The sequence below is a fragment of the Enterobacter sp. Sphag1F genome, assembly GCF_014193275.1.
Taxonomy (GTDB): domain Bacteria; phylum Pseudomonadota; class Gammaproteobacteria; order Enterobacterales; family Enterobacteriaceae; genus Pantoea; species Pantoea symbiotica.
In genome coordinates this window covers 1-57,671 of sequence record NZ_JACHZD010000004.1, presented here as the reverse complement: position 1 = coordinate 57,671, position 57,671 = coordinate 1, and the positions used below count along the sequence as shown (strand labels likewise).

At 54.4% G+C, this 57,671-nt stretch carries 51 protein-coding genes, 3 tRNA genes and 1 rRNA gene (1 of these 55 running past the window's edge); 25 read left to right on the top strand and 30 right to left on the bottom strand.

Annotation, left to right across the window (positions count from 1 at the left end; all coding sequences use genetic code 11):
* From FHW71_RS13770 to nnr, 11 genes are all read right to left on the bottom strand, one after another.
* A protein-coding gene (locus FHW71_RS13770; protein ID WP_008103611.1) for an adenylosuccinate synthase crosses the window boundary here: on the bottom strand, positions 1-454 show its start. It extends 845 nt beyond the left edge of the window; 454 of the gene's 1,299 nt are visible here — the first part of the coding sequence; its start codon is at positions 452-454; its stop codon lies off the left edge, out of view.
* Between the two features lie 181 nt (positions 455-635).
* Positions 636-833, bottom strand: a complete 198-nt coding sequence (locus tag FHW71_RS13765) for a DUF2065 family protein (RefSeq protein WP_008103612.1) — start codon at positions 831-833, stop codon at positions 636-638.
* Between the two features lie 57 nt (positions 834-890).
* Entirely contained in the window at positions 891-1,895 is a 1,005-nt protein-coding gene (gene hflC / locus FHW71_RS13760; RefSeq protein ID WP_008103613.1) for a protease modulator HflC, read from the bottom strand.
* Between the two features lie 3 nt (positions 1,896-1,898).
* Positions 1,899-3,134, bottom strand: a complete 1,236-nt coding sequence (hflK, locus tag FHW71_RS13755) for an FtsH protease activity modulator HflK (protein WP_008103614.1) — start codon at positions 3,132-3,134, stop codon at positions 1,899-1,901.
* Positions 3,135-3,305: 171 nt separating this feature from the next.
* Positions 3,306-4,586, bottom strand: coding sequence for a ribosome rescue GTPase HflX (hflX, locus tag FHW71_RS13750; RefSeq protein WP_179452043.1), 1,281 nt, complete (start codon positions 4,584-4,586; stop codon positions 3,306-3,308).
* An 80-nt stretch (positions 4,587-4,666) separates the two neighbouring features.
* Complete coding sequence (hfq, locus tag FHW71_RS13745; RefSeq protein WP_008103618.1) at positions 4,667-4,984, bottom strand: RNA chaperone Hfq; 318 nt, start codon at positions 4,982-4,984, stop codon at positions 4,667-4,669.
* 110 nt (positions 4,985-5,094) lie between these two features.
* Positions 5,095-6,036 carry a tRNA (adenosine(37)-N6)-dimethylallyltransferase MiaA gene (miaA, locus tag FHW71_RS13740; RefSeq protein ID WP_036648157.1) on the bottom strand — a complete coding sequence of 314 codons (942 nt, stop codon included), beginning with the start codon at positions 6,034-6,036 and terminating at the stop codon, positions 5,095-5,097.
* Positions 6,029-7,876: a DNA mismatch repair endonuclease MutL gene (gene mutL / locus FHW71_RS13735; protein WP_179452042.1), complete on the bottom strand. Its 1,848-nt coding sequence runs from the start codon at positions 7,874-7,876 to the stop codon at positions 6,029-6,031. Before mutL ends, miaA begins: the two co-directional genes overlap by 8 nt.
* Before the next feature lie 43 nt (positions 7,877-7,919).
* Positions 7,920-9,581, bottom strand: a complete 1,662-nt coding sequence (amiB, locus tag FHW71_RS13730; RefSeq protein WP_179452041.1) for an N-acetylmuramoyl-L-alanine amidase AmiB — start codon at positions 9,579-9,581, stop codon at positions 7,920-7,922.
* Entirely contained in the window at positions 9,578-10,054 is a 477-nt protein-coding gene (tsaE, locus tag FHW71_RS13725) for a tRNA (adenosine(37)-N6)-threonylcarbamoyltransferase complex ATPase subunit type 1 TsaE (protein WP_179452040.1), read from the bottom strand. The genes amiB and tsaE overlap by 4 nt, the downstream gene beginning before the upstream one ends.
* Positions 10,055-10,057: 3 nt before the next feature.
* The gene (nnr, locus tag FHW71_RS13720) at positions 10,058-11,575 is read right to left on the bottom strand and encodes a bifunctional ADP-dependent NAD(P)H-hydrate dehydratase/NAD(P)H-hydrate epimerase (protein WP_179452039.1); all 1,518 of its coding nucleotides are present in this window, start codon (positions 11,573-11,575) and stop codon (positions 10,058-10,060) included.
* Between nnr and queG the strand changes: the two genes are divergently transcribed.
* A complete protein-coding gene (gene queG / locus FHW71_RS13715; RefSeq protein ID WP_179452038.1) occupies positions 11,574-12,713 on the top strand; it encodes a tRNA epoxyqueuosine(34) reductase QueG in 1,140 nt (379 codons plus the stop codon). The two genes, nnr and queG, sit on opposite strands and share 2 nt — an antisense overlap.
* 433 nt (positions 12,714-13,146) lie before the next feature.
* Here queG and FHW71_RS13710 read toward each other — a convergent pair.
* The 4 genes from FHW71_RS13710 to orn form a co-directional block, all read right to left on the bottom strand.
* Positions 13,147-13,222, bottom strand: a tRNA-Gly gene (locus FHW71_RS13710).
* 197 nt (positions 13,223-13,419) lie between these two features.
* Positions 13,420-13,495 (bottom strand) — tRNA-Gly (locus tag FHW71_RS13705).
* Positions 13,496-13,523: 28 nt separating this feature from the next.
* A tRNA-Gly gene (locus FHW71_RS13700) sits at positions 13,524-13,599 on the bottom strand.
* A gap of 300 nt (positions 13,600-13,899) precedes the next feature.
* On the bottom strand, positions 13,900-14,448 hold the full coding sequence (orn, locus tag FHW71_RS13695; protein WP_008101955.1) for an oligoribonuclease: 549 nt from the start codon (positions 14,446-14,448) through the stop codon (positions 13,900-13,902).
* A 103-nt stretch (positions 14,449-14,551) separates the two neighbouring features.
* Between orn and rsgA the strand changes: the two genes are divergently transcribed.
* The 3 genes from rsgA to mscM all read left to right on the top strand — a co-directional run bounded on the left by rsgA (position 14,552) and on the right by mscM (position 19,935).
* Complete coding sequence (rsgA, locus tag FHW71_RS13690) at positions 14,552-15,595, top strand: small ribosomal subunit biogenesis GTPase RsgA (RefSeq protein ID WP_007891997.1); 1,044 nt, start codon at positions 14,552-14,554, stop codon at positions 15,593-15,595.
* A gap of 93 nt (positions 15,596-15,688) precedes the next feature.
* Positions 15,689-16,585, top strand: a complete 897-nt coding sequence (asd, locus tag FHW71_RS13685) for an archaetidylserine decarboxylase (RefSeq protein WP_179452037.1) — start codon at positions 15,689-15,691, stop codon at positions 16,583-16,585.
* Positions 16,586-16,599: 14 nt separating this feature from the next.
* Entirely contained in the window at positions 16,600-19,935 is a 3,336-nt protein-coding gene (gene mscM / locus FHW71_RS13680) for a miniconductance mechanosensitive channel MscM (RefSeq protein ID WP_179452036.1), read from the top strand.
* 52 nt (positions 19,936-19,987) lie between these two features.
* On the opposite strand, the gene mdh is transcribed toward mscM, so the two are convergent.
* Positions 19,988-20,923 (bottom strand): malate dehydrogenase, encoded by a 936-nt coding sequence (gene mdh / locus FHW71_RS13675; RefSeq protein ID WP_008101961.1) that lies wholly within the window; start codon positions 20,921-20,923, stop codon positions 19,988-19,990.
* Positions 20,924-21,347: 424 nt separating this feature from the next.
* On the opposite strand from mdh, the gene argR reads away from it, so the two are divergent.
* From argR to yhcN (FHW71_RS13655), 4 genes are all read left to right on the top strand, one after another.
* The gene (argR, locus tag FHW71_RS13670; RefSeq protein ID WP_008101964.1) at positions 21,348-21,818 is read left to right on the top strand and encodes a transcriptional regulator ArgR; all 471 of its coding nucleotides are present in this window, start codon (positions 21,348-21,350) and stop codon (positions 21,816-21,818) included.
* Between the two features lie 489 nt (positions 21,819-22,307).
* Positions 22,308-22,571 (top strand): peroxide/acid stress response protein YhcN, encoded by a 264-nt coding sequence (gene yhcN / locus FHW71_RS13665; RefSeq protein ID WP_179452035.1) that lies wholly within the window; start codon positions 22,308-22,310, stop codon positions 22,569-22,571.
* Between the two features lie 90 nt (positions 22,572-22,661).
* Complete coding sequence (locus tag FHW71_RS13660) at positions 22,662-22,928, top strand: YdgH/BhsA/McbA-like domain containing protein (protein ID WP_179452034.1); 267 nt, start codon at positions 22,662-22,664, stop codon at positions 22,926-22,928.
* Positions 22,929-23,030: 102 nt separating this feature from the next.
* Positions 23,031-23,297 carry a peroxide/acid stress response protein YhcN gene (gene yhcN, locus FHW71_RS13655; protein ID WP_179452033.1) on the top strand — a complete coding sequence of 89 codons (267 nt, stop codon included), beginning with the start codon at positions 23,031-23,033 and terminating at the stop codon, positions 23,295-23,297.
* Between the two features lie 50 nt (positions 23,298-23,347).
* Here the strand turns inward: yhcN (FHW71_RS13655) and FHW71_RS13650 are convergent, their stop codons facing one another.
* The 5 genes from FHW71_RS13650 to aaeX all read right to left on the bottom strand — a co-directional run bounded on the left by FHW71_RS13650 (position 23,348) and on the right by aaeX (position 28,316).
* Positions 23,348-23,617 carry a hypothetical protein gene (locus FHW71_RS13650; protein WP_036647722.1) on the bottom strand — a complete coding sequence of 90 codons (270 nt, stop codon included), beginning with the start codon at positions 23,615-23,617 and terminating at the stop codon, positions 23,348-23,350.
* A 25-nt stretch (positions 23,618-23,642) separates the two neighbouring features.
* The gene (locus FHW71_RS13645; protein WP_179452032.1) at positions 23,643-25,097 is read right to left on the bottom strand and encodes an NAD-dependent succinate-semialdehyde dehydrogenase; all 1,455 of its coding nucleotides are present in this window, start codon (positions 25,095-25,097) and stop codon (positions 23,643-23,645) included.
* A 111-nt stretch (positions 25,098-25,208) separates the two neighbouring features.
* Positions 25,209-27,161, bottom strand: a complete 1,953-nt coding sequence (gene aaeB, locus FHW71_RS13640; protein WP_179452031.1) for a p-hydroxybenzoic acid efflux pump subunit AaeB — start codon at positions 27,159-27,161, stop codon at positions 25,209-25,211.
* A gap of 11 nt (positions 27,162-27,172) precedes the next feature.
* A complete protein-coding gene (aaeA, locus tag FHW71_RS13635) occupies positions 27,173-28,102 on the bottom strand; it encodes a p-hydroxybenzoic acid efflux pump subunit AaeA (RefSeq protein ID WP_008101975.1) in 930 nt (309 codons plus the stop codon).
* A gap of 10 nt (positions 28,103-28,112) precedes the next feature.
* Positions 28,113-28,316, bottom strand: coding sequence for a p-hydroxybenzoic acid efflux pump operon protein AaeX (aaeX, locus tag FHW71_RS13630; RefSeq protein WP_007891984.1), 204 nt, complete (start codon positions 28,314-28,316; stop codon positions 28,113-28,115).
* 259 nt (positions 28,317-28,575) lie between these two features.
* Between aaeX and aaeR the strand changes: the two genes are divergently transcribed.
* Positions 28,576-29,493, top strand: a complete 918-nt coding sequence (gene aaeR, locus FHW71_RS13625; protein ID WP_008101977.1) for an HTH-type transcriptional activator AaeR — start codon at positions 28,576-28,578, stop codon at positions 29,491-29,493.
* 327 nt (positions 29,494-29,820) lie between these two features.
* On the opposite strand, the gene tldD is transcribed toward aaeR, so the two are convergent.
* The 8 genes from tldD to csrD form a co-directional block, all read right to left on the bottom strand.
* On the bottom strand, positions 29,821-31,266 hold the full coding sequence (gene tldD, locus FHW71_RS13620) for a metalloprotease TldD (protein WP_061720201.1): 1,446 nt from the start codon (positions 31,264-31,266) through the stop codon (positions 29,821-29,823).
* A 64-nt stretch (positions 31,267-31,330) separates the two neighbouring features.
* Positions 31,331-35,149, bottom strand: a complete 3,819-nt coding sequence (gene yhdP, locus FHW71_RS13615) for an AsmA2 domain-containing protein YhdP (protein ID WP_179452030.1) — start codon at positions 35,147-35,149, stop codon at positions 31,331-31,333.
* 46 nt (positions 35,150-35,195) lie between these two features.
* The gene (gene rng, locus FHW71_RS13610; RefSeq protein WP_061720203.1) at positions 35,196-36,665 is read right to left on the bottom strand and encodes a ribonuclease G; all 1,470 of its coding nucleotides are present in this window, start codon (positions 36,663-36,665) and stop codon (positions 35,196-35,198) included.
* Positions 36,655-37,248: a Maf family protein gene (locus FHW71_RS13605; RefSeq protein WP_008101985.1), complete on the bottom strand. Its 594-nt coding sequence runs from the start codon at positions 37,246-37,248 to the stop codon at positions 36,655-36,657. The genes rng and FHW71_RS13605 overlap by 11 nt, the downstream gene beginning before the upstream one ends.
* Positions 37,249-37,256: 8 nt before the next feature.
* A complete protein-coding gene (gene mreD, locus FHW71_RS13600) occupies positions 37,257-37,745 on the bottom strand; it encodes a rod shape-determining protein MreD (protein ID WP_008101987.1) in 489 nt (162 codons plus the stop codon).
* The gene (gene mreC, locus FHW71_RS13595; protein ID WP_008101989.1) at positions 37,742-38,776 is read right to left on the bottom strand and encodes a rod shape-determining protein MreC; all 1,035 of its coding nucleotides are present in this window, start codon (positions 38,774-38,776) and stop codon (positions 37,742-37,744) included. Before mreC ends, mreD begins: the two co-directional genes overlap by 4 nt.
* Positions 38,777-38,932: 156 nt before the next feature.
* Positions 38,933-39,976, bottom strand: a complete 1,044-nt coding sequence (gene mreB / locus FHW71_RS13590; RefSeq protein ID WP_007891976.1) for a rod shape-determining protein MreB — start codon at positions 39,974-39,976, stop codon at positions 38,933-38,935.
* A 310-nt stretch (positions 39,977-40,286) separates the two neighbouring features.
* The gene (csrD, locus tag FHW71_RS13585; RefSeq protein WP_179452029.1) at positions 40,287-42,233 is read right to left on the bottom strand and encodes an RNase E specificity factor CsrD; all 1,947 of its coding nucleotides are present in this window, start codon (positions 42,231-42,233) and stop codon (positions 40,287-40,289) included.
* Between the two features lie 324 nt (positions 42,234-42,557).
* On the opposite strand from csrD, the gene msrP reads away from it, so the two are divergent.
* From msrP to FHW71_RS13505, 16 genes are all read left to right on the top strand, one after another.
* Positions 42,558-43,562, top strand: coding sequence for a protein-methionine-sulfoxide reductase catalytic subunit MsrP (gene msrP / locus FHW71_RS13580; protein ID WP_008101993.1), 1,005 nt, complete (start codon positions 42,558-42,560; stop codon positions 43,560-43,562).
* Entirely contained in the window at positions 43,563-44,165 is a 603-nt protein-coding gene (msrQ, locus tag FHW71_RS13575) for a protein-methionine-sulfoxide reductase heme-binding subunit MsrQ (protein WP_179452028.1), read from the top strand.
* 232 nt (positions 44,166-44,397) lie between these two features.
* Complete coding sequence (gene aroQ / locus FHW71_RS13570) at positions 44,398-44,850, top strand: type II 3-dehydroquinate dehydratase (protein WP_007891972.1); 453 nt, start codon at positions 44,398-44,400, stop codon at positions 44,848-44,850.
* A 21-nt stretch (positions 44,851-44,871) separates the two neighbouring features.
* Positions 44,872-45,342: an acetyl-CoA carboxylase biotin carboxyl carrier protein gene (gene accB, locus FHW71_RS13565; RefSeq protein WP_008101997.1), complete on the top strand. Its 471-nt coding sequence runs from the start codon at positions 44,872-44,874 to the stop codon at positions 45,340-45,342.
* Between the two features lie 11 nt (positions 45,343-45,353).
* The gene (gene accC / locus FHW71_RS13560) at positions 45,354-46,703 is read left to right on the top strand and encodes an acetyl-CoA carboxylase biotin carboxylase subunit (RefSeq protein WP_008101999.1); all 1,350 of its coding nucleotides are present in this window, start codon (positions 45,354-45,356) and stop codon (positions 46,701-46,703) included.
* Positions 46,704-46,775: 72 nt separating this feature from the next.
* Positions 46,776-47,018 carry a YhdT family protein gene (locus tag FHW71_RS13555; RefSeq protein WP_179452027.1) on the top strand — a complete coding sequence of 81 codons (243 nt, stop codon included), beginning with the start codon at positions 46,776-46,778 and terminating at the stop codon, positions 47,016-47,018.
* Positions 47,008-48,453, top strand: coding sequence for a sodium/pantothenate symporter (gene panF, locus FHW71_RS13550; RefSeq protein ID WP_179452026.1), 1,446 nt, complete (start codon positions 47,008-47,010; stop codon positions 48,451-48,453). Before FHW71_RS13555 ends, panF begins: the two co-directional genes overlap by 11 nt.
* An 11-nt stretch (positions 48,454-48,464) precedes the next feature.
* Positions 48,465-49,346, top strand: coding sequence for a 50S ribosomal protein L11 methyltransferase (gene prmA / locus FHW71_RS13545; protein ID WP_179452025.1), 882 nt, complete (start codon positions 48,465-48,467; stop codon positions 49,344-49,346).
* Between the two features lie 203 nt (positions 49,347-49,549).
* Positions 49,550-50,278: a carbonic anhydrase family protein gene (locus tag FHW71_RS13540; RefSeq protein WP_179452024.1), complete on the top strand. Its 729-nt coding sequence runs from the start codon at positions 49,550-49,552 to the stop codon at positions 50,276-50,278.
* Positions 50,279-50,393: 115 nt separating this feature from the next.
* Entirely contained in the window at positions 50,394-51,137 is a 744-nt protein-coding gene (locus FHW71_RS13535; protein ID WP_179452023.1) for a carbonic anhydrase family protein, read from the top strand.
* 310 nt (positions 51,138-51,447) lie between these two features.
* On the top strand, positions 51,448-52,413 hold the full coding sequence (dusB, locus tag FHW71_RS13530; RefSeq protein WP_179452022.1) for a tRNA dihydrouridine synthase DusB: 966 nt from the start codon (positions 51,448-51,450) through the stop codon (positions 52,411-52,413).
* Between the two features lie 24 nt (positions 52,414-52,437).
* Positions 52,438-52,734, top strand: coding sequence for a DNA-binding transcriptional regulator Fis (gene fis, locus FHW71_RS13525; RefSeq protein WP_007891954.1), 297 nt, complete (start codon positions 52,438-52,440; stop codon positions 52,732-52,734).
* Between the two features lie 544 nt (positions 52,735-53,278).
* Entirely contained in the window at positions 53,279-54,304 is a 1,026-nt protein-coding gene (locus FHW71_RS13520) for an amino acid ABC transporter substrate-binding protein (protein ID WP_008105971.1), read from the top strand.
* Positions 54,305-54,370: 66 nt separating this feature from the next.
* Complete coding sequence (locus FHW71_RS13515) at positions 54,371-55,549, top strand: amino acid ABC transporter permease (protein ID WP_008105973.1); 1,179 nt, start codon at positions 54,371-54,373, stop codon at positions 55,547-55,549.
* Between the two features lie 15 nt (positions 55,550-55,564).
* Positions 55,565-56,665 carry an amino acid ABC transporter permease gene (locus FHW71_RS13510; RefSeq protein ID WP_061720212.1) on the top strand — a complete coding sequence of 367 codons (1,101 nt, stop codon included), beginning with the start codon at positions 55,565-55,567 and terminating at the stop codon, positions 56,663-56,665.
* An 8-nt stretch (positions 56,666-56,673) separates the two neighbouring features.
* On the top strand, positions 56,674-57,435 hold the full coding sequence (locus tag FHW71_RS13505) for an amino acid ABC transporter ATP-binding protein (protein ID WP_061720213.1): 762 nt from the start codon (positions 56,674-56,676) through the stop codon (positions 57,433-57,435).
* Positions 57,436-57,582: 147 nt separating this feature from the next.
* Here FHW71_RS13505 and rrf read toward each other — a convergent pair.
* Positions 57,583-57,671: ribosomal RNA gene (gene rrf, locus FHW71_RS13500) — 5S ribosomal RNA — on the bottom strand; the annotation flags it as partial.

Sequence of the window (57,671 nt, the reverse complement as noted above, 5' to 3'; positions counted from 1 at the left end):
GATCGCTCACGCGCAGACCGCGACGTGCCACTTTATCTTCATAGGCAGGACCGATACCGCGACCGGTGGTGCCGATAGCTTTGGCGCCACGCGCTTTTTCGCGCGCCACATCCATTGCTACATGATATTGCAGAATCAATGGGCAGGCTTCAGAGATCAACAGACGTTCACGTACCGGCACACCGCGCTCTTCCAGACCTTTCATCTCTTTCATCAGCGCTTCAGGCGACAGTACAACGCCGTTACCAATGATGCTGGTGACGTTTTCACGCAGGATGCCAGATGGAATTAAGTGGAGGACGGTTTTTTCACCGTTGATGACAAGTGTGTGGCCTGCATTATGGCCACCTTGGTAACGCACGACGTAATTCGCGCGCTCTGTCAGAAGGTCTACGATCTTACCTTTACCTTCGTCACCCCATTGGGTGCCCAGTACGACGACGTTCTTACCCATTTTTTCAAAATCACCGATTGCTTAAAAATGGATTCTACCACCTGACTTTTACTCTTTCAGCACTTTTAGCATACGATTGCGCTGTTTTTTGCCTGAGTTTTGCTCAGCTCACAACATGTTGGGGGAACAGCGGCCAACAGACACAATTGAGTCGCGCAGCATCACAAAAAATTTACGCTGATTAACGCGCATGCATACTGATCATCGCGTAGATCACCACGCCGGCCACCACTAAACCGCCACCAAAACGATGCAAGAGGCGGTCGGGTAACTGCGTCATCGCCAGAATCATGCGTCGCCAGGCGCGTGGCATAAACATCGGTCCAAGTCCTTCCAGCACCAAAACCAAAGCCAGCGCCATCCAGATGGTTGAATTCATGATTTTTTCCCAAAAAAAAGGCCGACAACATTGTCGGCCTGGACTTTATATCAGTTCTTAACGCGTGGCGTTAGAGGGCGCTTTCATATAGCGGAAGAAATCGCTATCCGGGCTCAGCACCAACACATCCTGATTGTCTGAGAAGCTATTCTCATAGGCACGCAGGCTGCGGATAAAGGCATAGAAATCCGGATCCTGGCTGAAGGCATCCGCAAACAGTTTTGCCGCTTCACCATCACCTTCACCGCGAGAAATCAGCGCTTCACGCTGTGCCTCTGCCAGTGTACGCGTGACCTGATAATCGGCCTGCGCACGCAGTTTCTCTGCCTCTTCCTGACCTTGTGAACGCTGACTACGCGCTACCGCTTCACGCTCGGCGCGCATACGGTTGTAGATCGCGTCAGAAACTTCAGTCGGCAGGTTGATCTGCTTGATGCGCACGTCGACAACTTCAATACCCAACGCAGCCATACTGTTCGGGTTTGGTGCCGGCTCGCTGCTGTTGGTTTCACGTTCTACACGTGCTGCCGCATTCGCAATTGCGTCATCCGCAGCTGGCGTCTGAACGTCATCATCGTTGCCAGCGCTACCGGTGTTCAGGGCATCACGCACGTCGGTGGTTAAACGTCCACGCGAATCGGTCACGATGTCTTTCACATCCAGACGCCCCATTTCAGAACGCAGACGGTCACTGAACTTACGTTTCAGCAGCACTTCAGCCTGAGAAACGTCGCCACCACCGGTTGCCAGGTAGTAACGGCTGAAGTCACTGATACGCCATTTGATATAAGAATCAACGATCAGGTCTTTCTTCTCTTTGGTAACAAAGCGGTCAGCCTGGTTATCCATGGTCTGAATGCGTGCATCCAGTGATTTCATGGTTTCGATAAACGGAATTTTGAAATGCAGACCCGGTGCGTACACCAGCGGTTTGTTTTCGTCATCACGCAGAACCTTACCAAAGCGCAGCACGATGCCGCGTTGGCCTTCCTGCACCACGAACAGTGACGCGTAAAGCACCACCAGCACTACAATAATTACGGCGATGATTGGCTTACGCATCGATTACTCCCTCCCCTGGCGCTGGGTATCGTTGCGCAGCGCATTGGCGCGACGCTGATCCATGATGCTGTCTGGACTGTAAGATGAAGTATCTCCCCGATTCGCATTGCTATCGGACGACGAAGGAGACTTCATTAAATTCGTCATTTTCTGACCGCCCTGGCCAGATGCCTGACCACCGCGCATCAGTTGATCCAGTGGCAGAACCGTCAAATTGTTACCACGATCGCTGATCAATACCTTGCGGGTATGACTCAGCACGCGTTCCATGGTTTCAATGTAAAGACGTTCTTTCGTGATTTCTGGTGCAGCTTTATATTCCGGCAGCAAGCGGGCAAAACGTGCCACTTCACCCTGCGCTTCTAACACCGTACGCTCTTTGTAAGCACGCCCCTCTTCGAGGATACGCTGCGCCTGACCATTAGCACGCGGCTGAACTTCGTTCGAATAAGCTTCAGCTTCACGAACGTACTGTTCACGGTTTTCACGCGCGGCAATCGCATCGTCAAATGCGGCTTTAACTTCTTCCGGTGGACGCGCCGCCTGGAAGTTTACGTCCAGCAGGGTAATACCCATGTTGTACGGACGGATGGTCTCGTCGAGCTCACGCTGAGTTTCGCTACGTACCACGGTACGGCCTTCCGTCAGGATGCGGTCCATGGTTGAGCGACCAATAACGCCACGCAAGGCGCTGTCAGTGGCCTGACGCAGGCTGTCGTCAGCGCTGGTCACGGCATACAGATAACGCTCAGGATCGGTCACGCGGTACTGTACGTTCATCTCAACGCGCACCACGTTCTCATCCGACGTCAACATCACGCCAGACGCGGCCAGTTCACGTACGGCTTCTACGTTTACGGCGCGAACCTGATCGACGAAAGTCGGTTTCCAGTTGAGGCCTGGCTCAACCAGATGGCTAAATTTGCCAAAGCGCGTGACGACGCCACGTTCCGCTTCTTTGATGGTGTAGAAACCGCTAGCCGCCCAGATAACGACCGCCGCTACGGCAACGATGCCAACTATTTTGCCACCGCTACCGCCGCTGCGTTGGCCATTGTCATTCTGTTTGCCACCGCCCAGTCCGCCGAGTTTTTTACTCAGCTTTCGGAAGATATCATCCAGATCAGGTGGTCCCTGATCGCGACCTCCTTTATTTCCCCCAGAGTTGCCGCCTTGATTATTGCTGCTTCCCCACGGGTCGCGGTCCTGTCCGTTATTTCCGGGCTGATTCCACGCCATGTTTCTACTCCATTTATTGTATTTACGGCTTACCCTTCATCTTTCAGATTGTAGCGACGTTGGCTGCTTTCACTCATCCCAGTCACTTACTAATGTAAGCTCCCGGGAATTCGTTCAATTGCCGCCTTGCTACAACCTGAAATCTTTTGGGTAAGATCGGTTAGGCAACGGTCAAACAATATAACTGGCTAGCGACGGCTCTTGTTTACACAGACGACGCCAATCAACGATCGGCATACGCACGTGTAAACTCACACAGCCATCATCTTCATTCCATTCTTTTTCTATAGCATGCAACTGATAAAAACGACTGCGTAAACGGCCCGCTTCCGGCGGCAGACGTAAATCGTACTGCGCAATTTCACCGGCTAAACGTTCAGAAAGCGCCTGCCACAGCAACGGCAGACCCACGCCGCTCTGTGCAGATAACCAAACGCGAATCGGTTGGTTCTCTTCGTTGCGATCGATACGCGGCTCAAAATCCTCCAGCATATCGATTTTGTTCATGACCATCAGGGCTGGAATTTCATCGGATTCTATTTCTGCCAGCACTTCATTCACGGCTTCGATGTTGTCATTGATACGTAAATCAGCCGCATCAACAACATGGAGCAGCAGCGCTGCCTGACGCGTTTCCTGCAGCGTAGCTTTGAACGCAGCCACTAAGTCATGTGGCAAATGACGAATAAATCCCACTGTATCAGCCAGAACCACTTCACCAACGTCTGCAACGTTCAGGCGACGTAAAGTTGGATCAAGCGTCGCAAACAGTTGATCTGCCACATAAACATCAGCGGAGGTTATTGCATTAAACAGGGTAGATTTGCCTGCGTTGGTGTAGCCCACCAGAGAAACGGTTGGCACGTCAGCTTTAGCACGTGATTGGCGGCCCTGATCGCGCTGCTTCTCAACACGCTCAAGGCGGGAAAGGATCAGGCTAATTCGATTGCGTAGTAAACGACGGTCCGTTTCCAACTGGGTTTCACCTGGACCACGTAAACCGATACCACCTTTTTGGCGCTCAAGGTGCGTCCATCCACGCACTAAACGTGTTGCCATATGGCGTAACTGTGCCAGCTCGACCTGTAATTTACCCTCATGGGTACGGGCGCGCTGAGCGAAAATATCAAGAATTAGGCCGGTGCGGTCAACGACACGACATTCGCACACACGCTCTAAATTACGTTCCTGGGCAGGAGTTAAGGCATGATCGAATAAAACGACCGATGCTCCACTCGCTTTCACCGCATCGGCAATTTCAACTGCCTTTCCTTCACCGACAAAATATTTGGGATGTGGCGCTTTACGGCTGCCCGTAATGACTTGCAGCGCTTCAACGCCCGCAGAAGAGACAAGAGTTTCAAACTCCTGCAAATCTTCCAGCTCTTTGTCTTGGGAGAACCAGATGTGTACCAGTACGGCCTGCTCACCGGCTTCATAACGGTCAAACAAGCTATAACCTCGCTAAAATAAAATAACCAGGACAGGAAAACGTGCTCGTTCTCCAGCCCTGGCTTTACGGCAGCGCAAAATTATTCTGCGTTATCGCCGTCTTGTTGTGGCTGCGACTGAGCGCCTTGGTTGCTTCCGCTGTGATGATAGTTGCTGCTACCACCGCTGCCGCCCGCGTTATTGCTATGGTGCGACACTGGACGAGAAGGAACCACTGTAGAGATGGCGTGCTTATACACCATCTGGCTGACCGTGTTTTTTAACAGAATGACGAACTGATCAAAGGATTCAATTTGCCCTTGCAGCTTAATACCATTCACCAAATAGATCGAAACCGGTACACGTTCACGACGCAATGCGTTCAAAAACGGGTCTTGTAAAGATTGCCCCTTAGCCATTCTATCTTTTCCTTATATGCTTGTTGTTTGTTGCTTTAAGAACCGTGGTTCAGAAAAACTGCGTAAAAATTTGCGCACGATAACCAATCAATTGTACACAATCATCCCTGCTACGCACTAACTACCTTAAGCACCGCATTACGCGCTAACTCTGGCTCATCACTGTTTAACCAGTGTACTTCAGGCCAGCCACGTAACCAGGTCATCTGGCGTTTAGCGAGCTGCCGAGTGGCGCAAATTCCCCGATAAACCATTTCGTCGTAATCGATTTCGCCTGATAAATAAGACCACATCTGGCGATAACCTACACAACGAATGGAAGGCATGTCCGTATGCAAATCACCTCGCGCAAACAGTGCACGAGCCTCCGCTTCAAATCCTGACGCTAGCATCTGGTCGTAACGCAACGCAATGCGTTGATGTATCAGTTCGCGACTCGCAGGTGCGATAGCAAACTGGTACACGTCGTAGGGTAACGCTTCGCCGGAGGTTTTTGTCAGTTCCGTTAAAGTTTTACCCGAAATAAAAAAAACTTCCAGTGCTCGCGAAAGTCTCTGCGGATCATTCGGATGAATACGACTACCGGCGACCGGATCGATTTCACACAGCTGACGGTGCAGGGCTTCCCACCCTTTCTCCGCCGCCATTTGCTCTATTCGCTGACGCACCTCGGGATCGGCCGAGGGCAACGGCGACAATCCTTCAAGTAACGCCTTGAAGTAGAGCATGGTTCCACCAACAAGCAACGGAATCTTCCCCTTACGGGTGATCTCCGCCATTTCTGCCAACGCATCGCGACGAAATTCTGCGGCGGAATACGCTTCCGCCGGATCGCGAATGTCCAGCAAACGATGGGGCGCCAGTGCTAACTCTTCTGCCGACGGTTTCGCCGTGCCAATATCCATCCCGCGATAGATTAAGGCAGAGTCAACGCTAATAAGTTCCACCGGAAGTTGCTGACGCAGCGAAATCGCTAATGCCGTCTTACCGGAGGCGGTAGGCCCCATCAAAAAAATTGCCTTTGGCCGGCTAGCCTGGTTTAGTTCACTCATGCTTCAACGCGTTCAGCGCGCTCTCAATCTCAATGGTCTGTAATAGACCTGAAGGCGGCGACTTCAGCAGTTGCGGGCAAAGCCTTTCCAGCTCTGCCAGCAGTGCAATCGCCTGCGAGTGATTCCAGTGAGCGTCTTCTGCATCATCGCGACGCGCCAGCCATTGGGCCAACGTGGATGCAGAAACCTCTTGCTGCCGGGCCAGGTAGCCTAACAGTTCTGGAATCAAGATTTGTAAATTTTGTGTTCGTAACGGTAAAGGCACCGCACGTAGCGTCACGTGCTGCCCTTCTCGTTGTAAATCAATGCCCATCTGGCTTAGCAGCGCGGCGTGCTCGGCGATAGCGGCCAGCTCCGGCGCGGCAATTTTCAGGCGTACCGGGATCAGCAATGGCTGCGGTTTTAAGCCCTCTTCGCCTGGTTGCAGCTGGGCCTGTTTTAGCCAGCGTGCCGCCACGGCCAGCGATAACAATTGCAGCGCACTGCCACGTTCCAGCAGCGCAAAACGATCCTGTAAAACGCTTAATACGCGGCCAAAACTTTGCGCGTGGGCGGCCAGCGGTGCTTCACGCGTTTCCGGCTGACGCACCGGAGCCGCCGCAGGAACTGGCGCAGCGCGCGGCATTTCTACCACCGGCGTTTTCATCAACTGCTTATACGCATTGCCTTCACGCGCACTGTAAACCGGCTCCTTACTCTGCCAGCTTGCAGCCGCAGAAGCGCTGCCGCTGCGTGGCGTGTTGCTGGGCTGGGCAAAGTGGTTCGCGCCTGCTGCCTGGCGGTTTTCTGGCTGCCACTTCGGTGCCGGTTCTTCGGCGTGGGTGATGGGCATTTCCGGCGCGCGACTGGCTTGCAGCGCGCTCATCACGCCTTGCCAGATAAAATCATGTACCAAACGCGACTGATGGAAACGCACCTCATGCTTAGCCGGATGAACGTTGACATCTACCTGATGCGGATCGATCTCCAGATAGAGCACGTAAGCCGGCTGCTGATCGTCGCCAAGCTGCGTTTGATACGCCTGACGAATCGCGTGATTGATCAGCTTGTCGCGCATCATGCGTCCGTTGACGTAGCAATATTGCAGATCGGTAACCTGGCGCGAGCCGTTGGGATCGGCGACCCAACCGCGCAGCGCTAAATCGTCGTGCTGCCACTCAATGCGTAAAGCATGCTGCATAAACGTGGTGCCGCAAATGGCACCTAAACGCCGCTCCCGCTGCGCATCTTCACTGACCGCGCGATACTGGCGCATCAACTTGCCGTTGTGGCTAAGCGAGATGGCGACGTCAAAGCGTGCCAGCGCAATGCGACGAATCACCTCATCAATATGGGTAAATTCGGTCTTTTCGGTACGCATGAATTTGCGGCGTGCGGGCGTGTTATAGAACAGGTCGAGCACTTCCAGCGATGTGCCCACCGGATGCGCAGCCGGTTTCACCGTCACATCCATGTCGCGCCCTTCTGCGTAGGCTTGCCAGGCTTCGCTTTGATCGGCGGTGCGTGAAGTCAACGTCAAACGAGAAACGGAACTGATACTGGCGAGCGCTTCGCCACGAAAACCAAGGCTCATGATCGCCTCAAGGTCATCGAGCGAGGCAATTTTGCTGGTCGCATGCCGCGCCAGCGCCATCGCTAATTCGTCTTTGGCGATGCCGCAGCCATTGTCGCGAATGCGGATAAGCTTCGCGCCACCTTTCTCAATATCGACATCAATGCGCGTGGCACCTGCATCCAGGCTGTTTTCCACCAGCTCTTTTACGACCGACGCCGGGCGCTCAACCACTTCGCCTGCGGCAATCTGGTTCGCCAGCTGCGGCGGTAAAATCTGTATTGGCATGGTGGTGATCCTTCTGGCTGGTTGGCTCACAGGGAGCCAACAATCAGGATTGCGGAATTTTTAAGTTTTGCCCCAGCATCACATTGCTCGACTTCATATTATTCGCCTGCATGATGGCTTTCGAGCTCACGCCATAGTGCGCGGCAATGGCCGTCAGCGAATCGCCGCGCACCACTTTATGCCGGGTTGGACGACTCGCCGCCGCCACGCTAACGCTGGATTTCGCGGGCACTTTCAGGCGCTGTCCCACCCAAACCACATCGCGCTTCAGGCTATTCATCTCACGTAACGTCGCCATGCTCACGCCATATTTTGCCGCGATGCCGGACAGCGTTTCGCCACGCGTCACGGTATGACGCTGCGTCGCGCCGGTATATTGCACCGTGCCGGTCGCCGGGTTGCTGGCGACGCTAACCGCTGGTGCGCTGTCCAGCGGCCGGTTTTCCTCCTTTGGGATCGATTGCAGCGGATGCGTAAGGAAATAATTGCGCAGGCCTTTATAAATCGACTGAGCAATCTTCTCCTGATACGCGCTGCTGCCAAGCAGCCGCTCCTCCGCGGCATTACTAATAAAGCCGGTTTCGACCAGTAAAGAAGGAATATCCGGGGAACGTAAAACGCCAAGGCTGGCATGTTCCGGCAGACGTTTATGCAGCGGCGTAATACCGCGCAGCTGCTGCAGGACTTTGACGGCGACGTCATAACCTACACGCTGTGAATGACCAAACTGCAAGTCCAGAACCGCCTGGCTGAGATAGGGATCGGCCTGGCTGTTCGCCAGCAGGTCGCCTGCGCCTCCCAGCAGCTCAGATTGTTTCTCTTTCTGTTCCAGCCAGTTCGCCATTTCGTTATTAGCGCGACGGTTAGACAGCACCCAAACCGATGCGCCGGTGGCCGAATGGTTTGGCGCGGCGTCAGCGTGAATGGATACCAGCAGGTTCGCGTTCTCTTTACGCGCCACTTCCGAACGGCCCATCACCGAGATGAAATAGTCGCCGTTACGCGTCAGCACCGGTTTGAACATCGGGTCCTGATCCATCAGCGCTTTCAATTTACGCGCAATCGAGATGGTGACATTTTTCTCGTGCAAACCGTGCTGACCCGATGCGCCGGGATCCTGGCCGCCGTGTCCGGCGTCAATCGCCACAATCACCACATCGTTGCGGCTGACCGAGTTGCCGGGACGCACGGTGGTATTGCTGCTGGTTACCGCAGTCACCTGATTGGCGTTGAACGGATTGCCCTGGCTGCTGCTTTGCGGCTGGCTTTCACGCGCCGTGGTGACAGGTGCGGCAACGGCCGGACGTTTCGCTGGCTGCGTCCCACGAATGGTGAACACCACGCGATAATTGCTGCCATCACGCTGCGTGCTGGCGCGCGTCTGTGCAGGCTGCGTCAGTTCGAACACCAGACGCAGGCTTTGCTTATCTTTCGGCTGGCTATGGCGAATGCGCTGCACAATATTTTCGCCGCTAAAATTCAGCGGCAGACCTTTAATCGCGCCGCTTTGACGAATATCCAGCACCACACGATTGGGATTATGCAGTGGGAAAAAGCCATACACCGGCTGACCGTTAAAGCTCAGCGTGACGGTGGCCTGGCTATCGCCATTTTCAACTTTGATATCTGATAACGTGGCAGACAACGCCGAGGCAGAAAACAGGCACAGCAAGCCCAGTAAAATGATTCTCATCCGTGACATCATGCCGGATCCCTGCCTTGCTGGAATTGGGTTAACAGCGCTCCGCCCGTGGCGGAAACCGCACTAATTTCGGCTTCACGCGCCGCATCAACATAGCGCAACGTCAGCGCTAAATCGGGCTCAGGCAGCACGCCAGTTCCCTGCTGCGGCCACTCCACCAGACAGAGCGCATCGCCGGTGAAATAGTCGCGGATGCCCATGAACTCCAGCTCTTCGGGATCGGCAAGACGATAGAGATCGAAATGGTACAGCGTGCGAGAGCCGAGCTCATAGGGCTCGACCAGCGTATAAGTTGGGCTTTTTACATTGCCTTGGTGGCCGAGCGCCTGCAGAAAACCGCGGCTAAAGGTGGTCTTACCGGCCCCCAGATCGCCATAAAGATAGATCACCAGCGCGCTGTTACAGACGCGCGCCAATTGCGCACCCAGATTCAGGGTTGCCGCCTCATCGGGCAAAGGGATAACACAGGTCTTCATGCTTTATTGTTGGATCATCTCTGGATTAACAAACTGCCACAGCAGCTCGAACAAATCAGTGGCTAACATGCCGCGTGTACCGCGCTGACGCGCGACGGCATCGGCTGTTGCCCCATGCGCGACACAGCCTGCGCAGGCTGCATCAAGTAATGTCAGTTTCTGGCCGAGCAGAGCGGCAATAATCCCGCTCAGCACATCGCCCATGCCGCCGGACGCCATGCCCGCGTTGCCCACATCGGCAATCGCGATGTCACCCGCCGCGCTGGCAATCACCGTGCCCGCACCTTTCAATACCACTACGCCGCCGTAGCGTTTCGCCAGGGCGCGCGCAGCATGTAAGCGGTCACTCTCAATCTCGCTGGTTTTCACTCCCAGCAAGCGTGCAGCTTCGCCGGGATGCGGCGTAATGATGCGATTCTGACGGTTATCCTGTTTGATTGCCAGCAGGTTAAGCGCATCCGCATCCCAAAGCATTGGCTTTTCACTGGCCGCGATCTTTTTCAGTGCCTTCTGAGCCCAATCGCGTTGGCCGAGCCCCGGTCCAACGGCGATCACATCCGCCCACTCCAGCGCCTGATCCAGACGTTCATCGCTCAGCGCATCAACCATTAGCTCCGGTCGCGCAGTGAGAATCGGGCCAATATTATCTTCATGCGTCAGCACGCGCACAAGTCCGGCACCGGTTCGCAATGCGGCTTCACCGGTCATGCGAATCGCGCCCGCCGTGCCGCTATCGCCGCCGACCACCAGCAGCCGACCTTGGTCGCCTTTGTGTGAGGTCGCGCGACGCGGCTTCAGCCAGCGCGTTAAGTCCCCGGCGTCATAGCGTGAAATCGGTGCCTGTTCAGCGGCAAGGTACGCCGACAAACCCAACTCATGGTTATGCAGCACGCCCACGTAATCACGCGCTTTCCCGGTCAGTTGGCCGGGTTTCAGCGCAATCATGCTCAGCGTGTGATCGGCGATGACCGTCTCGCCCGGCGCCGTGCCGTTAGCCGCCAGCAAACCGGAGGGAATGTCGATCGCCAGCACCGGTGCGGCATGCGCGTTGATCAGCGTAATCAGGCGATCGTAGGGATCCGCAGGTGCACGATTCAGGCCGGTGCCGAGCAGCGCATCAACAATCACATCAACCTTTTCCGGCCAGAGCACATCCGCCGCGTGAATCACACCGCCCGCCGCCAGCCATGCGTCTTGCGCCTGCTGCGCCTCTTCTGGCAAGGCTTTGCTGCCCGCGCACGCCAGCAGCGTTACGTTCAAGCCAGCTGCCTGCGCCAGTCGCGCCACCACATAACCATCACCGCCATTGTTGCCGTGCCCGCACAGCACCAACCAATGGTGCGCCTGCGGCCACAGCTGGCGGCCTAATTCATAGCTGGCCTGGCCAGCACGTTGTATCAGCTCAAACAGCGTTAAGCCCAGGCTATCGGCGGCATCGCGTTCCAGTTGTGCCATCGCCTGCGCAGGCCAGACAGAGTGTGGTAAACTGCGCGCGTTTGCTTCAATTGCCTGGTTTCTCATGTCATATCCTCTCGATCTTCAACAGCTCGCTCAACAAATCAAACAGTGGGGACGCGACCTCGGCTTCCAGCAGGTGGGTATTTGCGATACCAATCTGAGCGCCGAAGAGCCCAAACTGCAGGCGTGGCTGGATAAGCAATATCACGGCGAGATGGATTGGATGGCGCGCCACGGCATGATGCGCGCACGGCCGCATGAGCTGCTGCCCGGCACGCTGCGCGTGATTAGCGTACGCATGAATTACCTTCCAGCCAAAGCCGCCTTTGCCAGCACCTTGAAAAATCCGCAGCTGGGCTATGTAAGTCGCTATGCGCTGGGCCGCGACTATCACAAAGTATTGCGCAATCGACTGAAAAAGCTCGGAGAAATGATTCAGGCGCACTGTGGCGAACTCAATTTTCGCCCGTTCGTCGATTCCGCGCCGATTCTCGAACGCCCGATTGCCGCTAAAGCCGGTTTAGGCTGGACCGGCAAACATTCACTGATCCTCAACCGTGAAGCGGGTTCCTGGTTCTTCCTCGGCGAATTGCTGATTGATCTGCCGTTACCGGTTGATCAGCCACAGGAAGAGCAGTGTGGACGCTGTGTCGCCTGCATCACTATCTGCCCCACTTCCGCTATCGTCGAACCTTACGTGGTCGATGCCCGGCGCTGCATCTCCTATCTCACCATCGAGTTGGAAGGCGCAATCCCCGAAGAGTTCCGTCCGCTGATTGGTAATCGAATTTATGGCTGCGACGATTGCCAACTGATCTGCCCGTGGAATCGTTACGGTCAGTTAACCGATGAGGATGATTTTTCACCGCGCGCGGTGCTGCATGCGCCACCGCTCACCGAACTGTTCAAATGGGACGAAGCCAAATTTCTGCGCATCACTGAAGGTTCAGCGATTCGGCGTATTGGGCATTTGCGCTGGTTGCGTAACATTGCGGTGGCATTGGGCAATGCGCCCTGGGCAGAAGAAAATATGGCGGCATTAGCATCGCGTAGCGGCGAACATCCACTGCTTGATGAACATATTGAATGGGCGATTGCACAGCAGTTGCAGAAGCGCGCGGCGCAAGCGGTGGAAGTGCAGCCAGCGAAGAAACAGCGGCTGGTGCGCGCGGTCGAAAAAGGCCTGCCACGTGATGCTTGATTGAGCAGTCGCACAGGATAAAACGCTTTTCCACATGCTGTGAATAAAATTATCCAACGGAATAGTGACGGAGATCGTAATTTCGTCTAAAGGGTAAGATCACAGTCTGAAATACGCTTAACCACTTATAAATCAATCAATTAAACGATTATTGTAAATATTCACGTCGTGTTTAGCGCGCAGGGGTTTGTCCAGAGCTTGTGGATAACTCTGTTCAAAACAGTTTTAAACAACGGGGAAAACGCCGTCAGAACCTTGCAGGCACATTGTGGATAACCTGTAAGATAACTGCGTCAGACAACAAGCATTATCGGTGCTAGCGAGGCGTGAAAAATTTCCAGAAAAAACGGTGTTGCATGCGATAAAAAATATCAGCAGCAGTTTTAATTCTGATTGCGCCTAAGGGCAAATAACATTAGTGAATATAAAAATTTGGAGCGGGAAACGAGACTCGAACTCGCGACCCCGACCTTGGCAAGGTCGTGCTCTACCAACTGAGCTATTCCCGCATAATCTTCGTATTTTAGTTCGCTACTGCGTTGGCTGCCTTCGCTCACCCAGGTCACTTACTGATGTAAGCTCCCAGGGATTCGTTCAGTTGCCGCCTTGTTGCAAACTAAAATACTCGATTCTGCATCTTCGTATTTTTGTCACAACAATCACGCTAACGACTAAATCCGTGATTTGGATGGTTTACTACAAACTCTGGAGCGGGAAACGAGACTCGAACTCGCGACCCCGACCTTGGCAAGGTCGTGCTCTACCAACTGAGCTATTCCCGCATTAGAGGTTTACTACGCAACGAAAATTTGGAGCGGGAAACGAGACTCGAACTCGCGACCCCGACCTTGGCAAGGTCGTGCTCTACCAACTGAGCTATTCCCGCATAATCATCGTATTTGTGTTGGTTACTGCGTTGGCTTCCTTCACTCAATCAGGTCACTTACTAAAGTAAGCTCCCAGATATTCGCTCAGTTGCCGCCTTGTACCCAACTCAACTACTCGATTCTGAACTTCGCCGTACTACTTTACTTCTCCGTTCCGCATGAAATTCTTCACCGGTACGGGGTGCGCATTATACGAGAAATCCTTTCAGTCGCAAGAGTCTAAAAGCAAAATTTTGCGCTTTCCGCGCGTTCGCTGCTTTTATCGACAACCTGATGATTTCCTGCGCACCCACTGTCGATTAAAGCTGCAAGAAGTGCTCGCGGTAGTACGCCAGCTCGGCGACGGACTCGCGAATGTCATCCAGTGCCTGATGGCTACCGGACTTTTTGAAGCCAGGCAAGATATCCGGTTTCCAGCGACGCGCCAGCTCTTTCAGCGTGCTGACGTCAAGATAGCGATAGTGGAAATAGGCTTCCAGTTCAGGCATGTACTTAAACAGGAAGCGACGATCCTGACCAATACTATTGCCGCAAATCGGCGAGGTGTTCGCTGGCACCCACTGCTTCAGGAATTCGATGGTGGCCAATTCTGCTGCACGGTCGTCATGCTCGCTGGCTTTAACACGCGCCACCAAACCGCTATTGGTATGCGTGCGCACGTTCCAGTCATCCATCAACGCCAGCTGCTCGTCAGATTGATGCACCGCGAACACTGGGCCTTCTGCCAGGATGTTCAGGTTGGCATCGGTCACGATGGTGGCGATCTCAATAATGCGATCGCGCTCCGGATCTAATCCGGTCATTTCGAGGTCGATCCAAATCAGGTTGTTTTCATTTCCAGCTGTCATGCGTTTCCCGCCTGTTGCCAAAGTCGTCATTAAACTCATTTCAGGTGTATCATAGACGTTTTGCCCAGCAGGGCGAAACCTGGCGAAAGCCGTGAGAGGATGCGTGAGTAAAAACAAACTGTCGAAAGGTCAACAACGTCGCGTAAGCGCCAACCATCAGCGTCGTCTGCAGCAACGGAGCGATAAGCCGGAGCCGGATGATAGTCTGTTTGGGGAAGCGGCTGATGGCGTGGTGATCAGCCGTTTCGGCATGCACGCAGACGTGGAAGATAGCGAAGGCGTTGTGCATCGCTGTAACATCCGCCGCACCATTCGCTCGCTTGTCACCGGCGATCGCGTTTTGTGGCGCGTCGCGATTGGCGGCGGTAAAGGGATCGTCGAAGCGGTACACGATCGCAAAACCGTACTAACGCGCCCAGACTTCTATGACGGCGTGAAACCGATCGCCGCCAACATCGATCAGATAATTATCGTTTCGGCGATCCTGCCGGAACTGTCACTTAACATTATCGATCGCTATCTGGTTGCCAGCGAAACGCTCGGCGTGGAACCGCTGCTGGTGCTCAACAAAACCGATCTTTTGGATGCCGAAGGCCGCGCGTTTGTTGATGAGCAGATGGAGATCTATCGCAATATTGGTTATCGCGTATTGATGGTTTCCAGCCACGCCAAAGATGGTTTGGTTGAACTGGAAAGTGCCTTAACCGGCCGCGTCAGCATCTTTGCCGGTCAATCGGGCGTAGGCAAATCGAGCCTGTTGAATAACCTGCTTGGCCTGGATGTGGCGGCGGAAATTCTGACTAACGATGTGTCGAACGTTTCTGGTTTGGGTCAGCACACCACCACCGCTTCACGCCTTTATCACTTCCCGGCGGGCGGTGATGTGATCGATTCACCTGGCGTGCGAGAGTTTGGTTTATGGCATCTTGAGCCGGAACAAGTGACGCGCGGATTTGTCGAATTCCGTGAATTCCTTGGCAGTTGCCGTTTCCGCGACTGCAAGCACGATACCGATCCTGGCTGCGCCATCCGCGAAGCGGTAGAAGAAGGCAAGATCGACATCTCGCGCTTCGATAACTACCACCGAATTCTGGAAAGTATGGCACAGGTAAAGACGCGTAAAAACTTTTCCTCCGACGCGGATTAAGCAGTACAACGGCACATTCGCCAACGCGCTGGGGCGCTGCTACAATCCGCCCCCCTTTTTGTTAACGATACGTAATTAAGCCAGGAGGCAACGGTGTTTGATCGTTTTAAACTCGGCCTGAATCATATTTTGCCCAAAAAAGGGCTCACCGAACTCGCCGGTTGGGGCGCCAGCCGTCGTGGTGGCTGGCTCACTAAAGCGGTCATCGACATATTTGTCTGGTACTACAAAGTGGATATGGCGGAAGCCAGCAAGCCACATACCGGCAGCTACCACACCTTCAATGATTTCTTCGTGCGTCCATTAAAAGAGGGCGCGCGTCCTGTCGATCCTGACGCCTCTTTACTGGCGCTGCCCGCCGATGGCGCGATCAGCCAGCTGGGCCGCATTGCCGGCGATCAGATCTTCCAGGCCAAAGGCCACACTTACAGCCTGCAGGCGCTGCTGGCCGGTAACGACGATCTGGCGGATCAGTTTCATGATGGCGAGTTCGTTACCACTTACCTCGCCCCGCGCGATTATCACCGCGTGCACATGCCGTGTAACGGTGTCCTGCGCGAAATGATCTATGTGCCTGGCGATCTCTACTCGGTCAATCCGCTGACCGCGCGTAACATCCCGAATCTGTTTGCACGTAACGAGCGCGTGATCTGCGTATTCGATACCGATCATGGCCCGATGGTGCAGATCCTTGTTGGTGCCACCATTGTCGGCAGCATCGAAACCGTGTGGGCGGGCACTATCACGCCACCGCGCGAAGGTGTGATCAAACGCTGGCGCTATCCGTCTGCCGATCATGACGGTGCGGTCGTGCTGCTGAAAGGCCAGGAAATGGGGCGCTTCAAGTTGGGTTCAACGGTGATCAACCTGTTCGCTCCGAATCGCGTGAAGCTGGCGGAAAGCCTTGAAGCCGAAAGCAAAACCCGCCTCGGTCAGCCGCTGGCCATCGCCCTGCCTCAGCCTGGCGACAGCGTCTCACTAAGCAAATAACCGGAACCTCTCCCGTGCGTGTTCTCCTCTCCCTGCTGCTGAGCCTTGTGCTCAGCAGTTCTGTATTTGCAGCGACCGTTCCGCAATCCAGCCAGCTTAAGCAGGAACTGGATGCGGCTAAATCCGCAAAAAGCTCACCCGCGCAAACCGAACAGGTGCAGGCGCTGGAAGCGGCGATCAATTTCCTCAACGAGCGCGATGAGTCGCTGGAGCGCGCGAAGCAGTATCAGCAGGTGATTGATGATTTCCCGCGCCTGGCGCGTGAATTACGCCAGCAGATCGCCACGCTGACGGATAGCAGCAAGGCGGTGCGCAGTAATATGAGCAGCGCCGAGCTGGATCAGGAGCTGTTGCAGGTCAGCAGCCAGCTGCTGGAGGAAGGCCGACAGGCGCAGCAGGAGCAGGATCGCGCCCGTGAGATCAGCGATTCACTGTCGCAGCTGCCGCAGCAGCAAACCGATGCACGCCGGGCGATGACCGAAAGCGATCGCCGCGCGCAGAGCTCCTCAGCGGCGACCACGCCGCTGGCGCAGGCGCAGATTTACGCGCGTCAGGCGGAAAACGCTGCCAACAAAGCGCGCGTGGACGAGTTAGAGCTGGCACAGCTGTCGGCGAATAACCGTCAGGAACTGGCGCGTATGCGCGCCGAAGTGCATCAGCGCAAAGCCACCCAGCTGGATAACTATCTGCAGGCGCTGCGCAATCAGCTCAACAACCAACGCCAGCGCGAAGCTGAACTGGCGCTGGAGCGCACCGAGCAGCTGGCAGAAAACAGCGGCGATTTGCCGAGTTCGATCAGCGATCAGTTCCGCGTAAACCGCGAACTCTCCGCTGACCTCAATCAACAAGCACAGCGCATGGATTTAGTCGCCTCGCAGCAGCGTTTAGCCACCAATCAGACTTTGCAGGTGCGTCAGGCGCTGAGCACGCTGCGTGAGCAGTCGCAGTGGCTGGGCGCGTCCAATCTGCTGGGCGAAGCCTTGCGCGCGCAGGTCGCGCGTCTGCCCGAGATGCCGAAATCTCAGCAGATCGACAGCGAAATGGGCCAGCTGCGCGTGCAGCGTCTGCACTATGAAGATCTGCTCGAGCGCCAGCAGGATTTGCGCAAGTCGAAGCAGGATGATGGCACGCCGTTCAGCAGCGATCAGGTGCGCATCCTCGAAGCGCAACTCAAAACCCAGCGCGAACTGCTGAACTCATTGATTTCCGGTTGCGATACGCTGATTCTGGAAATCACCAAGCTCAAAGTTTCCAATACGCAGCTGCAGGATGCCTTAGCTGAAGTAAAAGATGCGACGCATCGCTATCTGTTCTGGACCGCCGACGTCAACACCATCGGCCTGAATTTCCCGGTTGAGATGGCGCAGGACCTTAAGCGTCTGCTGTCGCTGGATACCGCCGGTCAGCTCGGCAAAGCGTTGGCGATGATGTTTACCAATCGCGAAACCGTGCTGCCGATTATTGGTGCCGTGCTGCTGGTGGGCTTCAGCATCAGTTCGCGTCGTCACTACAACGCCTTTATGGAGCGCTCCGCCAGCCGTGTCGGCAAAGTCACGCAGGACCGCTTTAGCCTGACGCTGCGCACGGTATTTTGGTCGATTCTGGTGGCGGTGCCGCTGCCGGTGCTGTGGGCCGCGCTCGGTTACGGTTTACAGCATGCCTGGCCTTACCCGTTCGCGGTGGCGATTGGCGATGGCATCACCGCCACGCTGCCGCTGCTGTGGGCCTTTATGATCAGCGCCGCCTTTGCGCGTCCCGACGGCTTGTTTGTGGTGCACTTCCGCTGGCCGCAGGCGCGCGTGGCGCGTGCGATGCGCTATTACTCGCTGTCGGTTGGGCTGATTGTGCCGCTGATCATGCTGCTGATCGCCTTTGCTAATCTCGACGATCCGCAATTCTCCGGCACGCTGGGTCGCGTGTGCTTCATCCTGATTTGTGGCGCGCTGAGCATCGTTACCGTTAGCCTGAAACGCGCCGGTATTCCGCTCTATCTGGATAAAGAGGGCAACGGCGATAACTTCGTAAACCGCATTCTGTGGAACCTGATGATCGCCCTGCCGCTGGTTGCTGCCCTCGCCTCCTGCATCGGTTATCTCGCCACCGCGCAGGCGCTGCTGGCGCGTCTGGAAACCTCAGTGGGCATCTGGTTCTTCCTGTTGGTGGTGTATCACATTATCCGCCGCTGGATGCTGATTCAGCGCCGCCGCATCGCCTTTGACCGCGCACGTCAGCGTCGTGCCGATATGCTGGCCAACCGTGCGCGCAGTGAAGAAGAGAAAGAGCAATCGACGCCGGCAAATGCCGACACCATCGAAATCGATGAGCCCAGCATTGACCTCGATGAGATCAGCGCGCAGTCGCTGCGTCTGGTGCGTTCAATCCTGACGCTGATTGCGCTGGTTTCGGTGATTGTGCTGTGGTCAGAAATTCACTCGGCGTTTAGCTTCCTCGATAACATTCCGCTGTGGAATGCCAGCACCACCATTCAGGGCGTCGATAGCGTGCAGGCGATTACGCTGGGTGCGGTGTTGATTGCGATTCTGGTGCTGATTATTACCACGCAGCTGGTGCGCAATATGCCGGCGCTGCTGGAGCTGGCGCTGTTACAGCATCTCAGCCTGGCGCCGGGCACCGGCTACGCCATTACCACCTTGACCAAGTATGCGTTGATGCTGATTGGCGGCTTGATTGGCTTCTCGATGATGGGCATTGAGTGGTCGAAGCTACAGTGGCTGGTTGCCGCGTTAGGTCTGGGTTTGGGCTTCGGGATGCAGGAGATTTTCGCCAACTTTATCTCGGGCCTGATTATCCTGTTTGAGAAACCGATCCGTATCGGCGATACCGTAACCATTCGCGATCTGACCGGCAGCATCACCCGCATCAACACGCGCGCCACCACCATAACCGACTGGGACCGCAAAGAGATCATCGTGCCGAACAAGGCCTTCATTACGGAGCAGTTCGTAAACTGGTCGCTGTCGGATTCGGTGACGCGGGTAGTGCTGACGATTCCGGCGCCAGCCAGAGTCAACAGCGATGAAGTGACCAACATTCTTAAGCAGGCGGCCGATCGCTGTACCTACGTGCTGGATATGCCGGCGCCGGATGTGTTCCTGGTCGATTTGCAGCAAGGTATTCAGCTGTTTGAACTGCGTGTGCATGCGGCGGAGATGGGACATCGCATGCCGCTGCGCCATGAACTGCATCAGCTGATTCTGCGCGGCTTTGAGGAGCACGGCATTGAGATGCCATTCCCGCCGTTCCAGGTACGCATGGAGACGCTAGGAAAACAAAATCCCGCCAGCAACGGCGCGCCCGCCAATAAGACCTTCAAATCTGGCGGATTATAAAAACAAAACGCCCGGCAAATGCCGGGCGTTTTTTATTGCTACTCAGAGCCGATCACTTCACAAACTCTTCGCCCTGCGCGATATCTTTCTTCAGCGTTTCCAGCATACCGTTCAGCGCCTGCTGTTCAAAGGCACTCAGCGTACCCAGCGGACGGCGCTCAACAATACCGTTTTTGCCCAGCAGCAGCGGCTGCGAGAAGAAGCGGGCATATTCGCCATCGCCTTCCACATACGCGCACTCCACGACGTTGGCTTCACCTTGCATGGCGCGAATCAATGACAGGCCAAACCGAGCCGCCGCTTGTCCCATCGACAGCGTTGCCGATCCGCCACCGGCTTTGGCTTCCACCACTTCGGTGCCCGCGTTCTGAATACGTTTGGTGAGATCCGCCACTTCCTGCTCGCTGAAGCTCACGCCTTTCACCTGCGACAGCAGCGGCAGAATGGTTACGCCTGAATGCCCGCCCACCACCGGCACTTCAATCTCGTTAGGCTGCTTGCCTTTCAGCGCCGCGACAAAGGTATTGGCGCGGATGATATCGAGAGTGGAAACGCCAAACAGGCGATTTTTGTCATACACGCCAGCTTTCTTCAGCACTTCGGCCGCAATCGCCACCGTGGTGTTGACTGGATTGGTGATCACGCCAATCAGCGCTTTCGGCGCCGTGCTGGCAACCTGTTCAATCAGGTTACGCACGATACCGGCGTTAACGTTAAACAGGTCGGCGCGATCCATGCCCGGCTTACGTGCCACACCTGCAGAGATCAGCACCACATCGGCACCATGCAGCGCAGGCGTAGCATCTTCACCGCTAAACCCTTCCACGGTGACTGCCGTTGGGATGTGACTGAGATCGACCGCCACACCCGGCGTTACCGGGGCGATATCGTAAAGTGAGAGAGCTGAGCCTGCGGGTAATTGCGTTTTGAGCAGCAGTGCGAGCGCCTGGCCAATACCACCAGCGGCACCGAGAACGGCAACTTTCATCCTGAACTCCTTATTAAGGTGGGGCAGAGATATGCCGAAAATCCATCAGGTTACGAGTTTAATCAACTTCTCAGGCGATAGCGACTAAACCTGTCGCGCACTTAACACTACGCCGCAATCGGCTCCCGAGACATCTCCACTTCAGAAGTCGCCTGAATGATTCATTCGCAGCCAGAAGACAATGGACGGCAATGATCATCGATATTGTTGTTACCACCTCAATAATATAACAACTTTGCAACCTTCGCTTTGCGCGTCCACCCGCGATTTTGGTGCGACATCATATTCTGTTATTATGCCCGCCCCGCAGGTCATTACCGCGACTCTCTCATCAGACTTATTGCATAAAAATTCATCTAAATGCATAATAATTTATCTGCCGTGGGCCTGTTGCCCTCTGCAACCCTCTTTTAATTGGTAGCTTATGCGAAACCCATCGAAACAAGACGACTTGATTAAGGCGTTTAAAGCCTTATTGAAGGAAGAGAAATTCAGCTCCCAGGGCGAAATCGTACAGGCGCTGCAGGAAGACGGCTTCGAGAATATCAATCAGTCCAAAGTTTCTCGCATGCTGACCAAGTTCGGCGCGGTGCGTACGCGTAACGCCAAGATGGAAATGGTTTATTGCCTGCCTGCTGAACTCGGCGTACCCACCACCACTAGCCCGCTGAAGAATCTGGTGCTGGATATCGATTACAACGATGCGTTAGTAGTGATTCACACCAGTCCGGGCGCTGCGCAGCTAATTGCGCGCCTGCTGGATTCGCTGGGCAAAGCGGAAGGGATTCTCGGCACCATCGCCGGTGATGACACCATCTTTATTACCCCTGCGCGCACCTTCTCAGTAAAACAGCTGTACGACGCGATTCTGGTTTTATTCGAACAAGAGCTATAAAACCCTGCTGCATACCGGCAGATCCTCTGCCGGTTATCTTGCCCTTCCCGCTTCATTCCTAACCAACCTGTTACAAACCCCTTTGTAAATAATAAGTTATCCATATGCTTAGCGGTTCTTTTCAAGCTAACAGATTGGTACGACCTTTGCGCCTGTTTAACCTTATGCGCTATTTTACACTGCTTTACACATCGTGCTCAGTGCCTTTCCCTTCTCCATGCGTATCAGCCAGCGAGATCAACCATGATCTTTCGCACTAAAAGATAATTTGATGTAGATCATTGTTTTTACGGCTAAATAACCACCTATGGTTAAGATCCAGGCGTTTTTTATAACTTCAGGTTCTAAAAAAGTGCCATAAGGATAAAGAATTACAACCAAACATTATTAGCTGGATATTAATTTCATGGGTGATTAGATCTATACTTAGTTTCGTGATGCAAATCACACGAAAGAAAAAGATAAAAATAGACGACGAGGAAAAATATCATGAACGTTAAAACTACTATCGCAACCCTGAGTGTTCTATCTGCTCTGTCATTTGGTGCTTTTGCAGCAGATTCTATTAATGCCGAACAGGCAGCGAATCTGCAATCCGCAGGCACCATCAGCGTCAGCGGCGTGGGCGGTTCTCCAATGGATATCCGTCAGCAGTTAAACGATAAAGCCGATCAGCAAGGTGCGAAAGCATACCGCGTGATCGAAGCGAATACCGGTGACAACTACCACGCAACTGCTGAGCTGTATAAATAAGTTACTGACTTAAGACGCAATGTGAACGGCGACCCGTTTGAGACGCTCTTGCCTCTCAGGTTGCCGACCCAAATTTCAGGAGAGTGAATCATGAAAACCAAATTAGCTATCGCAGTACTGGGCCTGGCTTCTGTTCTTTCTTTCGGCGCGAGCGCCGCAAGCCTGGTTTCAAACCAACAAGCTGAACAGCTGCAATCTCTGAACCAAACCATCAGCGTGAGCGGTGTTGACGGCGACCAAACCAACGTTCGTCAGGAACTGTCACAGAAAGCCGATGCGCAAGGTGCTAACCATTACCGCATCATTGAAAGCAATCGCGGTGATACCTTCCACGTCACTGCTGAACTCTACAAATAATCACTAATTGAACGTCCGGCGCCTTAAAGGCGCCAGGCAATAGATCGACGACCCGCCTACCCCTTTTCTGCCGCAGGTTGTTGATTAAACGAGGAGAAAATTATGAAAATCAAAACAACCATCGCAACTGCTACTCTGCTTTCCCTGTTCGCCTTTGGTGCTTCTGCAGCACAGCTGGTGACTGAACAACAGGCGCAGAATCTGCAACCTACCGGCAGCACTGTTTCAATCAGCGGAACCGGCGGTTCGCCAATGGATTATCGTGCCGAGCTTTCTCAGAAAGCGGATGAGCAAGGTGCCAGCGCTTACAAAGTGATTGAAGCGAAAACCGGCGACAGCTATCACGTGACAGCTGAGCTGTATAAGTAATTCCTCGTCAATTAAGACGAACCCTTTGGCCCCGCTCGCCGGGGCCCTTTTTACTTTATATTGAAGCGGAGCTGGCCCTCCAGCTCCTCTTCTGCTTCATCAAATAGCAGGATCAATGCGCCATACCGGCGTTTCTGCCCTTTCCCCAGATTTACAAACTCAATCTCCAGCGGCAACGGCAGTTGCTCACCCACAATCGCATCCCAAAGATCGTCAAGATCGTTGATGGCGAGATCGGCTAGCGCAAAACGATCGCTAAACTGTCGATAAAAATGGGCTTGATCGACAATCTCATCGAAATCGAAACGCTCGGTTCTCATCATAACGCCCTCTTAGTTGTCGCGGCTAGCTGAGTCCGCCGAGGTGCAACGCTTTGACTTCCAGATACTCTTCCATGCCCAACACCGAGCCTTCGCGTCCCAGGCCGGACTCTTTCACACCGCCAAACGGTGCCAGCTCCGTTGATACCGCGCATTCGTTAATACCGATCATGCCCGCTTCCAGTGCCGCTGAGACGCGGAACACCCGCTGCAGATTCTGCGTGTAGAAGTAAGCCGCCAGGCCATATTCGGTATTGTTGGCGCGCGCAATCACCTCGGCTTCATCATCAAAGCGGAAACAGGCCGCAACCGGACCAAACGTCTCTTCCTGCGCCAACTTCATCTGTTCATGCGCTTCGGCGATCACCGTCGGTTGCCAGAAATTGCCGCCAAGAGGATGACGTTCGCCGCCAACCAGCAATTTTCCGCCTTTGCTTAACGCATCTTTGACGTGCTCTTCCACTTTCTCCAGCGCGGACTGCTCAATCAGCGGGCCAACAATCACGCCCTCTTCCACGCCATTACCGACTTTGAGTTTACCCACCGCATCGGCCAGCTGATTGACGAAGCGATCGTACACCGCGTTATGCACATAGAAGCGGTTAACGCTAACGCACACCTGTCCGGCGTTGCGGAATTTGTTGGCAATCGCGCCCTGCACCGCCGCATCAATATCGGCATCATCAAACACGATGTAAGGCGCGTTGCCGCCTAACTCCATTGAGACTTTTTTCATGGTTTCGGCGGCATTACGCATCAGCGTTTTGCCCACCGCGGTGGAACCGGTGAAGGAGATTTTACGCACCGCTTTGCTGGCCATGATCGCGTCGCTGATGGCATGCGTATCGCCCGCCACCGCATTGAGCACGCCATCAGGCACGCCGGCTTTTTGCGCCAGCGCCAGCAGCGCGAAGGCGCTCAGCGGCGTGTTGTTCGCGGGTTTGATGATGCCGGTACAGCCCGCGGCCAACGCGGGACCGAGTTTGCGCGTCAGCATCGCCATCGGGAAATTCCACGGCGTGATCGCTGCGACCACACCAATCGGTTCACGCGTCGCCAGAATGCGCGAGCCCGGTTTTGCTGGCGGGATGATTTCACCGTTGGCGCGTTTCGCCTGTTCGGCAAACCACTGAATAAAGCTGGCGGCGTATTCCACTTCACCTTCGGCTTCTTTCAGCGGTTTACCCTGCTCGGCGGTCATCAACTGGCCGAGCCAGCTTTTGTTCTCAATGATCAGCTGATACCAGCGATTGAGGATTTCGGCACGCGCCTTGGCGGTTTTGTCGCGCCAGGCGGGAAATGCACGCTGCGCGGCGGCAATCGCCTGTTCGGTTTCGTGCTGACCGGCTTTCGCTACGTTGGCGATGACTTCGCCGGTAGCGGGATTGGTTACCTCAAAGGTGGCGCTGGCGTTATGCCACTGACCATCGGCGAAATAGCCGGTCTTAAATAATTCGTGTTGTTGCAGGGAAGTGGACATCGGTTTTCTCCTGTCAGTTTGCGTCCTGTCAGGAAAGTATAGATGCCAATATCAGAGGTTTTTGTGTCAGCGTGGGATCTAAAAGGCCGCTGCAGGCTGCAGCGGCCAGTTTCAGATTTGTATTAAGGTGTTCTGATACTTATCCAGCATCAGCGCCAGGCGTTTCACCGGTTCGGTGACGTTATCAGGTGCCGCATATTGCTGCAGCTTCTCCTGATACACATCCAGCTCCTGCAGCAGCCGCTCGAAGTAATAGCGGCGCTTGTCATCGCTGGTCGCGGAGATAATGCGATCGGCGGTGTAACGCAGCTGGCGGTGATAGGCCGAGAGATCGGCATTCACCGGCACTTCGGCATTACGCAGGCGTTGATGGCCGATAATCAGCGTCAGCGCGATACGGTATTTATCGATATCGCCGGGGAACAGGTTGAGGAGCAAGAACAGTTGCTGATACAGCGCCGGCAAGTGGTTCTCACGACGACGCGCCTGATTAGTGGTGAGGGCGGCAACCGCTGCATACATAAAGCGGTTCAGCAGCTTACGTCCGGTACGATCGCGCGATTTATCACGAATCAGCAGAATCACCATCATCGCCACAAAGCAGCCAATCACCTGGCCCAACACGTTATCAAGGAACACGTTGAACTCGAACTTCATCGGGTTATCCAGCACCAGCACGTTGATGGTACCAATCAGCGCGCCCAGCGTACCTAACTGGCGGCGCTGCACGAAGATGCCGCCGATAAAACCCAGCGCGCCGATGGCGATACACAACAACAGCGCACTTTGCTGTGTCGCGGGCAGAATAAAGATGAAGTAGAGCGCGCCGAGCGGCACCGCAACCGTCATGCCGTAAAGGAAGTCTTTCGCCATCATCAACGGATTCGGCATACGCATCGCCAGCGCGGTAATCACCGCCAGCATCACCATGCAGCCGCTGCCCGATGTCCAGCCGGTATATAACCAGAACAGCGAACCCAGCGCGGTGGCGACAAAGGTACGCACGCCGTTGATCATTGCGTGATGGGTTTCAGCGGATCGCGCCTGAATCACCACTTCGCGCTGCAGAATGCTCTCTTCCAGCGTGGTGATGCGGCTATTACTTTTGATGCCGTTAATCAGCAGCAGATATTCGGTGGCTGCGCCGACCCAACTCGCCAGCGTCACCGGCACAGTTTTGCTGCTCACGCCAATCAAGCGACGCATCACCTTCATGCGCTTATGCACATCGTTGACGTCGTTGACCTCTTTTTCGATCAGCAAACGATAGTGCGGTGGAATGTATTCCGGGCGCGAGTTTTGAATCAGGAAGGTTTCGGCGGCCTGGGTGATCAGCGTCAGCGATAAGGTGTTGAGCATTTGCAGGCGGCGACTGGAGTTTTTCCAGCGTGACGATTCCATCATCAGTTGGCCGCGCATGCCGTTGAGCGCCGTGGTGCGACGCACTAACGCGCTCCAGGCTTTATCCACCTCGTCTTTATCTTCATGCGCAACGCACAGCTGCAGCAGTTTGTAGTGCGCCACCAGTAGCGCATCCACTTCCTGCTCAATCACTTTTTTGATCGAACGCGGCGAGAACAGCATGTCGGCGAGAATCGCACACAGAATACCGATGACGATTTCACTGCAGCGCTCAACCGCGAACTGCGGAGCCAGCGTTAAGCCGCCGCTGGCATCCGCCGTAACCACGATGATCAGCGCGGTATAACCGGCGAGGCCGAGCGCATAGGAGTTTTCGACTTTGATCAGCGAAGAGAGCCACACGCACATGCCAGCCCACATACAGCACAACAGCAGCATCACCACCGGCGCGCGCACCGTGGCAATCATGATGGTGAGCGCGGCGATACAGCCAATGAAGGTACCGATGATGCGCAGAATGCCGCGATAGCGCAGTGCGCCAGAATAGGGATCGCCCCCCGCAGCAAAGGCGGTACCACCGGCCACAATGCCGGCGGTCATCACCGCCCAACGCGGCGTTTCCAGATTGAAGTGAAAGCCAATCATCAACGCCGCAACCAGCGCGAAGGTGAGCTTCACCGGGAAACGCAAAAACTCAATCATATCGCCCTCGCTTAACCAAACTCACGCAGGCGATTGAACAACTGCGCCAGCGGCGAGACTTTGGTTTCGCGATCCTGCGCACCGGTGATCACCACGGTAGCGGTGGTACCCGCCGGGAAGCGGTTGCCCGGTTGCTCATCGAGACGAATACGCACCGGAACACGCTGCGCCAGACGCACCCACTCCAGATTCGAGTCGATGGTCGCCATGCCTTTGCTGTCGCTGCTGCTGCTACTGTTGGTTACGCCTGCCGCGATGCTGTCGACGGTGCCACGCAGCACTGCGTTGCTCCCCAACGGCGTGATTTGCGCGCGGAAGCCCGGACGCACGCCATCCAGCTTGGTCTCTTCCATATAGGCCAGCACATAGAAAGAGTGCTGTTGTACCAGCGCCACGGCGACTGAACCGCGCGTGATAAATTCGCCCTGATAAACATTAAGGTTAGTGACCCAGCCGTCAGATGGCGCTTTGATGGTGGTGCGATCGAGGTCGATCACCGCCAGATCGCGCGTGGCCACAGACTTCGCCAGCTGATGCTCGCTGGTTTGCAGATCGTTGTTGGATTGCTCAATCGCTTCACGCGACATAGCGCTGGTACCCAACTGATTGCGACGCGTGGCTTCACGGCGTTTTTCACTCACCAAAGCCTGGTAATATTCGACATCCGCCTGGGCTTCATCCAGCGCTTTTTGGTAGCGCGGACGGTCAACCACAAACAGCGTATCGCCTTTTTTCACCAGTTGGTTATCGTGCACCGGCACGTCAGTGATGATGCCGGTGACGTCAGGCGAGATCGCCACGACATCGGCAGAGAATTTGGCATCACGCGTCCACGGTGATTCGGTGTAGAACACCCACGCGCGGAAGATGATCACGATGGCGATGACAACCAGCAGGAGTGTAATCGCGTATCGCGCGATTTTTCTTATTAGCGCTTTCACTTAAAGAACCTCAGACGAATAAACGGGATACAAGGTAAAACACACAGCAATACAGTGCGGTGTTAAACAGTGCGGGATGCCAAACCAGATCGTAGATCCCGCTGGGCGTCAGCACGCGTTTCACCAGCCAGAACAGCGCCAGTGAAACTAATAGTTCAACGAAGATGGGCGGAAAACTCAGCCCGAATACGACAAATACCGGAAGCACACTCATTTCGGATCCTTAGTTCGACCTTGCCGGATTGCACCGATACCTGCCCACATGCCGTGCGGCACGTTGGGTTTACGATCAGGGGATGACGGATAAACTGATGGCAACATTCAGGCCGCGTTGAGCTAATCATAGCGTATCATCGGGTTAACACAGCCATGTACAGGTGCAGTGAAGAGACCCAGCGACGCGTATAGTAACGCGCTTGACTATACGTTTTCTACATATTGTGAGCTAAATCACTTTTTAGCCAGAGTAAACAATGGATCGACTTAAAAGCATGTCCATTTTCGCCAAAGTGGTTGAATTGGGTTCATTTACCGCCGCAGCGCGCCAGCTACAGCTTAGCGTTTCGTCTATCAGCCAGATTGTCGCCAAACTGGAAGATGAGTTACAGGTCAAATTGCTTAATCGCAGCACGCGCAGCATTGGCCTGACTGAAGCCGGAAAGATCTATTTTCAGGGCTGTCGCCGCATGTTAGCGGAGGCTTCACAGGTGCACGAGCAGCTGTATGCCTTTAACAACACGCCGATCGGTATTCTACGCATCGGCTGCTCATCAACGATGGCGCAAAATGTGTTATCGGCGATGACCAGCGAAATGTTACGCGAATATCCGGGTTTGAGCGTCAATCTGGTGACGGGCATTCCTGCACCCGATCTGATCGCCAATGGTTTGGATTTGGTGGTGCGCGTAGGTGCGTTGCAGGATTCGAACTTGTTCTCGCGTCGGCTGGGCGCGATGCCGATGGTGGTGTGCGCGGCGAAGAGCTATCTGGCGCAGCACGGCACGCCAGAGAAGCCCGGCGAGATCGATAATTTTTCCTGGCTGGAATACAGCGTGCGACCGGATAACACTTTTGAACTGGTTGCGCCGGAAGGATTGGTGACGCGCCTGACGCCGCAGGGCCGTTTCGTCACCAACGATTCGCAGACGCTGATTCGCTGGCTAAAAGCAGGTTGCGGTATCGCTTATGTGCCGTTGATGTGGGTGATTGATGAGATCAGCGCGGGGGAAATCGATATTCTATTCCCGCAATATCACTCGGAGCCGCGCCCGGTGTATGCGCTCTATACCGAGAAAGATAAGCTGCCGCTGAAAGTGCAGGTCTGTATTGATTATCTGACCGAGTATTTCAAACAGGTGGCGCAGCAGTATCAGCAGCATCGGAAGGGTTGAGTTGTTTTGTGATTAGTGCGGGAGCTGCAACGTATGCTGCTGGATAGTGAAAACTGTGAATTTATCTAACACTGCACCAATGTTGAAAAGCTGACTGAGCCCCGCTGGGTTGTGGCAATCCGCAGCGCTGAACAGAGTGAGGCGGCCAGGATAAGCTCGCAGGACGCGAGCTGAAGGCGAAGCCGGGGCAGGAAGCCCCGTCTGAGCCGGTCCGTAAGGCTGCCGAACGGCGTGAAGGCACCGCGTAAGCGGCGCGAGGACCGCCACAACCCAGCGTGGTTCTGGCAGCGACGCACTAAGGTCGCCATGAATGGCGACCCTACAAGTTTAGGCGGTGCCACCTACGGTGATTTTATCCAGCTTCAGCGTTGGCTGGCCCACGCCAACCGGCACGCTTTGTCCCTCTTTACCGCATACGCCGACGCCTTTATCCAGCGCCAGATCGTTGCCGACCATCGAGATCTGCTGCATCGCTTCAATGCCAGAGCCAATCAGCGTGGCGCCTTTGACTGGCGTAGTCACTTTGCCTTTCTCGATCAGGTAAGCTTCTGAGGTGGAGAACACGAACTTGCCGGAGGTGATATCGACCTGGCCGCCACCGAAGTTCGGCGCATAAATGCCGTACTCCACGCTTTCAATGATATCTTGCGGCGTTGATTTGCCTGCCAGCATGTAAGTGTTGGTCATGCGCGGCATTGGCAGGTGCGCGTAAGATTCACGGCGACCGTTGCCGGTTGGATTGACGCCCATCAGGCGCGCATTCAGCTTGTCCTGCATGTAGCCTTTCAACACGCCATTTTCGATCAGCATGTTGTACTGGCCCGGCACACCTTCATCATCGACGGCCAGCGAACCGCGCAGACCTTCAATGGTGCCATCGTCAACCACGGTACACAGCTCAGAAGCCACCAGCTGACCCATTTTGCCGCTGAATACCGATGTCGCACGACGGTTGAAGTCACCTTCCAGACCATGCCCAACGGCTTCATGCAGCAACACACCCGGCCAGCCCGCGCCCAGCACCACCGGCAACATGCCAGCGGGTGCCGCCACGGCAGAAAGATTGACCAGCGCCATGCGCACCGCTTCACGCGCCCAGGCATCGGCACGCACATCACCGCTCTCATCGGCGAGGAAGAATTCATAACCGGTACGCGCACCGCCGCCGCTTGAGCCACGCTCGCGTTTACCTTGATCTTCGACCTGCACGCTGATGGACAGACGCACCAGCGGACGAATATCCGCCGCCAGCGTGCCGTCAGTTGCCGCCACCAGCACTTGTTCGTAGACGCCGCTCAGGCTGGCATTCACTTCCTGCACACGTGGATCGGCAGCGCGCGCCACTTTATCGACGCGATGCAGCAGGGCAATTTTGTCTTCACGCGTCAGGCTATCCAATGGATTGACGGGCGCATACAGCGAACGGTTCAGGACCGCCGATAAAGTATGCGCTTTGCCGTTGCCTTGTTCACGCACGATGCTGCGCGCCGCTTCAGATGACTGACGCAGTGCATTTAAAGAAATCTGGTCAGCATAGGCGAAACCGGTTTTCTCGCCGCTAACGGCGCGGACGCCCACGCCCTGATCGATATGGTAAGAACCATCTTTGATAATTTTGTCTTCCAGCACCCAGGATTCGTGGAAACTGGACTGGAAATAGAGATCGGCATAATCCAGACGACGTTCTGAAAGCTGCCCTAACAGGGAGTAAAGGTCCTGCTGATTAATGCTGTTCGCAGTTAGCAACTGCTCACTTACCAGATTCAGAGTCATCGTTTCTCACTCATTATGTGCTCGGATAGTCATAGCCTGCGGCAATTACCTGACGGCGTCAAATTCACTTCTTATCGTCTTCGCGCGGTTTGCGCAGTACTTCATTGATTTCAGGCTTATCCAGCGGCCCGCTGATGTGGTAACGCAACAGCGAAATCTTATTCCACAGCGGCCCCAGCACTTTACTGGCCGCGAACACCGCTGCGCCAACCACCGGATTGATCACAAAGGCGGTGGCGACGCCGACCGAGGCGGAGATTTCCGGGGCAACCACCGCTTCCATGTCGATCTGACGCTTCACCAAATCGATGTTGCCCTTCATGGCGATATCCGCCTCCAGGCCATCCACCAGCAGGTTATCGGTGCGCATCACGCCGTTTTCAATCCACGCGGTGCCGTTAATCGAATCGAAATAGAAACCATCACTAAAGGTATCGCTGAAATCGAAGCGCATCTTACGTAGCAAGGCATCGAAGCTAAACAGACGCAGCAGCTGTCCCGCGCGACCGGTATTAACATCGGCGATCTGGCCTTTGCCAAAGTGGCTTTTCAGCGTACCGCTCAGCGTCTCAACCGATGGTTGCCACGGTGCAGAACGCCAGTGCAAATCGTAATCGAGTTTGAAGGGTGCGTCGCGCAGCGGCGTGTTCATACCAAACCAGTTGGCGGCGTCATTAATATTGTCGCCACTCAGGCTGCCCTTCAGTGAAGTGCGCTGATCGCCGGGTTTATTCACCCATTCACCCGCCACGTTGAGCTTCGAGCTGCCAGAATCAATCGAAGCGTTAGTAAGTGCTAACGTATCTCCCTGCGGCTGTAGCTTCGCCTGCATGTGACCGAATTTCTGTCCGCGCAACCAGCACTCATCACAGTTAAGCTGCAACGCTGGCCAACTGCTGAAGTTGATGTTGCTGCTGTTACCGCCAAACGGCGATGATTTTCCGTCGCTTTTCTCAGCCCATTCAGGATTGTAGTAAAGATAGCTCAGGTTGATCTGCCACGGTGACTGCTGCGCCGTCTGCAAACTGCCACGTGCTTCACGGCTCTCCAGCTGCAAACGCGTGTTGCCGCCTGCGCCCTGCGTGACGGTGGCGTTAACGTCGTGCCATTGCTGACCACCGAGCGTCAGCGCCGGTGTCCGCAGAATGAAGTCGCCCGGCAGCAGTGCGCCACCCACTTCAGGTTCGCCTTGCGCATTGCGTGAACTGCCTGCGCCAGCCATCATTCCCATCCAGGCTTCGCCATCCAGCGGCGGGAGATTCAGCTCCATGCCGCGTTTTTCCGGCAGCTTCGGTGTGCTTTTCGCATCGTTAAGCCAGATACCGCGATCAACGCGCAGCTGCGGCTCCAGAATCCAGCGGCTATTGAAACGATGGTGCTCACGCACGCTACCGCTCAAGGTAAAGCCTTTGAGATCGCCCTCCGCATTGATGGTGATCGGCATCGCTTCACCGGCCACTTTATCCAGCGGCGCAGGTAAGTGACTACTTACTGCTTTGCCATCGCCTTGCAGTGCAACTTTGTAGGTCGCGCCACCTTTGTGCGGCAGCGTGATATCCACATTGCCCTGCCACGGTAAAGAGCCGCCTAACTGACGCGTGATGGCGTCCGGCAGCACCTTGAGTTTATCTGGCTGCCAGTCGCCCAGCAGCTTGACGTTCACGCCAAAGTCGTTGGGATTCTCTTGCGTGCTAAAACTCACGCCGGTTGGCTGACCGAACCAGTTGGCTTGCAACTCTTCACTCTCCAGATTGCCGTTGTTGTAACGGAAGCGGCCGGTGAGATTGTTCAGCGTGGTTTTTAACGGTTTGATATGCAGTGTGTTGTTGTTCAGCACCACATTGCCGCTGGCATGCACCTGCTCGCCATCCAGCGGAATATCGAGATTGAGTTTGCCGCGCACATTGCCGCCAATCTGCAACTCCTGCAGCGCCGCGCCAAGTGTTGGTTTCAGCGGCGTCTGCTCGAAATAGTCGGCGATTTTTTTGCCTTCGCCGCTGATATCGCCATCGATGATCAACTTCTCTTTCAGGTAATCCGGAATTACCGCGCTGACATTGCGCGCATCAACCTCGCCGAGCTTGGTTTGATCGGCTTTCATCCACAAACCGTTGTTGAGGAAGTCGAGATTAATGTCGAGATTTTCCAGTGCAGGCCAGCCGGGCTGGAACTGGAAGGTGGAGTTACGCAGCGGTACCCAAACTTCAAACATGCCGTCATTGTGCTTAAACGGGAACAGCGCGGGATCGCCAGCAAACAGCAGTGTGGCGTTATCCACCTGCCCGCCTTTAATCGCGTCACTGAGATAGTGCGTAAGATCGTGGCCCATTAGCTGCTGCGGGAAGTAGCGCCACGCATCGCCGGCATCGGTGACGCGAATCCCGGCGAGAATATCAAGGCGCGGCGCGCTAGCCAAATTCTGCTGATAGCGGAAATCGCCGCGCGCCCACAGCGAACGCGCCTGCACATCCAGCTGATGTCCATCCAGCGTTAAGCCGTTGGCATCGCGCAGCCAGTTAAGCTGGCCGGTGATCTGTTTGATTTGCAGCGGAGCCTGGAACATATCGCCATACGGCACTTCCGCCTGGCCCATCGCCACATCCAGCAAACCGTTATTTAAGCTGCCGCTGGCGCTACCGCTGAGATTGCTGATACCCGGCAGCAATTCCCACTGTTGCCAGGCGAGATCGCGCCACTTCGCCTGCAAACGCGTTTGCTCCGGCTGCTGCAACGGGATATCCAGCGCCAGCGCATCAATGTGGCCGCGCGGTTGCAGTGAACGCCAGTTATCCAGCAAAGTCGGCGAAAGTGGCTTAAACAGCGGCACGATCGGTGCCAGACGTTCTAAGTCGAGTTGGGTGGCACGCACGCGCACTTCCGCCGCGCTGTTGGCGCCGAGCATCTGCTTATCTTCCGGCTTCCACAGCAGAGAAAAATGCCCTGGCGCCCACGCGATGCCGTCGGTGGTTAAACGGGTTTGCGGTACCGAAAGGCTCCAGCCATTCTGATAGCGCGACAAGTGCGCAGTTAAGCCATCGACCTGTAATTGATGATCGCCCTGCTCACCGCGCCAGCGCGCACCGCCTTTGCTCAGCAGCAAATCACCGGCGTAGAGATCGCCATCACGTAAATTCGCCCACGCAGCCAGACTGAAACGCGCACTTTCAAGGCTGGTGTTGTCACGCAGCCACGGACCAATCCACGGCCGCACATCAACATCATCGGCCTGCATCCAGATGCGGCCATCGCTGAGTAAGCCGTTGCTGTCGTTGAGATCGAGTCGCACCTGCACCACGCCATGCTGGCCGGTAAAGCTGGAAAGGCTCACTTCGCCTTCCGCGCGGTGACGGGTATTTTCGTTCAGCCAGGTGAGGCGCGGAATCGCCAGTTCGGCATGTTGGCCGGACGGCGTCAGAAAACGAATGCTGCTGTCGCGCAGATCGAAGTGATCGAACTGACGCAAAAACAGATCGTTGATTTGCGCCGGTTTGAAGCTGTTCTTTTGTTCGTCGCTGGTGAACAGCGGATGATTGGTTTCGAGATGCAGCTGCCAGAAGGTGAGATCGCGGAATTGCCAGCGCCAGTGCAGCAGCGATTGCCACACGTTGAGCGCCAGATTGACGCGGCCGATGGTGAGTTGACCATCTTCCTGCATCGAGATTTTGAGATCGCGCACCTGCAGCGTCGGGCCGAAATTCTCCCATTTCCCTTGCAGTTCGCTGGCATCGACCGTGACGCCGCTGACGCGTGAGATCGTCTGCAGAATATCGCTGCGATAATTGTTGAGGTGCGGCATCACGAGGCGCAACCCGCTGACCAGCAGCGCCACAATTACGATGATTGCGGCGAGCAGCAGTAACAAAATCCTCGGCAACCGCCTCACACACCTCTCCTTGCTGTCCGTTGGCTTACGGAACTTAACCTCACGATCACATCATGACGACATCAAACTGCTCTTGGGTGTAGAGCGGTTCAACATGAACTTTGACTTGCTTACCGACGAAGATTTCCACTTCCGCCAGCGCGTGTGACTCTTCGCCCTTCAGCGCGTCGCCCACCGCCGGAGAAACGTACACCAGGAAGCGGTCAGAATCGTAGGCGTGATGCACGCGCACAATTTCACGCATGATCTCATAGCAGACGGTTTCCACCGTTTTCAAGGTGCCGCGCCCTTTGCACACCGGGCAATCGGCGCACAGCACATGTTCAATACTTTCTCGCGTACGCTTGCGCGTCATCTCCACCAAACCCAGCGCCGAGAAACCGTTGATGCCGGTTTTCACCCGATCTTTGCTCAGCGCACTCTCCAGCGAATGCAGCACGCGACGGCGATGTTCGTCGTTACTCATGTCGATGAAATCGATAATGATGATGCCGCCGAGGTTGCGCAGTCGCAGCTGACGCGCGATAGCTTGCGTCGCTTCGATGTTGGTATTGAAGATGGTTTCGTCGAGATTACGGTGTCCGACAAACGCGCCGGTGTTGATATCCACCGTGGTCATGGCTTCGGTTTGATCGATGATCAGATAGCCGCCGGACTTCAGCTCGACCTTGCGCTCCAGCGAACGCTGGATTTCGTTCTCGACATCGAACAGGTCAAAAATCGGCTGCTTGCCGCTGTAGAGCTCCAGCTTGCTGGCCATTTCCGGAATGTATTCGCTGGTGAATTCCACCAGCAAATCGCAGGTCAACCGCGAATCCACGCGAATGCGATCCAGCGCGGCACCGGCGAAATCACGCAGTACGCGCTGTGCTAACGCCAGCTCACCGTACAGCAGGCAACGCGTCTGATTACGCTTTTTACGCTCGCTGACTTTGGTCCACAAACGTTTCAGGAAAGCGGCATCCTGCGACAACTCTTCCGAACCAATGCCTTCGGCGGCGGTACGAATAATAAAGCCGCCGAGATCGTCACAGTGCGCCGCAACCACCGTTTTCAGTCGTTCGCGCTCGGCTTCGGTCTCAATACGCTGTGACACGCCAACGTGTGATGCGCCAGGCATGAACACCAGATAGCGCGAAGGCAAGGTAATGTCGGTGGTAAGGCGCGCGCCTTTGGTGCCAAGCGGATCTTTCACCACCTGCACCATCAAATCCTGGCCGGGACGCACCAGTTCGCCGATGTCGCGCACCACAAAATTTTTCTTCTCATCACCCGCCACGCATTCGGTGTGCGGCATGATGTCGGAGGCGTGCAGAAAGGCGGCTTTTTCCATGCCGATATCGACAAAGGCCGCCTGCATGCCAGGCAAGACGCGACTGACGCGTCCTTTATAGATGTTGCCCACGATGCCGCGTCGTGCTTCGCGCTCAATGTGGATTTCCTGCAGAATGCCGCCATCAATGTAGGCAACACGGGTTTCCGAAGGTGTCACATTTACCAGCAGTTCAGCCGTCATCTTGTCCCCTTAACGCTCGCAGTGACTGAAAATGACTCAGCAGCTCACCGGTCTCAACCAGCGGCAATCCCACCACGGCGTGATAGCTTCCATTAATCTTGCGGACAAAATTGCCGCCAAGGCCCTGAATTCCGTACGCGCCGGCTTTATCCATCGGCTCGCCACTGGCGATATAGTGCGAAATTTCCTCCGCCGTCATCTTGCGGAAGGTCACGTCCGTGGTCACCAGGCAATCCAGTTCACGCTGTTTATCAGCCAGCGCTACGGCGGTCATCACCTGATGAGTTTGTCCTGAAAGTTTACTCAGCATCGCGGCGGCGTGCGCGGCATCCTGCGGTTTTTCCAGTACCTCACCGTTCAGTACCACAATGGTATCGGCACCCAGCACTGGCAGATCCTGCGGTGCTACCGCGACGCCCGCGCGCGCCTTATCTGACGCCAGACGACGCACGTAAGCTTCAGCCGCTTCTTCTGGCTGACGCTGCTCTTCTACGTGGGTAATCAGGCGTTCAAATTGCAGACCAAGCTGCGTTAACAGCTCACGTCGACGCGGTGAACCGGATGCGAGGTACAGGCTAATCATAGTATTCCTTACTGAACAGCGAATTGACGGCGAATCTTTCTCATCAATAAGAATAGCCAAGGCCACAGGACGCCGTCGACCACACTACTCCAGAAGATTTCCGGGCGGAAAGAGACGTTGATAACCAGGAATTCTGCCCAGAAAACAATCACATCCACCGCAAGGGACAGCACCATAACCATTAATGCCTGCTGCCACAACGCTAAGTTTCGGAATAACTGAAATTTAAAGGCCACCAGATACGCGATGATGCTAAATGCCAGCGCACGCACGCCCAGCGTTGAACCTGCTACCAGATCCATGATGCCACCGAGGAAAAAACCGGTACCAACATTCACCCGATGCGGCAGCGCCAGCACCCAGTAAATCAGGATCAGCAACAGCCATGAAGGCCGGAACATGAAGATCTGTTCCGGCCACGGCATGATTTGCAGGATGAGGGCAATCAGAAAGGACAGCCAGATAACCCATCGGCCCTGGCTGCGATATCGACTCAAGGCTGGCCTCCGCGTGTGTTCGCAGAATTCCCTTGCGAACGACTGCTATTAGCGGGTTGCGGTGGCCCCATTTGCTGCGATGACTGCAAGGTGTCCGGTGCCGGTGGGCCCATTTCGCCTGCTGGCGGCAGAACCTGCGGCATCATCTGCATCAAACGTTCGTTGGCAACGCGATGCACTTCGTCCGGCGCCATGGGTGCTACGCCGTTGCGATCTGCGCCCCACAGCAGCAACAGATAGCGCAAACGCTGCAAGCCAGCCGCTGGACGCGCCTGAATCACCGTGTAAGCACGCTGCGTATCGACTTTCACCGAGGAGACCACGCCAACCGGATAACCTTCCGGGAAGCGGCCGCCCAGGCCAGACGTAACCAGCACATCGCCCACGCGGATATCGGTGTTGCCCGGCAGATGTTCCAGCTGCAGATCTTCGCTGCAGCCATTACCGGCGGCAATCACGCGAATATCGTTACGCAACACCTGAATCGGCAATGCATGCGATGCATCGCAAATCAGCAATACGCGGCTGGTAACCTGACCGACTGCAACCACCTGACCAACAACCCCTTTATCACTGATAACCGGCTGGCCTTCGTAAACACCGTTTACGCTGCCTTTGTCGATAACCACTTGATCGGTATAAGGATCGGTGCCGGTGGAGATCACCTGCGTCACCATCTTGTGCTCATCCTGGCGCAGCGGCGAGCCAAGCAGTTCGCGCAGACGCGCGTTTTCCTGCTTATATTGCCCCAGCATCAGCAAGTCACTGTTTTTCAGGAAGAGCTCACGGCGCAGTGCTTTATTTTCCAGCTCCAATTGCTGACGTGACGCCAGCGTTTCGGAAACGCCATCAAGAAGTTGTCTTGGCCCGTTGGCCAAAAAATAAAATGGACTGACCGACGTGTCCAGGTAGTTGCGAATCTGGGAAAAGGAGCTCACGCGGCTATCAGCGATAATAATCGCGATAGCCACAATGACTGCCAGAAAGAGGCGCAACTGCAGGGAAGGTCCCCTGCTAAAAATCGGCTTCATAAATTCTGCGTGTTCCTCGACATCAGGGAAGAAGCGTTAGCCGTATAGCCAACGCCTCCAGGGCTGGACGCATCTCGCCGTCGTGCGTTGCAGCAGCAGCGTCAGCATAGGCGCTATTCCCTGCGCAATTTGACCAGGGCCTTAGCCGTTGAGGAATTACTCCTCGCTGAACAAATCGCCGCCATGCATGTCGATCATTTCCAATGCTTTACCACCGCCGCGTGCTACGCAGGTCAGCGGATCTTCTGCCACGACCACCGGAATACCGGTCTCTTCCATCAGCAGGCGATCGAGGTTACGCAGCAATGCGCCACCACCGGTCAGCACCATGCCGCGCTCGGAGATGTCAGAAGCCAGCTCTGGCGGGCACTGTTCCAGTGCAACCATCACCGCGCTCACGATACCGGTCAGCGGTTCCTGCAGCGCTTCAAGAATCTCGTTCGAGTTCAGTGTAAAGCCACGTGGCACACCTTCTGCCAGGTTACGGCCGCGCACTTCAATCTCGTGCACTTCATCGCCCGGATAAGCAGAGCCGATGCCGTGCTTGATGCGCTCCGCAGTCGCTTCACCGATCAGTGAACCGTAGTTGCGGCGGACATAATTAATAATAGCTTCATCGAAGCGGTCACCACCAATACGCACAGAAGAGGAGTAAACCACGCCGTTCAGCGAGATCACTGCTACTTCAGTGGTACCACCACCGATATCAACCACCATCGAACCGGTTGCTTCAGAAACCGGCAGACCTGCACCAATCGCCGCAGCCATTGGCTCTTCAATCAGGAAGACTTCACGCGCGCCTGCACCCTGTGCAGATTCACGAATGGCACGACGCTCAACCTGGGTCGCACCCACCGGTACGCAGACCAGCACACGTGGGCTTGGACGCATAAAGCTGTTGCTATGCACTTGCTTAATGAAGTGCTGCAGCATTTTTTCGGTGACGAAGAAGTCGGCGATAACGCCATCTTTCATAGGACGGATAGCAGCGATGTTGCCCGGCGTACGGCCAAGCATCTGCTTAGCGTCATGACCGACAGCCGCTACGCTCTTTGGGGAGCCGGCACGATCCTGACGAATGGCAACCACAGAAGGCTCGTTCAACACGATGCCTTGTCCTTTCACGTAAATCAGGGTATTCGCGGTACCCAGGTCAATGGACAAGTCATTGGAAAACATGCCACGAAATTTTTTAAACATACTAAGGGATAATCCTGCAAGCTGGGGGCGGAAAATAAAATCCGCCTACTTTACCAACCACGCGAAGCCGCTACAAGGCGCAAAAACGTTCTGCTTCGGTGAAAAAATACGCTGAATACTTTTTTGGCCTGATCGTAGGGTCTTTAGCCGCAGTTAAATGGCGTTAACACGCCGTTTTAACCTAAATTCTCCCGGCGATAGCGGGCAAATTTCGACATAAAATCTAACATTTCCAGCCGCCAGCATCGCGCGCTCCGGCACTAATAAGCGATAAAAACAGCCTTCAGCCCGCACTTCGCGCGCTGAAGGTTTAAATTCGATAACGTTGCGAGTGTTTCTTTACATTACTGTTGACCGGCAACGAGGGCGCAAAGAAATCGCCCTGCCCGCCAGAAACACCCAATCCCGACAGCGTTTGCCACTCCGCGCGCGTACGCACGCCAGCGGCGAAAACCTGCGTTGGTGATGACTTACACACTTCCAGCAAACTCTGCACAAACAGCTGGTTCTCGGTACGTCGCTCAATGTTGCGTACCAAACCCGGCGCAAGTTTAATCACTTCAATCGGGAATTGCTTGATATAAGCGCTGCTCACCACCGTCAATCCGGCCTGATCCGCCGCAATGCGACAGCCAAATGCCGTTAACATATGGAAAACCGGCACTAAACGGCTGATGTGTTGACAAACATCGGCCTCAGCAAGTTCAAATAAAAAACGTTTTCTTTGCGATTTGCTGCACTGCAGCAGCAGTTTTTGCAGCCAGCGCTGGAAAGGCCGCTGCAACAGCGAGTCAATATTCACTGGTAGTGCCAGGGTTTCATCCGGCCACATTTCAGAGAGCGCTGCAATGCGCGTCACCAGTTGGCGATCCCAGCTATCGGTCATACCCAGCTGCAACACCAGCGGCATAAACTCCGCCGACACCACTTCTTTGTCGCCATCGAACACGCGCGTCAGTAATTCGCGATGATGGACTTTTCCATCCAGCAGCACCGCCGGCTTTTGGTACATTCGCGGGCCACCACGATTGAGCGTGTTCTCCAGCAAGGTCCGCCAGCGCACGCTGCCGCGCCCCATGTCCAGCGTATTGCCCTCGCCAACCGACCAACTATTGCCGCCCTGCAATGCCGCACGCCGCGTGGCCATCTCTACATTTTCCATCACCTGCGAGACACTTTGTCCGCTGCGCCACGCGCTGATGCCGATGTGGATCAAATCATCGCGATCGACCATGCGCATCGGCGGCAGTGAATCGACGGCATTGATCAGTTGGTCGGCAATGCTGTTGGCTTCTTTTAAAGTGCGATGCGGCAGCAAGACGGCGAAATCACTGCGGAAGTAACGTGCCAGCAATGCGCCTGGATAGCGCAGCACAAAGGTCGACAGCATATTAATCAGGTCAAACAGATACTCTTCCACCAGCGTTGGGCCGAGGGTTTCGTGCAGCGTATCGAGATCCGGCAGGCGCACCATCATCACCACGCCGTGCGTGCCGACATCTTCCTGATCTTCCAGCAACGTCGCCAACTGGTTATCGAAGAACAAGCGATTGTTGAGACCGGTACGCGGATCCTGCGCCGCAAAGGTGCGAATTAAGGTATCTATACGTAAACGCTGCTCGCCCGCTTCCTGTAAATCGCCCAGAAGCGTATCGATGGCGCGACTGGCTTTCGGCGGCCATTCCGCTGCATGCTCATCCGGCGAGCGGCGTTCCCCGGCCAGAATGCGATCGGCGCGCGCTTCTAGTTGTTCCATATTGTGCCAGCGCCTATTGAGCCAGCGGTTGGTCATAACCAGCAGCACACACATGATAGCGACGACAGTAAACAGGACCACCAGCGTATAAGTGCCGGTAAAGGAGCGAAACAGGGTTTTGGCGGGATCGAGCACCACTACGCGCAGTTCAAGGCCCGGCGAATGCGTCAGTGGCAAATCGAACTGCACAAAGCGATTGGGCTCATCCTCTAACATCGGATTTTCGTGGCGGGCTAAACTGAACACTAAGGTATCGCCATTCAGCAACTGCATCTGTTCGGCATTGACCACCGGCATCATGCGCGTCAGCCACTGTGTGATCTCCTGCGGCGATTGTGAAGCCAGGGCTTTATCCACTTCCGTCGCCAGCGTTTGCATGCGCGTTTCCACACGTTGCTGCGAGAGCCAGATAAAACTAAAAGCGCAGCCCACCAGCATCAATATCATCGCTAGTAAGCTTAATAAGGTAATAAACGCAGAAAATTTAGTTGTTAATCGCATCCCTGTGCCTGCATCACTGCGGTTATGAACGGTGTTAATCCGTTGGCGCCACTCTGACCACTTGCGCAAACCTGAGCAAAATAGCACAAATCAAGGTGTGATTCAGCGCCAGACTGGCATCAAAATCGCACATAACACAGCTTGATAAGCGCTACGGCGCGAGTATAGCGTTAAACCGTGATGGCCTGACTTTGCTACGGGCTTTTTCGTCCTATTCTCAAAGAGTGTGTTTTGCCAGGAAATTTCACATTTTTCCCCGCAAGTTCGCGCCTGACGCTTAAGTTGAGCATGCTGGTTATAACTTACTATTCACAGGAGAACGTCATGAACCTGAAGCACTTGCTCACAGAAGCCGACGTCACGCCAGAAAGCGTCTTTAATATGCGCCGCCGTCAGGTGCTGAAAGCGTTGGGATTAGGCGCAGCAGCAGCCAGTTTGCCAGGCACGGCGCAAGCCGATGTGCTGAGCTGGTTTAAAGGCAATAACCGCCCGCCCGCGCCAGCTGGCAGAGACTTAGATTTCACTAAACCGGCCGAATGGCAGGCCGATTTGCCGCTCACACCGTTTGATAAGGTGTCGGGATACAATAACTTCTATGAATTTGGTCTGGATAAAGCCGATCCTGCCGCCAATGCTGGCACGCTTAAAACCGATCCATGGAAACTGCGCATTGAAGGAGAAGTTGCCAAACCGATCACGCTGGATATGGATGACATCTTCAAGCGTTTCGCGATGGAACAGCGCATCTATCGCATGCGCTGCGTCGAAGCCTGGTCGATGGTGATTCCGTGGGTCGGCTTCGAGCTCAACAAGCTGCTAAAACTGGCTGAACCCACCAGCAATGCACGCTATGTGGCGTTTGAAACGCTGTATGCACCTGACCAAATGCCCGGTCAGAAAGATCGCTTTATCGGCGGCGGGCTGGATTATCCCTATGTAGAAGGCTTGCGGCTTGATGAAGCGATGCATCCGCTGACGCTGCTGAGTACCGGCGTATATGGCAAAGCGCTGCCGCCGCAGAATGGTGCGCCGATTCGCCTGACGGTGCCGTGGAAATATGGCTTCAAAGGGATTAAATCGATTGTGAAAATCACGCTGACGCACGATCGTCCGCCAACCACCTGGAGCCAGATCGCCGCCAATGAGTACGGTTTCTATGCCAATGTGAACCCGCATGTGAATCATCCGCGCTGGTCGCAGGCTACCGAACGCTTTATTGGCGCGGGCGGCATTCTGAAGGTTGATCGCCAACCTACGCTGCTGTTCAACGGCTACGCGAAAGAAGTGGCTTCACTGTATCGCGGGCTGGATTTACGGGAGAACTATTAAGTGCGCCTCACTTTACGCCACATTACCGCGTTAAAAGTCGTGCTGCATCTGGCGGCTTTTCTGCCGTTTGTTTATCTGTTTATGGCGGCGAGTCAGGGCTGGCTGAGCGCCGATCCGGCGAAAGATATCCAGCATTTTACCGGCAGAATGGCGCTGAAGTTGCTGCTTGCCACGCTGCTGGTCAGCCCATTAACGCGCTACCTGAAACAGCCGCTGCTGATTCGTACGCGCCGCCTGCTCGGCGTGTGGTGTTTCGCCTGGGCTAGTTTGCATCTCACCAGCTACTACTTGCTGGAACTTGGCTACGATCATCTGCGTTTACTCGGCAGCGAGTTGGTTTCTCGTCCTTATTTGTTACTGGGGATGATCAGCTGGACTATCCTCTTCGCCCTCGCCATCACCTCATTTCAACGCATGCAGCGCAAACTAGGTCGTCGCTGGCAAACGCTGCATAACGCCGTCTATCTGGTCGCGATCCTCGCGCCTATCCACTATCTTTGGTCTGTGAAAGTATTGTCCCCGCAGCCGGTCATCTACGCTGTGCTGACCATTGCGCTGTTAGCGTGGCGTTACAATAAGTTGCGTAAACTTCTCTCCAGATAATCCCCGCACGGTTGTGTTCCTCCCGCGAGATCTGTTAAAAAGTGTGGCCTTCGGGCCGCATTCGATCAACTTCGCAGATAAGACCAGTATTTTGCTGCGAATGTCGACGAAACGGATATAATGCCCGGCTTTATTGCAAGCGAAGTCTTCTTTTTCATCCTCAAGGGTGACAAACGCAAGATGGCGCGGTATTTTACGCGATGCCTTACTGATTGCAGGAGATAGCAGCAAGATGGCGCACAAATTTCACATACTGCTTTTGAACGGTCCCAATCTGAATTTACTGGGAACGCGCGAGCCTGATAAGTATGGTCACACCACGCTGGCGCAAATCGTCGGCGATCTGACGCAACAGGCCGATCAGCACCATGTGAAATTGAGTCATTTGCAATCGAACGCAGAGTTTCAGTTGATTGACCGTATTCACGAAGCCCGCGGCAACGTGGATTACATCATCATCAATCCTGCTGCGTTTACGCATACCAGCGTTGCACTGCGTGATGCCCTGTTGGCGGTTAGCATTCCTTTTATTGAGGTGCATCTCTCGAACGTGCATGCACGCGAACCGTTCCGACATCACTCCTATCTTTCCGATGTATCTGCCGGCGTCATCTGTGGACTTGGCGCTGATGGATACTCGTGGGCTTTACAAACGGCAGTAAAACGCCTGTCACATTCCAATTAAACAGAGTACGGAACCACACTCATGGATATTCGTAAAATTAAGAAACTGATCGAACTGGTTGAAGAGTCTGGCATCTCCGAGCTGGAAATCTCCGAGGGCGAAGAGTCCGTTCGTATCAGCCGTTCACCTGCAAATGCCGGCTACCCAATGATGCAGCAAGCTTATGCTGCGCCAATGATGCAGCAGCAGCCTGCGCTGGCGACCGCTGTGGCACCTGCCGCACCGGCTGCAGCAGAAGCCGCTAAACCAGAAATCAGTGGCCACATCGTGCGTTCACCGATGGTGGGTACCTTCTATCGCACCCCAAGCCCAGACGCCAAAGCCTTCATTGAAGTTGGCCAGAAAGTGAATGCCGGCGACACCCTGTGCATCGTTGAAGCGATGAAAATGATGAACCAGATCGAAGCCGACAAATCCGGCGTTGTGAAGGCGATTCTGGTCGAAAGCGGCCAACCGGTTGAATTTGACGAGCCGCTGGTCATCATCGAATAACGAGGCGAAGCATGCTGGATAAAATTGTCATTGCTAACCGTGGTGAGATCGCGCTGCGCATTCTGCGTGCCTGCAAAGAGCTGGGCATTAAGACTGTTGCCGTGCACTCCACCGCGGACCGTGACCTGAAGCACGTGCTGCTGGCGGACGAAACCGTCTGCATTGGCCCGCCACCTTCGGTCAAAAGCTACCTGAACATCCCGGCACTGATCTCCGCCGCTGAAATTACCGGCGCGGTCGCTATTCACCCGGGTTACGGCTTCCTCTCTGAGAACGCCGATTTCGCCGAGCAGGTTGAGCGCTCAGGCTTTATCTTCATCGGCCCGAAAGCCGACACCATTCGCCTGATGGGCGACAAAGTGTCTGCGATTACCGCCATGAAGAAAGCCGGCGTACCAACCGTGCCAGGTTCTGATGGCTCGCTGACCGACGACATGGAAAAAAACCGTGCCTTCGCTAAGCGCATCGGTTATCCGGTGATCATCAAAGCTTCCGGCGGCGGCGGCGGTCGTGGTATGCGCGTCGTACGCAGCGACAAGGATCTTGAGCAATCCATCAACATGACGAAAGCGGAAGCCAAAGCGGCTTTCAACAACGACATGGTTTACATGGAGAAGTACCTCGAGAATCCACGCCACATCGAGATTCAGGTGCTGGCCGACGGCCAGGGTAACGCTATCTATCTGGCCGAACGTGACTGCTCAATGCAGCGTCGTCACCAGAAAGTCGTTGAAGAAGCACCAGCGCCAGGCATTACGCCGGAACTGCGTCGCTACATCGGCGAGCGCTGCTCTAAAGCCTGTATCGACATCGGCTATCGCGGTGCGGGTACGTTCGAGTTCCTGTACGAAAACGGTGAGTTCTACTTCATCGAGATGAACACCCGTATTCAGGTTGAGCATCCGGTGACTGAAATGATCACCGGTGTCGATCTGATCAAAGAGCAGCTACGTATTGCTGCTGGTCAGCCGCTATCGATTAAACAGGAAGACGTGGTGATTCGCGGTCATGCGGTGGAATGTCGTATTAACGCCGAAGATCCGAATACCTTCCTGCCAAGCCCAGGCAAGATCACCCGCTTCCACGCGCCGGGCGGCTTCGGTGTTCGTTGGGAATCGCATATCTATGCCGGTTACAGCGTGCCACCGTACTACGATTCCATGATTGGTAAGCTGATTACCTACGGTGAAAACCGTGACGTGGCAATCTCGCGCATGAAGAATGCGCTGGCGGAACTGATCATCGACGGTATCAAGACCAACATTGAGCTGCAGATGAAAATCATGTCCGACGAAAACTTCCAGCAGGGTGGCACTAACATCCACTATCTGGAGAAAAAACTCGGCCTGCAAGAGAAGTAATCGCAGCGCAGAGCAAGACAGAGGCCGGTTAACTCCGGCCTTTTTCATTTTTGTCGCCTTTGAGGTTACATAATGGATTGGCGTTTTTTACAAGCGAACAAAGAGGCGCGCTGGTCGTTTTATCTGACGCTGGCCTACCTTGCCGTTTGGGGACTTTCTGCCTGGCTGGGCGGCAATGAGATCGGCTTCTTTGGCTTACCAAGATGGTTCGAGCTTTCGTGCATGTTCGCCCCGCTGCTGTTTATTGTGTTGTGCTGGCTGATGGTGCGTGTGCTGTTCCGCGACATGTCGCTGGAGGATAACGATGGACTCTGAAATCATTCTTCCGCTGTTGGCCTATCTGGTGCTGATCGCCGCACTGTCGGTGTTTGCGATGCGCAAGCAGCGTCAGGGCAACTTCCTGAGCGAATACTTCCTCGGCAGCCGTTCGATGGGCGGCTTTGTGCTGGCCATGACCATCACCACCACTTACATCAGCGCCAGTTCATTCATTGGCGGCCCCGGCGCAGCCTATAAATATGGTCTTGGTTGGGTGCTGCTGGCGATGATTCAGGTGCCCGCCGTCTGGCTTTCGCTTGGCGTATTAGGCAAGAAATTCGCGATTCTGGCGCGTCGTTACAATGCTGTGACGCTCAACGACATGCTTTATGGCCGCTACGGCAGCACGTTGCTGATTTGGCTCTCCAGTATCAGTTTATTGGTGGCGTTTATTGGCGCGATGACCGTGCAGTTCATCGGTGGCGCGCGTCTGCTGGAAACCGCTGCGGGTATTCCTTACGACACCGGCCTGCTCATCTTCGGCGGCACCATCGCGCTTTACACCGCTTTCGGTGGCTTCCGCGCCAGCGTGCTGAACGATGCGATGCAAGGCATGGTGATGCTGATCGGCACCTTCCTGCTCCTCTTCGCGGTAATTCACCAGGCGGGCGGGCTGGAAAGCGCAGTAACCAAACTGCATAACATCGATCCACAACTGACGTCGCCGGAAGGCGTTGGCAATGTCATCAATCCAACCTTCCTTAGCTCGTTTGCGGTGCTGGTATGTTTCGGTGTGATTGGCCTGCCCCACACTGCGGTGCGCTGTATTTCGTATAAAGACAGTAAAGCGATGCATCGTGGCATTGTACTCGGCACTATTGTGGTGGTGATCCTGATGTTTGGCATGCATCTGGCCGGTGCGCTGGGACGCGTGATTTTGCCCGATCTCACCATCCCCGATCGCGTGATCCCCACGCTGATGATTACCGTTTTACCGCCGATGGCGGCGGGCGTATTTCTTGCGGCGCCAATGGCGGCCATTATGTCGACCATTAACGCGCAGCTGCTGCAATCCTCCGCTACGCTGATCAAAGATCTCTACCTGCGTATTGCACCGCAGCACAGTGAAAATGAGGCGCGCCTGCGCATGCTGTCAGGCACTATCACTTTCGTGCTTGGCGTGCTACTGCTGCTGGCGGCGTGGAATCCGCCCGATATGATTATCTGGCTGAATCTGCTGGCATTTGGTGGCCTTGAAGCAGTGTTCCTGTGGCCGCTGGTGCTGGGCTTGTATTGGGAGCGCGCCAACTCTACCGGTGCGATCAGCGGCATGCTGGTCGGCGCGGGATGCTACACGCTGCTTGCCAGCCTGAAAATTGAGTGGTGGGGTTTCCACCCAATCGTTCCGTCATTGACCTTAAGCCTGCTGGCCTTCCTGGTGGGTAATCTGTTTGGCCGCACGCCTGCAACGCATGCAGCGGCACTGGAATAAAGAGAAACGCTATGCCTTGGATTCAAATCAAAATTAACAGCACCGGCGAAAACGCCGAAACCCTGAGCGATGCGCTGATGGATGTTGGCGCCGTGTCGGTCACTTTCCAGGATACGCACGACAATCCGGTTTATGAGCCGCTGCCAGGCGAAACGCTGCTTTGGGGCGATACTGATGTCATCGGCCTGTTCGACGCTGAAACCGAGATGAGCGATGTGGTGGCCGAGTTAAGTCAGCACCCGCTGCTGGGATCCGCGTTTTGCCATAAGATCGAGCAGATCGAAGACAAAGATTGGGAACGTGAATGGATGGATAACTTCCACCCAATGCGTTTCGGTGAGCGTCTGTGGATCTGCCCAAGCTGGCGCGATGTGCCGGATCCAGATGCCGTCAATGTGATGCTGGATCCGGGCCTTGCATTTGGTACCGGCACGCACCCCACCACGTCGATGTGTTTGACCTGGCTTGATGGCCTGGATCTGCACGGCAAAACGGTGATCGACTTTGGCTGTGGCTCCGGCATTCTCGCTATTGCCGCACTAAAATTAGGCGCAGCGCAGGCGATCGGTATTGATATCGATCCGCAGGCGATTCAGGCCAGCCGCGATAATGCCGAACGTAATGGCGTCTCTGAGCGTCTGGCGCTTTATCTGCCTCATCAGCAGCCTGATAACTTGCAGGCTGACGTGGTGGTCGCCAACATCCTCGCCGGTCCGCTGCGCGAATTGGCGCCGCTGATTAGCGTACTGCCAAAAGCGGGTGGGCATCTTGGTTTGTCTGGGGTATTAGCGAGCCAGGCGGAAGGTGTATGTGCAGCCTACGCCGAACAATTTGAACTTGATCCGGTTGCCGAGAAAGAAGAGTGGTGCCGCATCACTGGCGTACGTCGTTAATCATCTCATTCCCCATGCCAGCGCACTAAATGCCTGGCATGTAACCATTTGGCTTGAGACCAGTCTCAAACCTCAGGCGCTTCTGATCTACTGCTGTTTCTTTACATATTAGTCATTACAATCCTGCTCCAGGCGATAGCGCTATCCCTGCTGGCAATGCCTTTGTGGCATTACACGTCGATAAATCGCTTAAGTAATGGACTATGAAAAAGAAACTTTGTTTACTCGCTTTGCTTTCGAGCATGGCTTCCTACACGCATGCCCATGATACCGCCTGGTCTTATGAAGCTCCGGCTGAATGGGGCAATTTAAGCACCGACTTTCAGACCTGCAAAAGTGGCGTAAATCAATCACCTGTCGACATACGTCAGGCAGTAAATGGTCAGCTTCCGCCGCTTACGTTGAGCTATCAAGCCAGGAAAGAGTCGATCGTCAATAATGGCCACACCATCCAAATTAATGTGAAAGAGGGTGATGCCCTTAAGCTCGATGGTGAAGACTTTACGCTGCGCCAATTCCACTTCCATACCCCTAGTGAAAACCTAATTGATGGCAAACGCTATCCGATGGCGGCGCATTTTGTTCATGCCAGTAAGGATGGTCATTTAGCTGTGGTTGGCGTGATGTTTGAAGCTGGCGCAGAAAACCCTGCGCTGGCAGAAATCCTGCGTGAAATGCCTGCAGAAGTGAATAAGGAAATGGCCCTGAAGCACTCTCTCAACCTCAGTGCATTAATTCCGGGCGATAAACACTACTATCGCTTTAGCGGTTCACTCACTACGCCACCCTGCACCGAAGGCGTACGCTGGCTGGTACTTAAGCAACCGGTTTATGCATCGGCTGAACAGCTGAAAAAGTTCACCAGTTTACTGGGAGAACATGGTAATAGCCGTCCAGTACAACCGCTGAATGGTCGCGTGATCGTCGAATAACCCAAGCCCGGTCTGGTTCTACCCTGTGACGTCGGTTACAGGGTAGTCATTTTCTCATCGCCACGTAATATCTGCGGCACGCCGCTTGCCGGTATTCTTATTACTGAGATTGAGAATGAAAACCTCCCTTTTACTTAGCGTAATGTTGGCTTACAGCATTGGTGCGCACGCAACCTCTTCCCCTTCCGCACCACACTGGAGCTATGAAGGCAGCGCTGGTCCAGATCATTGGGCCGAACTCTCTGCTGATTTCCAGACCTGCAATAACGGCAAGTTTCAGTCGCCAATTGATATTCGCCATACCATCGAAGGTCGACTGCCGCCCCTTAAGCTAGAGTTTCACACCGCAGCAGAAAACCTGGTCAACAACGGGCACACACTGCAAGTGAACGTGGATGATGAAGATGATTTTATGCTGGATGGCGAAACCTTCCGCCTCAAGCAATATCATTTCCATACCCCGAGTGAGAATCAAATCGACGGCCACTCTTATCCGTTCGAAGCGCATTTCGTTCACGCAAATGAAGATGGGGAAATAGCGGTCATCGCCGTGATGTTCGAGGTGGGGAAAGAGAACACCGCCCTCAATCCGATTATTGCTGCCATGCCTAAGCAGATAAATCAGGAAGTGGTCGTTAAACAGCGCATGGATTTAAAACCTCTCTTCCCAGAGGATCGCCATTATTATCGTTTTAGTGGATCGCTCACTACTCCACCCTGCACCGAGGGTTTACGCTGGCTGGTCATGAAGCATCCCGTCACGCTCTCACAATCACAGTTGCACGATTTCCAACTGGCGCTGAAAAACAGTAATAATCGCCCCCTGCAACCATTACATGGTCGACTGATTGTCGAATGATGATCTGACAACCCTTACGCTTATAAATTAGTACAATTAATAATCAAACAACCGTCATTTCTCTGGCTAATTACCTGAAGTGGCGGTTTTTATGTTGTGATTTCGGTCATGTTTTGAGAAAAATTTTTGTACACAATTTCAGCATATTTTTTTAATCATATGAAATATAAAGATTAATACCTTTCCTTGTGCCTGATAAGTTGATTTCCCTGTTCTCTAACGGCGAATTGTTCAAAGTTTGGCCTTTCATCTTCTTTAAAAAATGCGTAATATACGCCGCCTTGCGAACAGTTAGGGTCACTTCTTTTTCATGCGCATTGGACAACATCAGCTACGTAATCGACTCATTGCTGCGCCTATGGCCGGAGTATCCGATAAGCCATTTCGCACCCTGTGTTATGAGAACGGCGCCGGTATGACTGTCTCCGAGATGCTGTCGTCGAGCCCGGAAGTTTGGGCCAGTGACAAATCCCGTTTGCGTATGGTGCATAGTGACGAGCCTGGTATCCGCGCCGTGCAAATTGCCGGTTGCGATCCTGATGAGATGGCTGCTGCCGCGCGCATTAATGTGGCGTCTGGCGCGCAGGTTATCGATATCAACATGGGCTGCCCGGCCAAAAAAGTGAATCGTAAGATGGCAGGTTCAGCGCTGCTGCAACATCCGCAACTGGTGGAGTCGATTCTCACCGCGGTCGTCAATGCAGTGGATGTACCGGTTACGCTGAAGATTCGCACCGGCTGGGACAAAGAAAATCGTAATTGTGTAGAGATTGCCCAATTGGCTGAACGCTGTGGCATTCAGGCTCTCACCATTCATGGCCGCACGCGCGCCTGTTTGTTTGAGGGATTTGCTGAATACGACAGCATTCGGACAGTTAAGCAGAGCGTTTCCATTCCGATCATCGCGAATGGCGACATTACTGACCCGCATAAAGCCAGAGCGGTGCTCGACTATACCGGAGCCGATGCTCTTATGGTTGGCCGTGCCGCTCAGGGAAGACCGTGGATCTTCCGGGAAATCCAGCATTATCTGGACACAGGGGAGCTGCTGGCACCGAAGCCGCTGGCTGAAGTGAAGCAAATGCTGATTGGACACATACGGGAGCTGCACGACTTTTACGGTCAGCGCAAAGGATACCGTATTGCCCGAAAACACGTTTCCTGGTATTTGCAGGAAAGTGCTCCTGATGACCAGTTTCGGCGCACATTCAACGCCATAGAGGATGCCAGCGAACAGCTGGAGGCGTTGGAGGCATACTTCGAAAATCTTGCGTAAACGAAATAAAGAGCTGAAAGAACTATGTTCGAACAACGCGTAAATTCTGACGTACTCACCGTTTCTACCGTTAACTCTCAGGATCAGGTGACCCAAAAGCCACTGCGTGATTCGGTTAAACAGTCACTGAAGAACTATTTTGCTCAACTGAACGGTCAGGATGTGAGTGACCTGTATGAGCTGGTATTGGCAGAAGTCGAGCAGCCTCTGTTGGACATGGTGATGCAGTACACCCGTGGCAACCAGACCCGTGCAGCTCTGATGATGGGTATCAACCGCGGTACCCTGCGTAAGAAGCTGAAAAAATACGGCATGAACTAATCTGTTCGTTGCTGCGATAACGCCAGCCTTGCGGCTGGCGTTTTTGTTTCTGCATCACGAGTAATTTCCTGACGTTAGCAACGCATGAAACAATTGGCGCGATAATGGTAACGATAGTTGCAATTGCCGCAGTGATATCCCGCCCCTCTTAGCAACGCCTTTTCCTCCATTTTACTTCGCACTTATTTATCCTTTCATCACGCTTCAGCCCGCTCTCTCTGTGATCATCAACCGCTTCAGCCGTAAGCGTGCGAACTCATACATCCACTCCTGAGCGTTAGCTCACACTGCTTCCATATAGTGAAACTTTTTGCACTATTTGTGATCGTGTCGTCTCGTCATGCTGCCTTTTGGTGCGCCATATTAGCCAGAATCTTCTGAGTGCTTCAGTTTATTAAAAGATCTTTCCAGAGAATTCAGGATTCTGCAAACCTGGCATCAGGTTTGCAGAGTTGTGGATGGCTAACCACCACAGACAGAAAAAAGCGCACATTAAAGTGCGCGCAAACATAACAACACACGATATCGCCACACAGGATGCTTTATGAAAAAGATGATGCTTTCCACTCTGGTTGCTGCAGCCTCGCTGTTAGCCGTTGCTCAACAAGCGCACGCTGGCACCACGCTGGATGCCATTAAGAAGAAAGGTTTTGTACAGTGCGGCATCAGTGACGGCCTGCCAGGCTTCTCTTATGCTGACTCTAACGGCAAATTCACCGGTATTGACGTGGATGTGTGCCGCGCGGCCGCTGCAGCGGTATTTGGCGACGCAACCAAAGTGAAATACACCCCGTTGACCGCGAAAGAGCGCTTCACCGCGCTGCAGTCTGGCGAAGTGGACATCTTGTCTCGTAACACCACATGGACCTCATCGCGCGATGGCGGCATGGGCTTCCTGTTTGCAGGCGTGAACTATTACGATGGAATCGGCTTCTTGACTCACCAGAAAGCCGGTCTGAAAAGTGCTAAAGAGTTGGATGGTGCCACCGTGTGTATTCAGGCCGGTACTGATACCGAGCTGAACGTGGCTGACTACTTCAAAACCCACAAAATGCAGTACACGCCAGTGACCTTTGACCGCTCTGACGAATCCGCCAAAGCGCTCGACAGCGGCCGTTGCGACACCCTTGCTTCTGACCAATCTCAGCTGTATGCGCTGCGCATTAAACTTGGTAAGCCAGACGAGTTCATCGTACTGCCAGAAGTGATCTCCAAAGAGCCGCTGGGTCCGGTTGTGCGTCGCGGTGATGACGATTGGTTCACCATCGTTAAATGGTCACTGTATGCCATGCTGAACGCGGAAGAGATGGGTATCAGCTCTAAAAATGTCGATGACATGGTAGCCAAGCCAACTACGCCGGATATGGCACATCTGCTGGGCGCGGAAGGTGACTTCGGTAAAGACCTGAAGCTCGATAACAAGTGGGCTTACAACATCATCAAACAAGTGGGTAACTATCAGGAAGTGTTCGACCGTAACGTCGGTAAAGACAGCGCACTGAAAATTAAGCGCGGCCAGAATGCGCTGTGGAATGCGGGCGGCATCCAGTACGCTCCGCCAGTTCGTTAATTCCGTCCTGCCAGTCGGGCACCGCATCCTGCGGTGCCCACGCGTAATCTTCACTGAGGTTTTAACATGTCGCAACGCCCAACCGTAAAAAGGGATTTTTCGTTCGGTAATCCTACGGTTCGCGCCTGGCTTTACCAGATCGTCGCGATTGTTGCCGTGCTTGCTGTGGTGGGATATTTAATCCACAACACCGTAATCAACCTGGCCAATCGTGGCATCACTTCCGGATTCGGGTTTCTGGATCGCAGTGCCGGCTTCGGCATTGTCCAGCACCTGATCGATTACACCGAAGGCGACACCTACGCGCGCGTGTTTATGGTGGGGTTGACCAATACCCTGCTGGTTTCCGCGCTCTGTATTGTATTCGCCTCGATCCTTGGCTTTGCCGTTGGCCTGGCTCGCTTGTCTGAGAACTGGCTGCTGCGCAAGCTTTCAACCATTTATATCGAGACCTTCCGTAATATCCCGCCGCTGCTGCAGATCTTTTTCTGGTACTTTGCGGTACTGCGTAACCTGCCCGGCCCGCGTCAGGCACTCAACGCTTTTGATTTGGCATTCGTCAGCAATCGCGGTTTGTATATCCCGTGGCCCGAGTACGCGCCTGGCACCTGGCCATTTCTGATAGCGCTGGCGTTAGCGGTGCTGGGTTGCGTGGCGCTGTTCCGCTACAACCGCAAGCATCAGTTAAAAACTGGCCAACTGCGTCGCACCTGGCCGGCTGCGGTTGGGCTGCTGGTGTTACTGCCGCTGATTGCTCATACCCTGTTTGGCGTTGCCATGCATTGGGATGTGCCGGAACTGCGTGGATTTAACTTCCGTGGCGGTTTCGTGATGATCCCCGAGCTCGCCGCGTTGACTCTCGCGCTGTCGGTTTATACCTCGTCGTTCATCGCCGAAGTGATTCGCTCCGGTATTCAGTCGGTACCGCATGGTCAAAATGAAGCCGCACGTTCGCTCGGTTTACCTAATCCAGTAACCATGCGTCAGGTGATTATCCCGCAGGCCATGCGTGTGATTATCCCGCCATTGACCAGCCAGTACCTGAATATCGTGAAAAACTCATCGCTGGCGGCCGCTATCGGCTATCCAGACATGGTTTCGCTATTTGCCGGTACCGTGCTTAACCAAACCGGTCAGGCGATTGAAACAATCGCGATTACCATGGCGGTTTACCTGATTATCAGCCTGATCATTTCACTGCTGATGAACCTCTACAATCGCAAAATTGCGCTGGTTGAGCGTTAAGAGAACGGGATCATTATGTCTGTTACTACACATGAAACACCGCCGATTCCGACCAATCCACTCAGTAAGGCTTGGCTCTGGGCACGCAAAAATCTGTTCTCCAGTTGGCTGAATACGCTGCTGACATTGTTCAGCATCTGGCTTATCTGGAATGTGATTCCTCCGGCACTGAACTGGCTGGTATTTCAGGCTAACTGGATTGGTGAGACGCGCGCAGATTGCACCAAAGAAGGCGCATGTTGGGTGTTTATCCATGCACGCTTTGGCCAGTTTATGTACGGGCTCTATCCGCATGAGCTACGCTGGCGCATCAATCTGTCGCTGGTCATCGGCTTACTGTCGATCATTCCGATGTTCATCAAATCGATGCCGCGTCGCGGTCGCTATATCGCCTGCTGGGCGGTGGTCTATCCGATTGTGGTTTGGTTCCTGATGTATGGCGGCTATTTCGGTTTAGAGCGCGTAGAGACTCGCCAGTGGGGCGGCCTGACATTGACGCTGATTATCGCGTCAGTGGGGATTGCCGGCGCGCTGCCGTTGGGGATTTTACTGGCGCTGGGACGCCGCTCAGAAATGCCGGTGGTGCGTACACTTTCGATCATCTTCATTGAGTTTTGGCGTGGTGTACCGCTGATCACCGTGCTGTTTATGTCATCGGTGATGCTGCCGCTGTTTATGGCGGAAGGCACCACCATCGACAAACTGGTGCGTGCACTGGTTGGTGTGATCTTGTTCCAGTCAGCTTATGTCGCGGAAGTGGTGCGTGGCGGTTTGCAGGCGCTACCGAAAGGCCAATATGAAGCTGCGGAATCGCTGTCGCTGGGCTACTGGAAAACCCAGATGCTGGTGATTTTACCGCAGGCACTCAAGATGACCATTCCCGGCCTGGTGAACACCATCATTGCGCTGTTTAAAGATACCAGCCTGGTGATCATCATCGGCCTATTCGATCTCTTCAGTAGCGTGCAGCAAGCCACCGTCGACCCAACCTGGTTGGGCATGTCGACAGAAGGCTATGTGTTTGCTGCCATGGTTTACTGGATTTTCTGTTTTAGCATGTCGCGCTATAGCCAGTATCTGGAGAAGCGTTTTCACACCGGGCGTGCATCGCACTGAGGTTTAACATGACACAAACTATGACTAATGCGGCTGATGCCATGATGATTACACTCGAAAACGTTAACAAATGGTACGGTCAGTTCCATGTACTGAAAGACATCAATTTAAAAGTAAAACCACGTGAACGTATCGTATTATGCGGACCTTCTGGCTCGGGTAAATCGACGACAATTCGTTGCATCAACCACCTCGAAGAACATCAGCAAGGACGCATCGTGGTAGATGGCATCCATCTCAATCACGATGTGCGCAATATTGAACGTGTTCGCACTGAAGTAGGAATGGTTTTCCAACATTTCAATCTTTTCCCGCATCTTACCGTTCTGCAAAACTGTACGCTGGCGCCGATTTGGGTACGCAAAATGCCGAAGAAAGAAGCGGAAGAGTTGGCCATGCATTACCTCCAGCGTGTGCGTATTGCCGAGCATGCGCATAAGTTTCCTGGCCAGCTTTCTGGTGGCCAGCAGCAGCGCGTGGCTATCGCCCGCTCACTCTGTATGAAGCCGAAAATTATGCTGTTTGATGAGCCAACTTCAGCGCTCGATCCTGAGATGGTGAAAGAAGTGCTCGATACGATGATTGGCTTGGCAGAAGATGGCATGACCATGCTGTGTGTTACCCATGAGATGGGATTTGCGCGTACCGTGGCGGACCGCGTGATCTTTATGGATCGCGGTGAAATTGTGGAAGAAGCTCCACCTCAGGAGTTCTTCGCTAACCCCAAATCAGAACGTACGCGTGCGTTTCTGTCGCAGGTTATTCATTAATACCCAGATAGTGAGATTGAAAATCGCCTCTGCTGCAAAGCAGGGGCTTTTTTATAACTGCACTTTTAATGGGGTTTTGGGTGGCATTGAAGGTTTTGATGCATACAAAAAAGCCCTGAACTTTCGTTCAGGGCTTCTGTGTTTGATGCCTGGCAGTTCCCTACTCTCGCATGGGGAGACCCCACACTACCATCGGCGCTACGGCGTTTCACTTCTGAGTTCGGCATGGGGTCAGG

Excerpts from the sequence above, each read along its gene's own strand:
- FHW71_RS13765 (WP_008103612.1), bottom strand. The coding sequence starts at position 833 with ATGAATTCAACCATCTGGATGGCGCTGGCTTTGGTTTTGGTGCTGGAA.
- nnr (WP_179452039.1), bottom strand. The coding sequence starts at position 11,575 with ATGAGAAACCAGGCAATTGAAGCAAACGCGCGCAGTTTACCACACTCT.
- queG (WP_179452038.1), top strand. The coding sequence starts at position 11,574 with ATGTCATATCCTCTCGATCTTCAACAGCTCGCTCAACAAATCAAACAG.
- hflC (WP_008103613.1), bottom strand. The coding sequence starts at position 1,895 with ATGCGTAAGCCAATCATCGCCGTAATTATTGTAGTGCTGGTGGTGCTT.
- argR (WP_008101964.1), top strand. The coding sequence starts at position 21,348 with ATGCGAAACCCATCGAAACAAGACGACTTGATTAAGGCGTTTAAAGCC.
- hflK (WP_008103614.1), bottom strand. The coding sequence starts at position 3,134 with ATGGCGTGGAATCAGCCCGGAAATAACGGACAGGACCGCGACCCGTGG.
- FHW71_RS13650 (WP_036647722.1), bottom strand. The coding sequence starts at position 23,617 with ATGAGAACCGAGCGTTTCGATTTCGATGAGATTGTCGATCAAGCCCAT.
- aaeB (WP_179452031.1), bottom strand. The coding sequence starts at position 27,161 with ATGATTGAGTTTTTGCGTTTCCCGGTGAAGCTCACCTTCGCGCTGGTT.
- panF (WP_179452026.1), top strand. The coding sequence starts at position 47,008 with ATGGACTCTGAAATCATTCTTCCGCTGTTGGCCTATCTGGTGCTGATC.
- accC (WP_008101999.1), top strand. The coding sequence starts at position 45,354 with ATGCTGGATAAAATTGTCATTGCTAACCGTGGTGAGATCGCGCTGCGC.
- mdh (WP_008101961.1), bottom strand. The coding sequence starts at position 20,923 with ATGAAAGTTGCCGTTCTCGGTGCCGCTGGTGGTATTGGCCAGGCGCTC.
- FHW71_RS13555 (WP_179452027.1), top strand. The coding sequence starts at position 46,776 with ATGGATTGGCGTTTTTTACAAGCGAACAAAGAGGCGCGCTGGTCGTTT.
- miaA (WP_036648157.1), bottom strand. The coding sequence starts at position 6,036 with ATGAGTGAACTAAACCAGGCTAGCCGGCCAAAGGCAATTTTTTTGATG.
- accB (WP_008101997.1), top strand. The coding sequence starts at position 44,872 with ATGGATATTCGTAAAATTAAGAAACTGATCGAACTGGTTGAAGAGTCT.
- yhcN (WP_179452035.1), top strand. The coding sequence starts at position 22,308 with ATGAACGTTAAAACTACTATCGCAACCCTGAGTGTTCTATCTGCTCTG.
- FHW71_RS13520 (WP_008105971.1), top strand. The coding sequence starts at position 53,279 with ATGAAAAAGATGATGCTTTCCACTCTGGTTGCTGCAGCCTCGCTGTTA.
- tsaE (WP_179452040.1), bottom strand. The coding sequence starts at position 10,054 with ATGAAGACCTGTGTTATCCCTTTGCCCGATGAGGCGGCAACCCTGAAT.
- mreC (WP_008101989.1), bottom strand. The coding sequence starts at position 38,776 with ATGAAGCCGATTTTTAGCAGGGGACCTTCCCTGCAGTTGCGCCTCTTT.
- FHW71_RS13535 (WP_179452023.1), top strand. The coding sequence starts at position 50,394 with ATGAAAACCTCCCTTTTACTTAGCGTAATGTTGGCTTACAGCATTGGT.
- FHW71_RS13645 (WP_179452032.1), bottom strand. The coding sequence starts at position 25,097 with ATGTCCACTTCCCTGCAACAACACGAATTATTTAAGACCGGCTATTTC.
- msrP (WP_008101993.1), top strand. The coding sequence starts at position 42,558 with ATGAACCTGAAGCACTTGCTCACAGAAGCCGACGTCACGCCAGAAAGC.
- FHW71_RS13605 (WP_008101985.1), bottom strand. The coding sequence starts at position 37,248 with ATGATTAGCCTGTACCTCGCATCCGGTTCACCGCGTCGACGTGAGCTG.
- hfq (WP_008103618.1), bottom strand. The coding sequence starts at position 4,984 with ATGGCTAAGGGGCAATCTTTACAAGACCCGTTTTTGAACGCATTGCGT.
- FHW71_RS13515 (WP_008105973.1), top strand. The coding sequence starts at position 54,371 with ATGTCGCAACGCCCAACCGTAAAAAGGGATTTTTCGTTCGGTAATCCT.
- mutL (WP_179452042.1), bottom strand. The coding sequence starts at position 7,876 with ATGCCAATACAGATTTTACCGCCGCAGCTGGCGAACCAGATTGCCGCA.
- tldD (WP_061720201.1), bottom strand. The coding sequence starts at position 31,266 with ATGACTCTGAATCTGGTAAGTGAGCAGTTGCTAACTGCGAACAGCATT.
- aaeR (WP_008101977.1), top strand. The coding sequence starts at position 28,576 with ATGGATCGACTTAAAAGCATGTCCATTTTCGCCAAAGTGGTTGAATTG.
- yhcN (WP_179452033.1), top strand. The coding sequence starts at position 23,031 with ATGAAAATCAAAACAACCATCGCAACTGCTACTCTGCTTTCCCTGTTC.
- FHW71_RS13505 (WP_061720213.1), top strand. The coding sequence starts at position 56,674 with ATGACACAAACTATGACTAATGCGGCTGATGCCATGATGATTACACTC.
- FHW71_RS13660 (WP_179452034.1), top strand. The coding sequence starts at position 22,662 with ATGAAAACCAAATTAGCTATCGCAGTACTGGGCCTGGCTTCTGTTCTT.
- fis (WP_007891954.1), top strand. The coding sequence starts at position 52,438 with ATGTTCGAACAACGCGTAAATTCTGACGTACTCACCGTTTCTACCGTT.
- prmA (WP_179452025.1), top strand. The coding sequence starts at position 48,465 with ATGCCTTGGATTCAAATCAAAATTAACAGCACCGGCGAAAACGCCGAA.
- aroQ (WP_007891972.1), top strand. The coding sequence starts at position 44,398 with ATGGCGCACAAATTTCACATACTGCTTTTGAACGGTCCCAATCTGAAT.
- mreB (WP_007891976.1), bottom strand. The coding sequence starts at position 39,976 with ATGTTTAAAAAATTTCGTGGCATGTTTTCCAATGACTTGTCCATTGAC.
- amiB (WP_179452041.1), bottom strand. The coding sequence starts at position 9,581 with ATGATGTCACGGATGAGAATCATTTTACTGGGCTTGCTGTGCCTGTTT.
- csrD (WP_179452029.1), bottom strand. The coding sequence starts at position 42,233 with ATGCGATTAACAACTAAATTTTCTGCGTTTATTACCTTATTAAGCTTA.
- aaeX (WP_007891984.1), bottom strand. The coding sequence starts at position 28,316 with ATGAGTGTGCTTCCGGTATTTGTCGTATTCGGGCTGAGTTTTCCGCCC.
- FHW71_RS13510 (WP_061720212.1), top strand. The coding sequence starts at position 55,565 with ATGTCTGTTACTACACATGAAACACCGCCGATTCCGACCAATCCACTC.
- FHW71_RS13540 (WP_179452024.1), top strand. The coding sequence starts at position 49,550 with ATGAAAAAGAAACTTTGTTTACTCGCTTTGCTTTCGAGCATGGCTTCC.
- dusB (WP_179452022.1), top strand. The coding sequence starts at position 51,448 with ATGCGCATTGGACAACATCAGCTACGTAATCGACTCATTGCTGCGCCT.
- orn (WP_008101955.1), bottom strand. The coding sequence starts at position 14,448 with ATGACAGCTGGAAATGAAAACAACCTGATTTGGATCGACCTCGAAATG.
- rng (WP_061720203.1), bottom strand. The coding sequence starts at position 36,665 with ATGACGGCTGAACTGCTGGTAAATGTGACACCTTCGGAAACCCGTGTT.